The sequence below is a fragment of the Microbacterium sp. NPDC056052 genome (genome assembly GCF_042266785.1).
Lineage (GTDB): Bacteria > Actinomycetota > Actinomycetes > Actinomycetales > Microbacteriaceae > Microbacterium.
Map to the genome: position 1 here is coordinate 1 of NZ_JBHJWV010000005.1, position 54727 is coordinate 54727.

Sequence of the window (54727 nt, forward strand, 5' to 3'; positions counted from 1 at the left end):
TCGAGGCCTGCATCCCGAGCCGTGTCGCGATGAACACGGGCCCACGGCGGGTGAGATGCCGCAGGATCCGCACCCGCGTCTCCTGGCACGGGCCCATCCGGTTCGGGTGCGAGCGGGCAACACTGGAACGGTCGATCAGACCCGCGCGGCCGTGCTCGCGGAACCTGCGCCACCACCGCCACGCAGTCGTGCGGGAGATACCCATCTCCGCCGCGACATGCGCGACCGCACGCCCCGACTGGATGCGCTGGACCATGATCAACCTGCCCGCCGGCGTCAGCCGGGCATTAGCGTGGGACACGAGAAGCCTCCGTGTGAACGAGTCGAAGAACTAGACAGCTCCAACTCGACACCGGAGGCTTCTCCTACGTCAACAACGACCCGGGTCAGTACACCTAGCGCAGGACGCTAACTACACGACGCGCTACACGGAGGCGATCAAGCAACTCGGCGACGAATCCGTCGCGATCAGACTCGGCGGCATCTACGCGCTGGAGCGCATCGCGGCCGATTCGCCGAGGGATCGCCAAACGATCCTGGATGTCCTCACGTCTTACCTCAGACACAAGTCGCCCCACAGGAAAGGGGGCGCGGACGACGAGGAGCCGGCGGAGATCGGCATTACGATCAGGGCCGCCGCACTCGTCGTGTCTCGGATCACCCAAATGTCCCCGCCGACTCACCCGATCGACCTGTCGCTGACTAACTTGCCGTCCGTTGACCTTCGGCGGGCGAATCTCATTGGGGCGAACCTCTTTGGGGCGAACCTCCCCATGGCAAAGCTCAACGGCGCAATCCTCATAAACGCAAGACTCGGGCTCGCGAATCTCGCGGCCGCGCAGCTGTACGGATCGAATCTTGCGAGCGCCCGCCTCAGGACCGCGAATCTCTCCTCCGCGAACCTGGAAGATGCGAGCCTCATCGGAGCGGACCTGACCCAATCGACCCTCCGGAGCACGCGACTCGTCGGGGCAAATCTGGAAGCCGCCACACTCGTTTCGGCAGATCTGACCGGCGCCAAGCTCACGGGCGCGAACCTCGACGAGACGGAACTCGCCGACCTCACCTATGACCGAACAACCCGGTGGCCGCCGATGTTCGATCCGCCCCCGCCCCGTGCCTAGTTCCGCAGCCGCGCTACCGGCCGATCTCCGGACGGCCGGCGCCCTTTCCACGGCCACGGTGCGGCGGCGTAAGAAACGCGCTGGTGGCCACCCTCGTGCTGTCGACGGCGGATCCGGGCTAGCTCGCGGCTCTGAGATCTCGATGCGGCTCACGCTCGATCGTCCGCCCCCCGCCGGCGGCCGGTCGACGGCCGCGCGATCGAACACCGGCAGCAGCGGCGTCGGATCGATCCAGATTCGGCCCGGCTGAGGCCTTCTCATCCCCGACGCTTCGTTCCACCGGTCGGCGTCGATGCGTGAGAAGTCGAGCGTGTACGGCGTCGATTCGACGACGTGCTCCATGAACGTCTTACACGTTCGTCCGTTGCCCTCGCGGAAGGCATGGACCTGGTTGACGTAGGCGAAGACGACCGCCGCGTTGTTGACGACGGTGCTGCGGTCCAGCTGCGCCCAGTCGTAGGACTGAACGAACTCCTACACGCCCTCGAGCAGCTGCTCGGCCTCGCCGTTGCGCACGCTCGCGAATCCGACCGCGCCGCCCTTGCCCATGTTGACCGTGCGGAACTCGCCGGCCCAGTCGTAGACGTCCTGGAACAGGTAGCCGTGGATCGCGCGCAGATGATCGGCGCCGAAGGTGCACTCGATCTGGTCGGTGCCAGTGGAGAACCCGCACCCGCGGTACGAGTGGCGCTTCCAGGGGACCGACGACGCCGGCGACTTGTTCGTCTTCGACGTCTACCAGAGCGCCGAAGGCTGGCACGTCCACCACCCACACTCAGCGGGCGAAGAACTGCCGGTGGCTGATCAGTGAGGACTGTACTGAGGCGTGGGCTGACGGCGAGAAGTGCGAGCACCAGCGCGGCAACGTAACCCCAATCAGGAGAGTCGAACGTTGAGCCCTACCTGGCGTCTCGCAGCGGCGAACCCCTCGGCCTGTGGGCTACCTACAACGGATTTCCCCGATGGCTATGGGTTTTCATGAGGATCCCAAACCGGCTTTGTCGCGTCCCCGGATCCGCGTAGGCTTGTCGCGACAGCGCCCCTCCAAGGCTAGAACTCATCTGAGTTTCCTGAAATCGGAGGGGCCTTCTCTTTGTGTCAGAGTTTCTCTATGAAGGATCACAAGTCGACGGCCGACCTCGTCGCGCTGCTCGCCGATAAGCGCGGGCTTGTGATTGAGGACCGCACTCGGGCTGCCGACACCTTGCGGAGGATCAACTACTACCGCTTCACCGGGTATTCCCGACACTTCCAAGAGCGCCCCGCCGCGGGAAAGAACGACTACCTGTCCGGCGCCAGCTTCGATCAGATCGTCCATCTCATCGAGCGCGATGATGAACTCCGCTTGCGCCTCATGATCCCGCTGTCGACTGTCGAGCAAGCCGTGCGTACGAGGTTCGCCCATGTTGCTGGCCGTGAGTTCGGTTGCCAAGCGTTCTACCTCGACCCCACGAAGCACCTGTCGGACTCGCCGGACGCGCTCAACAGGATCCGGCGGGTGAAGGAGGACCTGCAGAACTCGCAGCACCCGACGATTGCTCACTACCGCCACGGCTCTGACGTAGCAGAAGTCCCGATCTGGGTCGCGGTTGAGGTGCTGAGCTTCGGCAAGATCGCGTGGCTGATCGAATCCCTCGATTCGCCCACGATGAGAGAAGAGCTCGCCGACTTCTTCAGCTTCTCAAGGAACACATTCCCCCGCACGCTGCAGTCGCTATCCGCGCTACGGAACGTGTGCGCTCACCACGGGCAGGTGTGGAACCGGATGCTCACTGCGCAGTGCCCACTCCCGCTCAACAAACGAGAACGCCCGCGAGATGTTGTGTATCACCCGCAGGGGATCTATCCCGCGATCATGGCCCTGAGCAAGTTGGCCCAGGGGGCACCTGGCCAATCCCACCTCAGCGCTGTGGACCGCATCTTGCGTCGGAATGATGGTTATGCGCGTGGTGTCCTCACACCTGCCGGCGTGAGGTAGTCCCACATCGGAAATTTCCCGCGTCGCCACAAGCGAACGTGTGTGTCTTCCCGTTCAGGTGGGTGTCCGATCGCGGTGAGTCTGGCAGACATGTCGCATGCATGTCATCGTCGATAGAGTGCGGAGCATGGACAGCGGCCTGGCAGTGATCTTGGGTGCAGTGATCGCGTTGGTCAGCAGTGCCGTGATCCCGTGGATCCGCGACGCCTTGACTGAAAAACGAGCAGAACGTGCGCGCCGGAATCGAGCGATAGACAAGAGCATCCGTGACCTCACGCACGCGCTGGTAGCGCGATCGTATGCCAGGCCACTCACTCGAATGGACCAAGCGGCGCTCGACATCGATGCACGCGATCTGCTGACGCGATTCGACCTCCTGCTCGACGGCCGCCATGAGCCACTATCAGTCGCGATCGACCAGGCGTTTCAAGACGCGGCCAGCGACGATACAGAGCTGAGGATTCTCGCACGGGCGATCACACCGTTGCGGCTCACTGGGTGGCGCAGCGGGATCTACACGAGTCCTGACGTCTACAAGCGCTACATGGATCAGCGCGCGGACGCGGAGGTGCGAGCCGCGTCGGAAGCCTAGACCTCGCGCAAGGAGCCAAGGTGAACGTTGGCCTCGCGCGCGTATTGGGCGCCGAACGCTCGCCCGTGAAGGAAGGACGCCCGAGCATGTTCGTGATCGAGGATGAGCTTCATGCGGAGCAGATCGGCACCTATTCGCAGCGGGAGGAAGCGATGGCCGCACTCCTCCGGTTCGCCACGCTGCCGTGGGACGAGAGACCGAACGCCGCCCCATGCAGGAGTTGGAGGAGCTGCGGCCGCAGTTACGAACTCGTCGAGTACGACACGACCGACATGCCCTGGCGTGAGGTGTCACGCGAGGCGATGCTCGAGATCTCGAAAGGAGACGTCCGCTGGCACTAGCAGCGGTAGTCCGCTAGCCACAGGTCGGGGAGGCGCTGAACCGCGTGCGCTTGGTCTCTTACGGGGGAAGCCTTCTAGACGGCAAGAGAAACCTGAAGTTCTACGAGGCTTGATGACGGTCGAGCCGTCGCGGAACGGGACATCGTGACGCGCTCGCTGGCCAGAACGCAAACAGCCAGACGCGTGGACGGATCACTCGCCAGTTGGTCGATCAGATCCGGGAACGCGCGGACACCAGCATTTCGTCGAGCCCATAGGGCACGCTAAGGGCACGGGGCGGATCAGTAGAGACGAACGAAGCCCCGGTCAGCTGAAGAATTTTCTTCGACTGACCGGGGCTTCTTACTGTCTCAACACAGTGTGCGCCTGGAGGGACTCGAACCCCCAACCTTCTGATCCGTAGTCAGATGCTCTATCCATTGAGCTACAGGCGCATCCGGTCTTTCACAAGACCGCCCGCTCTCGCGGGCCTCGTCAACAATACCCCAGAGCCGGCCCGGAACGCGAATCGAGAGCGTCGCGAGCACGACCGCCGGGCGCGCCGTCCGTCAGCGCACCTGCCGCGCGGCGCGCTTCTCCTCGCGCTCCGCCGCTTTCGCGGCCGCCTTGTCGGCCTTCTCCGCGACCTTGTCGGCCTTCTCGCGGTTCTTGCGGCGCGCGCGCTGATCGGAGGCGAGCGCCTGCAGGTCGACGAGCCGCAGCGCCTGCATCCTGGCCTCGCGCATGGTGACGTAGTCGGGATCCTCGTCCGGCCGCATCGCCTCGACCGTGAGCCGGCTCTGCAGGTTGCCCGCCACGTCACCCCAGGCCGCGGCGCGGGCGGCCTCGACGAGGAAGCGCAGTGTCTCCGCATCCTCCGCCATCTCACGGAGGCGATCCGCGACCGCCGAGGACTGCTTCGCGCGCCGCTTGAGGTTGCGCACGTCGCGGTCGCGGTAGTCGTGGGTGCCGTGCGGGTCGGAGTACCGGCCGTGCGCGCGCTTGCGCAGCTTGGTGGCGAGCTTCGCCGCCTCCTCCGACTCCGCGGCGAGCGCGAGCAGCGCCTCCCGCGCGTCGTTCATGTATTTGGAGACGTCAAAGGATCCGCCCTGTGCGATCGTGCCCACGAGGATGTGGTTCTTGACGGTCAGACGGGCGGCAGACGTGGCGATCGCCACGCCCTCGGCGATGGCGTCCGCACTCTTTCCCACTCCGACCTCCTCTGACATCGAGCGTACCGGTTCCCGTTCCGCGGGAGCAGGACCATGAGGCAGGATGGGACCAGCGTCTGCGCCCACCCGACGCATGCGATGAAGCGTGCGAGGGCGCAGCGGTAGGAGGAGCGTTGCCCGTTCTCGACGCATCAGGGCGCAGCAGTGCCATCACCGGCGCCGCCCACGGTATCGGCGCCGACACCGCCAGAGCGCTCGCGCGCCGCGGTGCGAACCTCGCGCTCATCGACCGCGACCGGGCGGGACTCGCTCTCGTCGCCGACGAGCTGCGCGCCGCCGGCAGCACCGTGACGGTGCATCCCGTCGACCTGCGCGACGACGCCGCGGTCGCCGCGATCGGCGAGGAGATCGCGGCCGCGCATCCCGAGCTGCAGACGCTGATCACGTGCGCCGGATCCTCGATGCTCGGGTCCCTCGACCAGCTCACGATGGAAGAGATGCGCTGGCTGATGGACGTGAACCTCTGGGGCACGGTGTCCATCACCAAGGCGCTGATGCCCGCGCTGCGCCGCTCCCCGGCCGCGCACATCACGCACATCGCGAGCATCTACGCACTCGCCTCCCCGGGCGGCCGGATCCCCTACTCCATGACGAAGTTCGCCGTGCGCGCGTTCTCCGAGGCCCTCCTGCACGAGCTCGAGGGGTCCACGGTCTCAGTCGGCGCGGTCTACCCCTCCGGCGTGCGCACGGGCATCATCCTGCACGGGCGCTACGCCTCCTCGATCGATCCCGGGGTCGCGGGACGGGCCGCCGCCGCGCAGGCCGCGATGTACCACATGGAGCCTGCCGACGCCGCGGAGCGCATCGTGCGGGCCACCCTGCAGCGCAGGGCCCGCACCCTGATCGGCAAAGAGACCCGCCTCGTGGACGCGCTCGTCCGGCTCGCGCCTGTGCGCTACTGGGGGCCGATGCGGCATCCGCTGCGCGAGGCGATCGACACGACGACGCCGATGTCGCCGCGCTGACCTCATTCGCCGGCGACGGACGCGTCCTCGCGGGCGGTCGCCTCCGCGCGGACAGGGCGCGTGTCCTCGCGGACGGAGCGCGTGTCCTCGCGCGCCGCTGCCGCACGCGCGCGGATCGCGGCCGTCTCGGCGTTGTAGGCGGCGAGCTTGCGCAGGGCCGTCGCGGTGCCGGCGCGCAGATGCCGCTGCACGCGCAGCCGCAGGGTCGCCGTGTCCCGCGCCGCGAACGACTCGAAGATGCGGGCGTGGTCCTCGGCCATCGCGATCAGGTCGTCGTGATCGTTGAAGAGCAGCAGCAGGCGCCCGCGCATCATGCCGAGGATCTCGTTGACCGTCGCATTCTCGGCGAGCTCCGCCATGACCAGGTGGAACTCCGCGCCCGCCGCATGCGCCGCAGCCGCATCCCCGACCCTCGCGGCCGCGAACTCCCGTTCGAGCGTCGCTTCGACCCTGGCGATCCCGCCCGACGTGTGCCGGAGCGCGGCGATCTCGAAGACGAGCACCTCCAGCACGTCGCGCACCTGCGCGATGTCGCGCACGTCGTCGTCGGTGAACTGACGCACCACGGCCCACGACCGCGGACGTGCGGTGAGCATCCCCTCCGCGAGCAGTTGCCGGATCGCCTCCCGCACCGGAAGCCGGCTCACTGCGAGCTCCTCCGCGATGTCCCGCTCGATGAGGCGGTCACCGGATCGGCGCTGCCCGGACAGGATCGAGTCGCGCAGGAGCCGGACCACCCTGGCCGACTCGAGTTCGACGCTACCTGCGTTCCCCATGGGGCCATTGTGGCACCGACGCGCCCGGTCGCAAGCCGTGGACCCGGATCCAGGAACGGAACCGGGGTCCGCCCCGCTCGGCGGACCCCGAGCTCCGTCAGGGGCGCGTCGGCGTCCCGTGCTCCTCGAGCCAGTCGAGCACCTGCTGCGCGGCATCCTGCACGGGCAGGGCGGCGTCGACGACGAAACCCGCCTCGTCGGGCCCGAGCGGCTCGAGCGTGTCGAGCTGGGAGTCGAGGAGCGAGGCCGGCATGAAATGCCCGAGCCGACGGCCGAGCCGCTCGGCGAGATCGTGCTTGGTGCCCTCGAGATGCACGAACTCCACGCCGGGGCGGGCCAGGATCTCGCGGTAGCTGCGCCTCAGCGCCGAGCAGGTCACGATGCCCGGTTCCCCGGCGTCCTGCTTCGCGACGATCCACTCGCGGATCAGCTCGAGCCACGGACGGCGGTCCTCGTCGGTGAGCGGGATCCCGGCCTCCATCTTCGCGACGTTCGCCGCGGGATGCAGATCGTCCCCCTCTTCGAGCGCCCAGCCCAGGCGCCCGGCCAGCACTCCGGCCAGCGTGCTCTTGCCCGATCCGGAGACCCCCATCACCACGAGGATCGTCGGCGGCACCGTCTGCGTCGTCATCATCGTCTCGTCCCCCCGATCAGCCCACGAACACGCCGATGATCATGACACCGGCGAGACCCACGACCGAGATCAGGCACTCCATGATCGACCACGACTTCAGCGTCTGCGGGATGCTCAGGCCGAAGTACTCCTTGATCAGCCAGAATCCCGCGTCGTTGACATGCGAGAGGAAGACGGATCCGGCACCGATCGCGAGCACCAGCAGCGAGGCTCCCGCAGGCGACAGACCGAGATCGTGCACAAGCGGCTGCAGGATGCCGGCGGCCGTGATGGTCGCGACCGTCGCCGATCCCGTGGCCACGCGGATGAGCACCGCGACGAGCCAGGCGAAGAACAGGACGACGGGCAGCGCCCCGCCGATGCCCGAGATGGCGTGCGCGATCACCGTGCCGATCGTGGAGTCGACGAGCACCTGCTTGAACCCGCCGCCGGCGCCAACGATGAGCAGGATCCCGGCGATCGCGGGGAGCGACGCCGACACCGAGGCGCCGACCTGCTTCGAGGACATACCGCCTCCGCGGCCGAGCACGACCATGCCGACGAGCACGGCGATGAGCAGCGCGATGACCGGCTTGCCGAGGAAGTCGACGATGCCCTTGAACGCCGAGGTGTCGTTCGGGGCGACGATGTCGACGATCGCCGAGAGCAGCATCAGGACGACCGGCAGCAGGATGCTGAACAGCGTGGTGCCGAAGCCGGGACGCTTGCGCGCCTGCACGGTCTCGGTCTCACCGGGCTGAGCAGTGTCCTCGGCGGTCTGGAACAGCGCGGGCACGGGCACATCGACCCAGCGGGCGGCGAGGCGGCCGAACAGGGGTCCGGCGACGATCACGGTCGGGATCGCGACGAGGACGCCGAAGGCGAGCGTCAGACCGAGGTTGGCGCCGATCAGGCTGATCGCGGCGAGCGGTCCGGGGTGCGGCGGCACCAGGCCGTGCATGGCGGAGAGCCCCGCGAGCGTCGGGATCGCGATCTTCATGAGCGAGACGCCCGAGCGGCGGGCGACCAGGATGATCACTGGCACGAGCAGCACGAGTCCGACCTCGAAGAACATCGGCAGGCCGATCAGCGCACCCACCAGGCCCATGACCCAGGGCAGCGCCGCGGCGCTCGCCCGGGAGACCAGGGTGTCCACGATCCGGTCCGCCCCGCCCGAGTCGGCGAGCAGCTTGCCGTAGATCGCCCCGAGGGCGATCAGCACGCCGACACCGCCGGCGGTGGATCCGAAGCCGTTCGAGAAGCTCGTGACCGTCTGCGTCGCGGACATGCCTGCGACGAGTCCGGTGACGAGCGCACCGATCAGGAGCGAGAGGAACGGATGCAGCTTGACCCAGGTGATCAGCACCACGATGGTCGCGATGCCGATGAGCGCGGCGAGGATCAGCACCCATTCTGGGGCGGTCGTCGTGGGCGGGACGGGATCTGCGGCCGAGAGGAGCGTTCCGGGAACGGCGGCGAGAAGGTTCGATGACATGGCCATGAGCTTCCTTGGTCTGGCGGAGAGATTTCGCCTCAGCGTAAGCGATAAGTAGGACTTAATCAAGCACTGGTCTGCTATACGCAGATCTACAAGGGGTTCCGACGTCGTTCTTGCCGGGCTATCGCCATAATGGGCTTCATGGCAGAAGGGACCCGCGAGGCGGCATCCGCGCAGCACCGCCGGCTGCTCGACACGATCGGCATGCGCATCGTGGAGGGCGAGCTCGCGCCGGGCGCCCGGCTGCTCACCGCCGACGTCGCCGCGGAGTACGGCGCCTCCCGCTCCGCGATGCGCGAAGTGGTGCGCGTGCTCGAGACCATGGGCCTGGTCGAGGTGCGTCGCAGGGCCGGCGTCGAGGTCCTGCCCCCCGAGCGCTGGAGCCCCTACGCACCCGAGGTGATCCGCTGGCGGCTGGACGGATCCGACCGGCTCGGCGCTCTGCACGAGCTCAGCCAGCTGCGCTCCGCGATCGAGCCGCTCGCCGCCCGCCTCGCCGCCGCGCACGCCTCGCCCGAGCAGCGCGCCACGCTGGTGAAGGCGGTGCTCGGGATGGTGGAGCACGGCGATCGGGCCGACGAGCCCGTCTACCTGCAGCACGACATCGACTTCCATGCCGCCGTGCTGCGCGGCTCGGGCAACCCCTACCTCGCCGGTCTCACCGACGTGGTCGCCGAGCTGCTGCACGGACGCACGGCCCACGCGCTCATGCCGCACCGCGCAGATGAGACCGCGCTGCGGCTGCATCAGGACGTCGCGGCCGCGATCACCTCGCGCGACCCCGAGGCGGCCGCCACGGCGATGGCCGCGATCGTGACCGAGGCCGACGACGCTGTCGAGGCGATGGCGAAGCCCGAGGCCTGACCGGGCGCTGAGCCGTGACCCCTCGCGCTGAGCCCGTCGAAGCGCCCGACTCGAACCTTAACCCCGCTGATAGCCGCCGGACAGCGCCCGCCGAACGCCGGGCGCGCATAATCGACGCATGGCGACGGTGAGGAACGAGGCGGGGCGCGAGGCGCGGGCGCCCAGCGCACTGCCCCGCCTGCTCGCCGCATCCGTGCGCGGCGTGCACCGTGTGCGCCGCCCGGCAACGCCGAACGCGCCGGCCTTCGATCTCGCGTACGTGCGCAGCGGGCCGCCCTCCGCGGTGCCGGTCGTCGTGATCCCCGGCGGACCGGGACTCGGATCCGTGCTCCCCTACCGCCGGTTCCGGCGCAGGGCCGCCGCCCTCGGGCTCGACGTCATCATGATGGAGCACCGCGGCGTGGGCCTGTCCAGGGCCGACCTCGACGGCGACAGCCTGCCGCTGTCGGCGATGCGCATGGTCGATGTGATCGACGACCTCGCCGCCGTCCTCGAGCAGGAGGGCGTGCAGCGCGCGCACGTCTCCGGATCCTCGTACGGCAGCTATGTCGCGGCGGCGTTCGGCGCCCGCCACCCGGACCGCGTCGCCGGGATGCTGCTGGACTCCGCTCTGCAGTCGGTCGCGGACCGCGACGCCGAGCGCGCGATGATCCGCGGCCTGTTCCTCGACGGGGACACCCGGATCGCCGCGGCGGTGCGCGAGCTGCTCGACGACGGATCGGATCCGCGCATCCTCCTCGGCGTGCTGCGCGCGGCCTACGAACTGGGCGGGGAGGGACTGCTCGAGCCTCTGCTGCGCCAGCGCCTGCACGATGCGCGGCGCACGGATCGAAGCGGGCGACCCCGCCACGATTCCCGCCCGCACGGGTCGGTGTGGTCGGCCCTGGAGGCGTATGTGGACAAGGCCGAGTCCGAGGCGCACGTGCCGGGGTTCTACGAGTTCGACCTGGTCGGCGCGATCGCGTTCCGCGAGCTGGGGTTCGGGCCGGATCCGGACGGCTCCGCCCTCGACCCCTCGCTCACCTACGCGGCGGTCGCCGACCGGTTCCCCCGGTTCGCCGGCGAGCCGTTCGACCTGACCGCGGCGGCGGCCGGCTTCGACTGGCCCACCGTGCTGCTGACCGGCTCGCGCGATCTGCGCACGCCCGCCGCGGTGGCACACCGCGTGGCCGCGGCCGCGCCGGACGCCGTTCTCGTCGAGATCGACAACGGGCACAGCGCTCTCGAATCGCACCCGCTCGCGCTGCTGCACGCGCTGCAGCGGCTGAGCCGAGGTGAACAGCGCCGGCTGCCCGCCGAGAGCGCGATGATGAGCGCGCTCCCCCGCCGAGGGCTCGTGGCGGGCCTGCCCCGGCTGCTCACGACGGGCACGCGCTGGGAGGCGGCGCTGCGGCCCTGAGCCGCGCGCGGACGCGAATCGTCCCCGCGGACGTGCGTCCGCCAGGAATGGATCCCCGGTCCATTCGGTTGCATAGAACGTGACCTCATCCCGCTCCGACCTCCTCGCCGCCGACACCGCGATGGGCGCCGTGACGCTGCTCGTCGCCGATCTCGACGCGATGACCGCGTACTACCGCGACGCGGTGGCGCTGCGGGTGCTGTCCGCCGAGGGCGACCGCGTGGTGCTCGGCCGCGGCACGACGCCGGTGGTGATCCTGCAGCACAGCCCGGACCTGACGCACGCGGCCCCCCGCGCTGCGGGGCTGTTCCACACGGCGATCCTGTTCGAGACGCAGGCGGCCCTCGCCGCCGCGCTGTACTCCGTGGCACAGCACGCTCCTGGAACCTTCACCGGCAGCGCGGATCACCTGGTCAGCCAGGCGTTCTACTTCACGGATCCCGAGGGCAACGGGGTCGAGCTGTACTGGGATCGCGATCGCACGCAGTGGAGCTGGGCGCACGGCCGGATCGAGATGGGCACCCTGTACCTGGATCCGAACGCGTTCCTCGGCGAGCATCTCACCGAGAGCGGCACCGCAGACCCTGTGGTCGGCGGCGCGCGCGTCGGCCATGTGCACCTCTCGGTCGGCGACGTCGCCTCCGCCCGCGAGTTCTACGTGCACCGGCTCGGGTTCGAGACCACCTCGGAGCTCGGCGGATCGGCCCTGTTCGTGAGCGCCGGCGGCTACCACCACCACATGGCGATGAACACCTGGAGCAGCGCGGGCGCGGGCCGGCGCTCCCCGGCGCTGGGCCTCGGCCGCGTCGACATCATCCTGCCCGGCGCGGACGACCTCGGATCCGTCGCCGAGCGCATGACGCACTTCGGCGTCCCCGTGCGCGACGACGGGCGGACCCTCTCGTTCGAGGATCCCTGGGCGAACGCGATCCGCCTCACGACCGCGGGCTGACCGACCGCGCCGGGCGCAGGACCGGCGTCAGCTCACATCGAAGCGCGCATACGCGAGGCGGTGCAGCATGAGCGCGACATCGAGCCGCGTGCGCCCCCGAGGAAGGCTCGGATCGTAGCCGAGCAGCAGCGGCAGCTTCTGTCGCCGTGCCTCCATCGTCGAGTGATGCACCCCGGCCTCGACCGCGAGGGCCCGGACGCTGGTCCCCGCCGCGACGCCCCTCAGCACGGGCTCCGCCCAGCCCGCGGCGAGCGCCGCGTCGATGGCCCTGACGTCGGCATGGACGGCGGGGCGATGATCCTCCTCCTCCGCGAGGGTCAGCAGCGCCCCGAGGTCGTCGGCGTGCACCACCGGCTCCCGATCGCCGGTGAGCCGGAGGGCGACCAGCGCCGACCGCCACGACTCCTGCACATGCGCCGGCCCCCGCGCCGCGACGCCGATGCCCGCGGAACCGGCGGGCGTCGCGCCGTCGGGCGCGAGCACCGCACGCACGACCCCGATCCGGGTGGCGACGATGGCCTGCGCGAACCCGCCGTCGACCGTCGCCGTCGGCCGCATCGCGATCGCGCGGACGGTCGCATGCGCGGGGAAGCCGAGTTGCGCCATGGCCTGCTCCTGCGCCTCGGGCGTCGCATCGCCTGCGACCAGGACCTCGACCGCGCGCCGGTGCGGCGCCGTCTGATCCAGCCGCCGGGAGAGCAAGGACAGCGACAGCGCGAGCCGCTCCAGGATCATCGCGTCGTTCGCATGCGGCTCACCACGGCGTTCCAGCCAGACGACGCCGTCGCCCCCGACTCCCGCGGCGGGCCAGTCCTCGGGGAGCCGTGGCTCGATGAGGGATCCCTCTCCGTCGAACCGGCGCCCGGGGCCGACCCCGGACGGCCGGTAGCCGACCGTCGCACCGCCGAGCACGGCGGCGCCGCGCAGCATCCCCTCCGCACCGACGCGGCCGTCGACGAGTCTGTCGAAGTACTCGATGACCCGCAGCGTGTCGCTCGCCTCGGGATCGAGCGCGCTGAGCCTGCCCGCGAGTTCCCTCATCGCAGCATCCTTCCGCCGTCCCCGCCCACCCTACGCGGGTGAGGACGGTCCGGGCTCAGGCGTCCAGCATGCGGGCGAGCCAGGCGTTGCGGGCCTCGACCATCGCGACCGAGAGCCGCGCCTGCGGCGCCAGCCCGTCGAAGCCGTGGAAGCCGCCGGGCCAGACGTGCAGCTCGCAGTCTCCGCCGGCCGCCCAGATTCCCGAGGCATAGGCGACGTCTTCATCACGGAAGACCTCGGCGGTGCCGACGTCGATGAACGTCGGCGGCACGTCGGACAGGTCCGTCGCTCTGGCAGGTGCGGCGTAGATCGACACGGCGTCCGTGTGCCGTCGGTCTCCGAGCAGGGCGTCCCATCCGGTGTCGTTGCTGGTCTTGTCCCACACCCCGATCCCCTGGATCTGGTGTGCCGAGACGGTGTCGTTGCGATCGTCCAGCATCGGATAGATGAGCAGGGAGGCGCGCAGTTCCGGGCCTTTGCGATCGCGTGCCATCAGGGTGACGCCGGCGGAGAGTCCGCCGCCGGCGCTCGCACCGCCGACGACGAGGCGGGAGAGATCGATGCCGAGCTCATCCGCGTGCTCCGCGGTCCAGATCAGGCCGGCGTAGCAGTCCTCCACAGGAACCGGGTCGGGGAACTCGGGCGCGAGGCGGTACTCGGCCGAGACGATCACGGCGCCGTGGCTCTCGATGAACGGAAGGAAGCCCTGCACGCCCTGGAATCGGTTGCCGATGATCATGCCGCCGCCGTGGATGTGGTAGATCCCCGGGCCGGGCGTCTTCTGGTCGGGACGGCGGAAGATCGACACCACGATCTCGCCGCCCTCGAAGCCGGCGATCGTGCGCTCCTCGTGCACCGCGCCGACGGCCGCGATCTGCGCCTCCAGCGTCGGATCGTCGGGCATCTGCCGCAGGGCCGGGATCATCTCCGGCAGCAGCGACGGCGGGATCATCTCGCGCACCATGCCGAGCGCGGCATCCAGTTCGGGATCGAAGGGCGGGGCGGGGTGGATGCGGGTGGTCATCACGATCTCCATCGTCGGTCGGATCCGCGACGCTGCGGATGGAACGATTCTGGTCGCACCCCGCGCAGTCCACGACCGCCGCGCGCGCCCGGATCCGCGCCGTCGACCCGCCACGTGGCGGCCCCCTCAGCCGATCCTCGCCGCGCTGATCGCGCCGTCCGGCCAGGTCACCTCGACCAGCGCCTCGCCCGCATCGGTCACGACCGCGCGCGCCGACGGCGGCGGCCCGGATCCGCGCCCCAGGCGGACCGCCACGATCACGACATCGCGCTCCCCCACCTCGGCGAAGTCGAGCCGTGGGATCGAGGTGATCTCGCCGATCGGCGAGACGCCGGTCTCGGTGCGCACCGATGCCGTCGCCGCGCCCGACCGCGCGCACAGCTCGGAACGCACCCCATCCAGGTCGAGCGCGACCGAGGCCTCCCCGCTCTCCGCGATCGCCGCGGCAGTCCCGGTCAGCGGCCAGCCGCTCACGCGCACCGGCAGCGGCGTCGCGGCGACGCCCTCCCGAGGCAGCCGCCGGGTCGCACGCACCTCCCACGATCCGCGGATGACACTCGTCGTCGCGAGCAGCGGGCCGTCCGTCACGACGCCTGGGCGTCCGGATCCGTGGTCGTACGTCGGAGCGTCGATGCTCGAGTCCACCCAGTGCGCGTCGGCCGTCGAGCTTGCGAACGCCGCGATGCCGTCGTCGCCGATCACGCCACGGGCGAACCCGGTGCGGTGCGTGGACCGCCCCTCGGCATCGAGCGCGCCCACCATGCTGTCGGCGGGATCGTCGATCGTCGCGCCGGTGAGCGGCGGCAGCGTCGCAGTGGAATAGCCGAACCGGGCGTACAGCGCCGAGTCGCCGATGCGGTCGCCCTCGAAAGCGTGGTCCGCGCCGTGGTTGATCACGCGCACGATGCCGTCGGCCGCGGTGCCGCTGATCAACCAGCCGGCGGGCCGGATCACGCGGCGCACATCGCCCTGTTCGATCGGCAGCGGCTCTTCCGCGGCCGTCCAGACCTCGTGGTCCGCCGGCAGCACGAGGCCGAGGAACCCCTTCGACGCCCAGTACGGCGAGCCGCCGCCCGAGTACGACTGCGCCATCGCGGGCCACTCGCCGAACAGCCCCATCGTGAGCAGACCGCGCTCGTCGATCGCGCCTCGTTCCACGAACGCGCGCAGCTGACCGGAGGCCGCCCGGCGCAGCAGGCCGAGCGGCAGCCGGGTGGCGCCGGAGACCGCGCCCATCCAGAGCGGCGCGGCTGTCGCGAACCGGTAGATGAGGCTCCGCCCCTGCAGCACCGGTATGCCGTCCGCCCCGATGAGCGCGACATAGTCATCGAGGAACTCGGTCAGCCGCGCGCGGAACACGGGCGCGAGCGCGCCGGATCCGAACGCGTCGGAGCCTTCCGATCCCGCCCACAGCAGCGGGTACAGGTGCATCGCCCAGCCGCAGTAGTAGTCGTAGGCGCGCCAGGTTCCGTCGGCCCACCACCCGTCGGCCTGGTAGTAGTCCTCGATGCGGGAGAGGTCGGCGGCGATCCGTGCGGGGTCGTGGGGTCCGCCGACCGAGGCGAGGAAGGTCTCGACGGTGACGCGGAACCACAGCCAGTTGTTGTCGGGGTACCAGCCCGCGGGGTTCAGGGCCAGCCAGTCCACGATGCGCTGCTGCGCCGCGGCATCGAGCGTGTCCCACAGCCACGGCCGGGTGAGCTGCAGGCCGAGCGCGATCGAGGCGGCCTCGACCTCGGCCTGGGCCTGCTCGGCGGGCAGGATCCATCGCTCCGGATTCGACGGGTCGGTGCCGGCGACGAGTCCGTCGCGATACCAGTCCAGGAAGCCGTGCGGATCCTCCCCGCGTTCGCCGTGGAGGCGGAAGGCGAAGAGCATGAAGGAACGCGCGAAGCCCTCCAGCCCGTCGCTGTCGGCCCCGCTGCTACTGGTCTGCCCCGGCAGTCGCACCTGGCTGCGGGCGGGCGTGAAGTACGGCCGCAGCGAGAGCAGCAGGTGGTCCGCCACGGCGGCCCAGTGCGCGCGCGTCCACCCCGTGCGCGGCGAGAGCGCACGATCCTCCGGGGGCAGGATCAGACGGGCGGCGTCGAAGGCGGTCACGGGGTTAGGGTATACGCTTTCCCGCGGAGGAACCATGACCCGAGAAGGCGGTCCCGAAGCGCTCGTCGTGATGTCGCGCGAGGCATTCGACGCGCAGTTCGACGCCACCCGCATCGCACGGCTCCGCAGCATCGCCGCCGTCCCCGACCCGCTGTGGATCGCCGATCCGGCCGACCCGGCGCTCGCCGATCGGCTGGCCGGGGTCGAGGTCCTGCTCACGGGCTGGGGCGCTCCGCAGCTGGATGCCGAACTCCTCAGCCGGATGCCACGTCTGCGCGCGATGCTGCACTGCGCAGGATCGGTGCGCGCTCTGGTCAGCCCCGAGTTCTGGGAGCGCGGGATCCTGGCGACCTCCGCCGCCGAGGTGAACTCCGCACCCGTGGCCGAGTTCACGTTCGCCGCCATCATCATGGCCGGCAAGAAGGCTCCCTTCATCGCCGCCGATCGCGCCTCCCGGCGCCTCCACGGCCTGACCGCCGACCGCTACGGGGAACTCAGCAACTTCGGGCGGACGATCGGTCTTGTCGGCTTCAGCCGCGTCGGACGCCGGGTGGTCGATCTGCTTCAGCAGCTCGACGACGTCACCTGCCTGGTGGCGGATCCGTTCGCGGATCCGGAACAGGTCGCGGCGGCAGGGGGTGCGCTGACCGCTCTCGACGAGCTGTTGCCGCGCATCGATGTGCTCTCCGTGCACGCCCCGGAGCTGCCCTCGACCCGCGGGATGATCGGTGCGGGGCAGCTCGCGGCGCTGCGCGATCACGCCACCGTCGTCAACACGGCGCGCGGCAGCCTGATCGACACATCGGCGCTGGAGCGCGAGTGCGCGAGTGGACGCCTCAATGCGATCCTCGACGTCACGGATCCGGAGCCGCTCCCCGCGGATTCGCCGCTCTACGACTTGCCCAATGTGATGATCACTCCGCATCTGGCCGGCTCGCTCGGGTCGGAACTGTTCCGGATGACGGACGCGGCTCTCGATGAGCTGGAGCGCTTCGCCGCAGGCCTTGCTCCCCGAGAGCCCGTGACGGCGGACAGCATCCGCCTCAGCGCCTGACCGTGCACCGCGGAGGGAACGGATCGCCCCTGGACCCCGCACCTCCGTGAAGCGCATGCTGGGACCATGACCGCTTTCCAGACCACGCACGCGTTCAGCGGGTTCAGCGTCGACGACATCGACGCCGCCCGAAGCTTCTACGGCGAGACGCTCGGCTTCGACGTCTCGACCAATCCGATGGGGTTCCTCGACATCCACCTGCCGCAGGGCGGATCCATCCTCGTCTATGCGAAGCCGGATCACACCCCCGCGAACTTCACGATCCTGAACTTCCCGGTCGACGACGTCGAGGCGGCGGTCGACGACCTCAACGGCCGCGGCGTGATCACCAAGATCTACACGGACCCCGATTTCGGCACCGACGAGAAGGGCATCGCGCACGGCGCCCCGGGCCGTGGTCTCGACATCGCCTGGTTCACCGATCCGGCGGGCAACGTGCTGTCCGTGCTGGCTGCGAGCTGATCTCGATCCCGCCTTGACTTCGAGTGCACTCGAAGTCGTAGCGTGGGGCGCATGTCGGAAACCATCACGACGCGCTCGATCTCCGAGGCGGCGCACGAGCTCGGGCTGACTGCGCACACCCTGCGCTACTACGAGCGGGAGGGGCTTCTGCTGAACCCTCTCGACCGCGAATCGTCCGATCGCCGCCGCTACGCCGACGGCGACATCGCCTGGCTCGGGTTCCTCCGCAAGCTCCGCTCCACCGCCATGCCGATCGCGACGCTCCGACGCTACGTCGAGCTCGCGCGGGCCGGCGACGGCACCCGCGCGGCTCGGCTCGCTCTGCTTCGCGAGCACCGTGAGACCGTGCTGGCCCGGCGGGCGGAGCTGGACGACGCCCTCGGCGCCATCGACTTCAAGATCGCTCTCTACTCCGAAAGGCTCCCCTCATGAACCACGCGACTCTCGGCACCCTTTCCGTCGGCCGGCTCGGGCTCGGCTGCATGGGCATGTCGGCCTTCTACTCCGGTGCGAACACGGACGAGGCCGAGTCCATCCGCACGATCCACCGCGCGCTCGACCTCGGCGTGACCATGCTCGACACCGCCGAGATGTACGGTCCGCTCACGAACGAGGAGCTCGTCGGCCGCGCACTCGCGGGGCGGCGCGACGGCGTCGTGATCGCCACGAAGTTCGGCGTGCACGCCCGCAGCGAGGGCGGCCGGGCGCTCGACGGCACTCCGGAGAACGTGCGACGCTCCGTCGAGGGCTCGCTGCGGCGCCTGGGCACCGATCGCATCGATCTCTACTACCAGCACCGGATGGATCCGGAGACGCCGATCGAGGACACCGTCGGAGCCCTCGCCGAACTCGTCTCCGAGGGCAAGATCCTGCACTACGGCCTGTCCGAAGCGGGCGAGGCCACGATCCGCCGCGCGCACGCGATGCATCCGGTGACTGCACTGCAGACCGAGTACTCGCTGTGGACCAGGGATCCCGCGGAGGAGTTGCTGCCCGTGCTGCGCGAGCTCGGGATCGCCCTCGTGCCGTACTCGCCACTCGGCCGCGGCTTCCTCACGGGGGCGATCCGGAAGGCCGAAGACCTGGACGCCGGCGACTTCCGGCGCAGCAACCCGCGCTTCGCGGGGGAGAACCTCGACGCGAACCTGCGGATCGTCGATGCCGTGGAGGGGATCGCCGCAGACCTCGACGCGACTCCGGCTCAGGTCGCGCTCGCCTGGGTGCTCGCCCAGGGCGACGACATCGCACCGATCCCCGGCACCAAGCGGGTGTCTCGACTGGAGGAGAACGTCGGCGCGGACGCGCTCGCGCTCACCGCGGAGCAGCTCGATGTCCTCGCCGATCTCCCGCGTGCGGCCGGCGAGCGCTACGCCGACATGTCGAGCATCGGGCGCTGAGCCGTTCGTCGCCGCACGGGTCGGTCTCGCCAGGGGCCGGCCCGGTCGGCGACGCCGAGTCCCGCCGCGTGTTGCCGTGCCGCGCCGCTCAGTCGGCGAACCGGCGCTGCACCTCCGCATAAGGGAGGGCGCTGTCGAGGAAGCCGAGCGTGCCCGTGTCGATCAGCTCGCGCCCCGCGCGCTCGAGCGCGGTCAGTGCGGCACGGGCGAGGCTGCCCCCGAGACTCACCCGCTTCACGCCGAGCGCGAAGAGCTCCGGCGCCGGGATGACGTGCGAAGCGAGACCGGCCACGATGTTGAGCGGGACCGGGATCTCGGCGGCCAGGCGCCGGATGCTGTCCTCGTCGTTCACGCCCGGAACGAAGACGCAGTCCGCGCCGGCCTCGACGTAGCGCTGCGCGCGGGCGACGGTCTCGGCGAAGGGATCCGCCGCGCCGCCGAAGAAGTACGCGTCCGTGCGGGCGTTGAGCACGAAGGTCCCCCGCGGCGCCGCATCGCGGGCCGCGGCGATCCGGTCGGTCGCCTCGTCGATGCCGAAGAGCGCACCCCCGTCCGTGTCCTCGAGGTTGCCGCCGACCACGCCGATCTGGGTCGCGCGCAGCACAGTGCGCGCGACGTCCTGCGGGTCGTCCCCGTAGCCGGACTCGAGATCCGCGGTGACCGGGACGTCGACCGCCGCCACGATCGCCGCGACCTTCTCCAGCATCGTGTCGAGGTCGACCGCCCCGCCGTCTGGCACGCCGAGCGACCAGGCGATCCCGGCGCTCGTCGTCGCGATCGCGGGGAAGCCGAGCTGCGCGAGCATGCGCGCCGATCCCGGATCCCACGCGTTGGGGAGCACGAAGCCGGATCCGTGGTGCAGAGCGAGGAAAGCGGATGCGCGGTCGTTCGACATGAGGTTCAGCCCTCCGGATCCTCGCCGCGGTTCCACGCGATCTCGACGAGGCGGCGCAGCACGCCGAGGTCGATGTCGTCGAGGGTGCGCACGTAGACGCATCCGCGCCCCTCGGTGTACTTCCCGAGGCTCGGCAGGAGAGCCGCACCCTCGGGCAGATCCTTCAGGCCGTAGAGCGACAGCTGCGCCTTGCGGGGCGAGAACGCGACCCTGGGCCAGTCGCCCTCGCTGCTGACGCCGCGATAGCGGTAGGTGCCGTAGCCGACCATCGTCGGCCCCCAGAGCACGGGCTCGGCGCCGGTCACCTCGCGGAAGAGCTCGGCGAGCGCGAGGCCGTCGATCCGGCGGCGCTCCGGCGTCGCCGCCTCGAGGAACGCGGGGACGTCCGCCGTCGTGGGCTGGGTCTTGATCTCGGCCATGAGGCCATCATCGCGCACGGCGCCGACACGGGACAGGGCGGCGCTGCGCGTGCAGTCCGGACGAGTCGGGCGGTCCGGAAGCTCAGGCTATCTGCTCGAATCACGGGCCGGGAAAGCCACGCGCTTCTCCGACTCGGCAAACTCATTCTCGATCTTCGTGAATCTGCTTCTATTTATGCCCCTCAGCCGTGAGCTTGATATCACTTTCATGAGAAGGGATCTCGTCCGACAATTGAGCCCCCGACCTTAGACGCCTGCGATTCGGAAAACTCTTCCAGAGTCTCGAATAGTCGCTCTCATAGCGTCTGGTGAAACGCAATACTTCATTTGGATCACCAAAACTGGCGGCCCGCATCAAATATTGAGTTTTGGACAGCGCCGGAAGTCCCATCCAATCGAGCGTCGTGGGACGTGAGAACACGTGGTCATAGCTCCTCGGACCCGCAAATTCGTGCTTCGCATGCCCCCAACGATCACTTCGAACTGCGGAAGGGGAAAACGCGAGTCGACAGAAGCCCAGGTTCTCGAGCCTTGTGACGCTCTGACGAATCGCTTCGAGCCCTCGTTCGAGCTTTGCGATATCAGGGCCATTGCGCCGATAGTGAGCGTAGTCATTGCGCACAGAAAACACCTCCGCGCCCATCATGATCTTAGCAATCTCATCCAGTCCGTCGATAATACGATCCTGGCTCGGTTGTGACAGGTCTAAGAACGCGACCGTGGATCGTAGGACGAAGCGCTTGAGTTCCGTCTTTCCATCGAAATCAGGGAGTTCATCTCCGGGGCGAACGTACCGCTCAGGCGTGGCGCGGCACTCATCCAGATGGCGCGCTAGGGTTCTGAACCCTTCGATTAGGTTCCGCATCTCGACCTTTTCTGATTCGTAGTCCGGTCGATGCGCGGAATCCTCGTTGTCCAAAACAGCAGTTTGAAGGAGTGCCAAGCCTGCCTCTCGATCACCCGCATCGTCGTAGGAGAACGGTTGGTCACACCGCGGATGATCCGAGAGAAGTGCCCAGGATGTGTACGCGAGAGAGTCAAGCAGCAACCCTTCTAGCCCGGGAAAGTACCCTCCGGCGACCTCCATGAATGTTTCGGAAGTACCAATCGTAGATGTTTGAGCCAACGCAGCGAGACGCTCGTGGCGCTTCCAGAACGACGCGTGCGGGTCGTCATCGACGTCAATCGGAAATCCGAGCTTCCACAACAGGGTCTCAATAATCTCCTCGTCTGAATAGCCGTCGGCGTTCTCGATACCGACCTCGTGGCAGGCGGTGATCATGTTCGCACGGCGCGCCAGCGCCAACCGTTCGAGCGATTCCTGTGGCGTCTTGGAGCGGAAATAGAGCTCCAGCTTCTCCTCAAGGTCCTCGACGTCGATCCCGCGGAGTTGCCACTCGAGTTCTTGGACGTCATCTTCCTTGTCTCGCAAATATAGTTTGTTGAGAAGCCGACGTTCACGGAGAATCGCCAGACCAGGGTCATCTGAAACGAACCGAAATCCATGTGAGCTCAACTCAGCCCGGAGCCTGAATGCACCCGAGCGAACGTGACGGTTAGTCACCGGCCGCCGCACCTCTCCGCGCGGCACCGCGATCGTTCCAGCTCGAACCAGTCGGTCGAGAACGACCCCGACTGCGCGCTCATCAGCGATAAGGCAAATCTGTAGAAGCTGCGCCCTCGTGAGCGCATCAACGAAGTCACCGGCGGCTGCAACTTCGACAAAGGCGGACACTGAGCGCCGAACTTCACCTCTCGTCCCGTCAAGCAATTCCGCGACCAAGGTCTTCAGTTCAGAGTCCGAGAGCACGTCCCCGACGAGAGGGAGGAGAACTCCAACGCCTTGGTCTCCGTATTGAGCATCAATCGAGCCTCTCAGGGCGTCAGCAAAAGACCACCATTCCGAGGATTCCTCTGACTCGCTCTGAAGATACTCTTCGAGCTTATCTCTATGTCGGTTAATCGCGGCGTTCTGACCAGTCTGAAGAAAGACGGGATGAACCACCTGGCAACTCGGTACGGCACAGTGATACGCAGGGACTCGCCGGTATCCTTGCACGGTACGATAACTGAGCGAACGCTGTAGCCCGTATGGACCGACCGTGAAGACGCCGTACTGGACAACGCCCGGCGGGAGCTTCTTGAGCAGGCGCAGCGTCTCCTCATTTGTCAGTACGTCCTTCTCTTGCTCATAGCTTCCTGCGTATGCGTCATACAGATCTCGCCCCCACACGAAGGGGAACTGGATCTCCTTCTCTAGAAATTCTCTATGTAGAACCTCCGTGAGGCGATTCAGATCTATTGTCTCGATGTCGACAAACAGGTCAGCATGACCGAGCGTGAGGGCGCACATCAAGCGCGCATCCTTCGGGTTGACCTTTTCCTTTCGCGTCAACCGATCCATCATGGCTTGACCCGCTTCGCTCAGCCTGATGGCTGCGTTCAGTTCATCTGGCACCACGTAGTCATCGCTGATGATCGAGTCACCGAGCATCTCCATCAGATCGCAGAACTCCACGAACCGAGCTCGCCACCCGTCGTCCGCAAACTCAGCCTTGAGCTGCTCAACGGTTCTCCCAGCCATCGCGCCCCCTCTCCCTGCCCGCGATCTTACCGACAGCGAATGCACTTGCACGATGGAGCAGTGGGCGGAAGCCTCCAGCCACGCGCCAGGCGAATCTGGTGGGTTTGGGTTGTCCCACCTGGGCTGGTCCGAGTTCTCGCGGCTGTTGTCCCCTTGCTTCGAGCACCATGACGATCAGGCTTTTGGCGTGTTGCAGCAACGCTGCGTGGCATGATCAGAGCTGTGGAATCGCAGGTGCGGATTTGGATCGCAGACGCGGACGGGCGCGTAACGGGGCTCGCGCGCGAGCTCCGTGATCTCGGGTTTGCAGTGGAGGGGGACCAAGGCAATATTGGCAGCCGGACCGAGACTGAAGCCGCACGCTGGTGTGACGTTGTTCTCTTAGCAACGAGCTCGGAGTCACTCGATCCCGAGTTGGCCCTTCTTGCCGGCCTTGCCTTAGGAGCTCAACGTCCCCTCGTTTTCGTTGGACCTGTTCCTGTCCGAGCCCCCGCGCTGGCCGCGCTAGCTCACACGCTGATCGAGCCGCTTTCTACTGAGGCCATCGCGTTCCAGATTCAAGCGCTTGGCGCCAAGACCGCCGACCGTCGCGCGCGCCGCGGGGAGCTTGCGGCCCAGAAGGTCGAAACTGGACCACCACGGTATGCTGCCGACGCCACAGATCCGACCATCGAGAAAGTAGCGCAGGCGCGCCAAATCGAATCTTCCGAGTTCGAGTCGACCATGCTTCGCGCGTTGGCACGCGACAGGGGCATCGCGTCACTAGGAGGCGATTCGTGGGCAACCAAGCACGTGACCGGCGGTCGCGCCTCGGTCGTAGATGCGCTTGCATGGGTGGATGGTGCGGCGCCATTCAATCCGATCCCAGTCGAATTCAAGGCGCGGGCCTCGCGCGCGGCTGTCGAGCAAGTATTCTCAATACTCGCCGCGAGTGGGGCGACCATCGGGGTGCTGGTCGTTGGTGAGGCGCGGGGACTTGACGACCCTCAGGTCGACGAACGCGATGGCCGATTTCTGATCACGATATCGGCCGATTCGCTCTCACGGGAATCGGCGCTCTTTAGTCGCTGGGTTCGCGCTATTCGGAACGATCTCGCACATGGGAGACGAGTTCGTGGCGAGATATAGCGCCAATCGGGTCTCTGACTTTCTGCACGCGGGCAGGCGAGCGCCCTCGACCACAGCACAGGGGCGCGCGTGTGAGGACCTCGGCGAGTATTTGTTTGGCAAGTTCACCGGTGTCGACCTGGTCGCGCGAGACCAGTTGGATGCTTTTGGAGCGATGGAGACCGACCTGATCTTCACGAACAATGCCGTGCGTAGCGGTCTGTACTTCCTCGAGCCCGTCTTGATCGTTGAGTGCAAGAACTATGCGAACGCCAAGGTCTCATCCGAAGACGTCGCCTATTTCGCATCGCGCCTCAAGAGCAAGGGGGCCCGCTCCGGAGTGATCTTGACCACCACGACGGTCAGTGGCGCACAGGGCCACGCAGGGATTCACGCGATGGAGGTGGCCCTGGCGCAGGGAACCACGATCCTCTTGATCGACGGCACACACCTTGTCGGGCTCGACTCGACTGAGAGCCTTCTTGCAACGTTGATGAACCAGATGGTGCATTTCCGAACTCACGGCACCCTGCTCCGCTAAGTGGAAGCACGGAACCAGATGCACAGATCGATGTCCGCCTGAACGCGTTTGCCGACGCGACAACTCGGGGCCGCAATCCGGTCGCCCAACAAGCGACCAAGATTTCCCTAGGTGCTGCGGGAGCGATGAGTTCGACCTTGAATTGTTCGCCGTTCTCCGGGAACGAGACGTCATAGTCAGATCCGCGGACCCACGGGCGGCGGTTGACGCGGAGCTGCGACCGTCATGATCGACCGCGGACTTCCGAAGGAAATCGATGTCGCGCTGGCTTCCGGCGTGGAGAGCCAAGTGGCGGAGTCCGAGTTCTCTGCTGTCGTGATTCCCAGGCTGTGACGTGCGCCCGATCACGAGAAGGCTCGAACTGAGTCTCCAGCCTCAACCACCGACCCAGTGCTGAAGGGCACGCCGCCGAGCTGCGTGAGCAGTCAGCCTCACTCTTTGGTCGCGGCATCGAGGGCGTCGACGCTCGCCTTAATGTGGCGGGTGGGTTGGCAGTCACCAACTAGATGTCGTCCTCTACGGCCTACAGCCGGTTGCTCGGCAGTAGCGCGGCGCCCTCGGGCAGGTCCTCCAGACTGTAGAGCGACAGCTGCGCCTTACGGGGCGAGAGCGCATCCCTGAGTCAGTCACCCTCGCTGCGAGCCCCGCGATAGTGGTAAGTGCCGTAGTCGACCATCGACGGCCCCCAGCGCACGGGCTCCGCGCCAGTCGCCTCGCGGAAGATCTCGGCGAGTGCGAGGCGCCGACACCGCGCAGGGCGGCGCAAGGGATCCGGACGGCCCAGTCGGCCCGGGGGCTCAGGCGATCCGGGCGAAGCGCGGGCCGCTGTACCCGTCGCGCTCGACGTGCTCCTCGAACATCGCGAGCGGCCGCGCCCAGTAGCCGTAGTCGTCGTAGAGCTTGCGATAGAAGACCAGCTGCTCCTCGGTCTCGCTGTGGCGGCCCACGGCGACGACCTCGTAACGCGCGCCCTTGAAGTGCTGGTAGATACCAGGCTCGACTGCCATGCGGCATGTCCTTCCCCCGAGGAGGCGCGGATCCGGCAGCCTCAGAAAGGATGGCGGATCAGGGATTCGTGACAGAGACGGAGGGATGCGAGCCCTCGGACCCCGTTGACCTCCACCCTACCAAGGCAACGCTCGTGCCCAGGTTCTTCGCGCGCTCACGAGCGTAGTCCGATGCGGATCTGATGCCAGGCTGATGAGGGTCCGACCTACCGCGACGGCTCGTGGGGAGGCACGGCAGGGTTGAGCCGGTTCAGCGCGGCGAGCATCGGCTCGAACGACCAGGACTGTGTGAAGACGATCAACGACTGGTGACCAGGCGCGCGAAGGACGCAGAAGAAGGTGCCGAAGAGCCTCCCCGCACTGGTGATCGCGCCCACCGACAACGCGCCGCTGGCGAATGGTGCTTTCCAGTGCAACGTCTCACCGACGAGCTCGACTCGATACTCAACACGGAACAGCCACCAATAGACGTTCCACCCGAGGACGACGAACCAGATCGCGAGGAACCACAGCGGTGGCCCCGCGTGACCGGTCATGGTCAGCACCAGGATGGACACGCCGACGATGACGAGGACCGACATGACGAACAACTGGAACCCCACCCAAACGACCAGCAGCGACCAGCTCTCGTTGCCAGTCGCGTCGTCCGGTTCGTCGCGCGTCAAGGATTCCCTCCGAAGTGTTGTCGGCCGAGAATACCAACGTGCGGCGGGCGTGACACAGCGCGTCGCGGGCATCAAACGACAACGACGCAAGGCCGGATCGATCGGCGAGCGGACGCACGGCTTCTCATCAGCTACTTTTCGCGGCGGCGCCGGACGCCTTGACGCGTACGCCAGACATCGCGAAGACCCGGCGGCACACAGGCAGCGCTTGCTGTTATCGGGTTCCTTCCTTGCTTGAAGCCCCGCGCGATTCCGTTCGTGTCAGAGGTGATGCCTAGTCTCTGCACATGGCCACGCTCGATGATCTGCGTAGTATCGCCGCCCGTCTGCCCGGCAGCGAGGAGCGCACGATGACCAGCGGTGCCGCCTGGTTCGTCCGCAACAAGCTCTTCGCGTGGGAGTGCTCGCCGTGGCCGAGCGTCCCGGAAGATCTCCGTGAGGTCATAGCGTCGGAGCTTGTTGTCGGCGTGAAGGTCGCCGACGAGCTCGATGCGCTCGCGTTGCGCGAAATGGCGCCAGACGTGTTCCTCCGCCAGACGACACGGTGGGGCGAGCCGAAGATCGCGTTCCGGATGCGGGCGATTGACGACGATCATTTCGCCGAGCTCGTGACGGAGGCATGGCGGGTGCAGGCACCCAAGTACCTGCGTCGCGATTTCGACTAACGCAGTCATCACAGCCAGCAGTCAAAGCGTGGGAGAGAATTGCGTAAGCAGACCGCGCGCAAAGCAACTCATCGATCGGCCTGAAAGTGCGTCTGATCAGGAATTCTGTGGCGGAGACGGAGGGATTTGAACCCTCGGTCCCCTTAAAGAGGACTCCACCTTAGCAGGGTGGTGCACTAGGCCACTATGCGACGTCTCCAGATGCCCGACGAGCCGGACACCAGCATCCATCCTAACGGGTCCGCAGACACCGCGCGAACCAGGCGGGTCGGTGAACCCGGGGAGCGCCCGCCGGATCCGCCGACGCCCCCTCAGCGCACCGAAGCCCCCTCGCAGATGCGCTACCACGAGGGGGTGTCGGTGCTGCGAGGGGGCGTCGAGGCAGAAGCAGGGAGCAGCGCCAGCGCGCCGCGCAGGCGTCAGCCGCTGAAGCCGTTGCCGTTGGAGCAGGTCTGCTGCGCCGCCGACTGGCCGGAGACGTTCTTCGGCAGCTGGACCGGGCCCGCCGTCGCGCCGGGCGTCGGCGCCGCAGACGGATCCGTCGTGGCGGGATCGGTCGTGGCCGGGTCGGTCGTCGCGGGATCGGTCGGTGCGGGCGTCGCCGAGACGACCGCGTCGTCGCGCTGGCCGGCGACCTGGATCGCCTGGTTCGCGGCGAGCGCCGCCCAGAGCTGGTCGGCGCTGTCGGTGTCGGGGACGACCTTGTTCGGGTTGTCGGGGTCCTGGAGCACCGGGTAGTTCACGAAGTTGATCTGATCCAGCGGCACGTCCTTCATCGCCAGGGCGATCTGCACGAGCAGGGTCGGACTGGTCAGCGTCGTGCTGGGCGTGACGTTCGACATCACGGTGTTCGCGAGCTTGAGCAGCGTGCCGGGGTTGCCGAGCACCTCGTTCGAGACCATCTTGCGCGCCAGCGAGGACATGTACACCTGCTGGTTGCTGCCGCGGCCGAGGTCGCTGCCGTCGCCGACGCCGTGCCGGGTGCGCAGGAACTGCAGCGCCCAGTAGCCCTGCAGGGTGTGCGTGCCCGCGGGCAGCTCGAGCCCGGTGTCGGGGTCGCTCATGCCGTTCGCGATGCAGACGTCGACGCCGCCGATCGCGTCCGTGATCTTCATCACGCCGCCCCAGGTGACCTTGGCGGCGAACTGGATGTCGAGGCCGGAGACCTTGCTGATCGTGCGGGCGACGCAGTTCAGCCCGCCCGTCTCGAGGGTGATGTTGATCGGCTGCTTGGACATCTCACTGGTCGCGTTCCCCTGCGCGTCGGTGCACGACGGGATCGGGACCATGAGGTCGCGCGGGAACGTGATGACCGTCACCCGGCGGGGGCTGTCGGAGATGTGCAGCAGGAGGTTCGTGTCGTTGCGCTCGCCCGCGTTCTCGGGGTCGGAGCAGCGGTCGCCGAACTCGGCCGAGAATTCCGGCTCGCAGGCATCGCTGCCCACGAGCAGCATGTTCACACCGCCCTTGATCGCACCGATGTCCGGCGGCACCGACTTCTCGCCGTCCAGGGCGACCGCGTTCGCGCTGAACGTGGTGCCGAGGTCGTAGGCGACGTACGATGCGACGGCGACACCGGAGACCAGCACCACGATCGCCGTGATGCCGAGCATCTTCATCAGCTGGCTCCAGGCGGACGGCCTGCGCAGCTGGCCGTGCCCGGCGACGGGGCGTCGGGATCGGGTCATCGCGCTCACACGGTGCCTTTCAGGAATCAGCGGGTGAACCGCGCCACCCTGCGCTCACTCAGCGGAGAGTGTGGGATTCGAACCCACGGGACATTGCTGCCCACTGGTTTTCAAGACCAGGTCCTTCGGCCGCTCGGACAACTCTCCTCGGCGCGCATGCGCACACCGAACAGGCGTCGAGTCTAACGGAGAACCGGGTAGCGCCCTGTGAGCGCTGCTCCATTGTGCCGCGGTCCCCCTGGGCGGCCGCTGAGTGAAGGCCTGATGAAGGCGCAGAAGAGGATCAGGGAATCACGGGAACGGTCAGCACGATCCGCTCGATCGCGGTGGCCAGCCCGCCGTCCTCGACGTCATCCGTGACCTCCCCGGCCGCGGCCTTGACCTCGTCCGGGGCCTGGCCCATCGCCACGGCGTGCCCGCCGAGTCCGCGCGCCCAGGCGAACATGCCGAGGTCGTTGCGGCCGTCACCGGCGACCAGCACGCGGTCGTCGAGCTGTCCTCGCGACGCCCGCACGCGCGCGAGCGCCGTGCCCTTGTCGACGCCGCGCGGCGCGATGTCCAGCCACGCGGTCCAGCCGATGGCATACGAGACCTCGTTGAGCCCGGCATCCTGCACGAGGCGGTGGAAGTCGTCCTCGTCGTGGCCGGGCGAGACCACGACCACGCGCGAGACCTCCTGGGCGCTCAGCTCGGCGAAGCCGACCTGACGTCCGCCGTCGAGCGTCCAGTCATCCAGCTCTGCCGTGTACAGACGCTGGCCGGAGCCGAGCTCGACCATGTACCGGGCGTCGGGCAGGCGGTCGTGCAGCAGCCCGAGCACGGCGGACGGATCGAACGTCTCCACGTTCCAGCGCTCGTAGCCGTCCGTCGCGGGGCCGTCGTCCGTCGCCGCATCTTCCGCCGCGGATCCGATCCGGCGCATCGTGACCGCGCCGTTCGAGCACACCACGAACTCGGGACGGATCCCGAGCTGGTCGAGGAAGCGATGCGTGCCCATCCAGCTGCGCCCGGTCGCGAGCATGACCTCGTTCCCGGCGTCGCGGGCCCGTCCGACGGCGTCCACCACGCCAGGGCTCATCGTCTCGTCCTGCAGCAGGATGGTGCCGTCGATGTCGAGGGCGACGAGCCAGGCGTTCGTCATGCGCCCGCGCCCTCGGCCCCTGCCGTGCGCTCCGAGTCGAGCGGACGGAGCACCTCGAGTCCGCCGAGGTAGGGGCGCAGGACCTCGGGCACCCGGACGGATCCGTCCTCCTGCTGATGCGTCTCCAGGATCGCGACGATCCAGCGCGTGGTCGCGAGCGTGCCGTTCAGCGTCGCCACGTGCTGCGTCTTCGCCGTGCCCTCGACGGCTTCCGGACGGTGCCGGATGTCGAGGCGGCGCGCCTGGAACGTGGTGCAGTTCGAGGTGGAGGTGAGCTCGCGGAACGCGCCCTGCGTGGGCACCCATGCCTCGATGTCGTACTTGCGCGCGGCGCTGGATCCGAGGTCCCCTGCCGCCACGTCGATCACCCGGTAGGACAGGCCGAGCGCGGTGAGCATCTCCTCCTGCAGCGCGACGAGGCGCAGGTGCTCGGCCTCGGCGTCCTCGGGGGTCGTGTAGACGAACATCTCCAGCTTGTTGAACTGGTGCACGCGGATGATCCCGCGGGTGTCCTTGCCGTAGGAGCCGGCCTCGCGCCGGTAGCAGGTGGACCAGCCGGCGTAGCGCAGCGCACCGCGGCTCAGATCCACGATCTCCCCGGAGTGATAGCCGGCCAGGGCCACCTCGCTCGTGCCGACGAGGTACAGATCGTCGTCCTTGTCGAGGTGGTAGACCTCGTCGGCATGCTTGCCGAGGAAGCCGGTGCCCTGCATGATCTCGGGCCGCACGAGGGTGGGCACGATCATCGGGGTGAACCCGGCGCCGAGCGCCTTGTCCAGCGCGAGGTTCATGAGCGCGATCTCGAGACGCGCGCCGATTCCGGTGAGGAAGTAGAACCGGGCGCCGGAGACCTTCGCGCCGCGCTCCATGTCGATCGCACCGAGCAGTTCGCCGATCGCGAGGTGATCGCGCGGCTCGAAGTCGAACGTCGGCGTCTCACCCACGCGGCGCAGTTCGACGAAATCGTCCTCGCCACCCGCGGGCACCCCGTCGACGACGACGTTCTCGATCGCGGAGAGCGCGTCGGCGGCGACCTCTGCGGCCTCGTTCGAGGCGGCCTGCGCCTGCTTCACGCGCTCGGCGAGATCCTTCGCCTGCGCGACGAGGGCGGCCTTCTCGTCCTTCGGCGCCTTCGCCACCTGCTTGCCGAACGCGTTCTGCTCGGCGCGCAGCTCTTCGAACGCCGCGAGCGCCGCGCGGCGCGATCGGTCGGCCTCGATCGCCGCGTCGACGGTCTCCGGCGCGTTGCCGCGCGCGGCCTGGGACTGACGGACGAGCTCTGGCTCGTCGCGGAGAAGGGCGAGGTCGATCACCCGTCAAGTCTAGCCAGGCGACGCGACGCGGTTCTCCGGCTCCGGAGCGCCCTTCCTACCGTGCCCCATGGCCCGCTCCTCGGCTCCGACGCCGCCATTCCCGCGCCGCGGAACCGGGATGCAGTCCTCCGGAATAGGCTGAGCGCATGACTGAGGATGCCGGACGCCCGCGCGCCGCACTCATCGTCAACCCGGTCAAGGCGGATGCGCCCAAGCTCATCGCGCTGCTGCGCACGCTCTCGGAGGGGGCGAGCTGGGACGCTCCGCTCATCATCGAGACCTCCGTCGAGGATCCGGGCCAGGAGGCCACCCGCATCGCACTGGCCGACGGCGCCGCGGCCGTGCTGGTCGCCGGTGGCGACGGCACCGTCCGCGCCGTGTCCGAGACGATGGCAGGAACCGGCGTGCCGCTGGCGATCGTGCCGAGCGGCACGGGCAATCTGCTCGCGCGCAACCTGGGCCTCGCGCTGGCCGCGCCCTCGGCCGCGATCGACGCCGTCTTCCACGGAGACCGCCACCCCGTCGACATCGGCTGGGCCGAGCTGACGCGAACGGACGGCGCGGTGCAGAAGCACGGCTTCGTGGTACTCGCCGGCATCGGACTGGACGCGCACATGATCGCGAACACCCGGCCCGGGCTGAAGAAGTCGGTGGGCTGGGTCGCCTACGTCGACGGCGCCGCACGCTCCCTGCCCGGCGCGAAGCCGTTCCGCATCATGTACGCGGTTGACGACCTCAAGCTGCACTCGGTCAAGGTGCACAGCATGCTGTTCGCGAACTGCGGGGCGCTGCCCGCGGGCATCGCCCTGATCCCCGACGCCTCGATCACGGACGGCAGCCTCGACGTCGCCGTGATCCAGGCCCGCGGCCCGTTCGGCTGGCTCGCCGTCTGGCGCACCGTGTGGTGGCAGAACTCGGTGCTGCGACGGAGCAAGGCCGGCCGGCGCATGATCGAGCTCACCGGCTCCGGCGGTTCGATCCGCTACCTCCAGGGCGTCGATGCGGATGCCGCGACCACCGAGCCCGCTCCCGTCGAGCTCGACGGCGACGAGTTCGGCGAGGCCGTGCGGATCCGCTGCCGCATCGATCCGGGGGCACTGCTGATCGCCGTGCCGGCCGGGCATGTGATCAGCCCGGCCTGATCCGGCGTCAGCCGATGACCGTGACCTGTCCGTCCAGGTTGTCGCCCTTGAGCGTGAGGGAGTAGCCGGCCGGATCCGCGGGCGCCTCGACGCCGAGCACGGTGATCCGGGGCACGAAGTCCCTGGTGCAGACCTGGGCGGCGTCGGTCTGGAACGTGACCGTCGCCCCCCTCTTGTCCTGGCTCTCGACCAGATCGCTCACGACTGGACGGCAGGTCGAGGATCCCCAGGTGAGCAGCAGGATGCCGTTGTCGGAGAACCAGCCGGCGCTGGGCCTGCCGTCGCTGCTCCCGCCGGCGCCGAGCGCGCTGTTGCCCGCGAGCGGCAGACGCCCCTGGAAGCCGCCGCCGTCGAACGACACGGTCACGTCCTTGGTGGGGTCCACGCCTTCCGGGACGCCGACGAACGTCGCTCGCGGCGCGAAGTCCGCCGTGCAGGCGACGTTCGGATCCGGTTCCGCGAGCGTCACCGCGATCGTCTGCCCGTCGGCGTTGACGTCCTGCACGACCGGGGTGCAGGCGAGCGATGAGGAGCCGTAGGTGACGAGACCGATCCCGCGGCCGCCGTCGAGCCAGGCCGCCGCCGGATCCGTGGACGGCTCGGGAGACGAGGTCGACTCGGCCGTGGGGACGGGCGGACCGACCGGCTCGAGCTGGGCGCAACCCGCCAGGGCGATCGTCGCGGAGGCGGCGAGCGCCGCGATGGCCAGGGCGGTGCGGATCCTCATGCGCTCATGCTATCCAGCGCCGAGGGTCGTCACCATGCCTCGTTCGACGCGTCGCGGCGGCCGAGGCCGCGCCCTCGCACGGCTACTGTACCGACGAGGTGAGCCGCGCCAGATTGTCCAGCACGGTGGAGCGCAGCGGCTGCTGCATCCACTCCTCGAGCGTCAGCTCGCGGCTGAGGGAGCGGTATCGGTCCTCGACCTCGCGCAGCTCCCGCACGAACTCCTCACCGCGCACGAGCATCGAGATCTCGAGGTTCAGACCGAAGGAGCGCATGTCCATGTTGCTGGATCCGATGACCGCGATGTCGTCGTCGACCGTCAGGCTCTTGGTGTGCAGGATGTACGGCTTGCGATACATCCAGATCCGCACGCCCGCGCGCAGCAGTGCCTCGTAGTAGCTGCGCTGCGCGTGGTAGACGATCGCCTGGTCGCCCTCCTCCGACACGAACAGCTCGACCTGCAGCCCCCGGTCGCACGCGGTGGAGACGGCGAGCAGCAGCGCCTCGTCCGGCACGAAGTAGGGGCTCACGATCATGATCTTGCGTTTGGCGGCATACAGCAGGCCGAGGAACAGCCGCAGGTTGTTCTCGGCCTCGAAACCGGGCCCCGACGGCACGATCTGGCAGTCCAGGTCGCCGCTGCCGCTCTCGGTCGGCGCGAACGCGACCGACTCCGGCACGTCGTCGGTCTCGCTGTACCAGTCGGAGAGGAACACCGCGTTGACGCTCCCGACGACCGGCCCGTCGACGCGCACCATGAGGTCGACCCAGTGCAGGCCGCGCTTGATGTTCTTCGGCAGGTTGTAGGTCGAGTCGGTGACGTTCTGGGATCCGAGGAACGCCACCTCGTTGTCGACGACGAGCAGCTTGCGGTGGTTGCGCAGGTCGGGGCGCTGGGTGCGCCCCTTGAGCGGCTGCACCGGCAGCATCAGATGCCAGTCGGCTCCCATCGCGTCCAGGCGCGCAATGGTCTGCTTGTAGCGCGGCTTCCAGCGGTTGGCCCAGTGGTCCAGCAGCACGCGCACGGGCACGCCGCGGGCGGCGACCTCCTCCAGAGCGCGGAAGAAGTTGTCGGTCGAGTCGTCCGACTGCAGGATGTAGAACTCCACGTGCACGAACTCGGTGGCCTCGCGGATCGCGTCGGCCATGGCGTCGAGCGACTCCTGGTACTCGGAGATCAGATGCGCGCCGTTGTCGCCGAACAGGGGCAGGGCCCCGAGGCGCTGGTTCATGCGCACCAGAGAGGCGAGGCTCTCCGGCATCTGGATATCGGAGACGCCGAGGTGCAGGTCCTTCGTGACCTCGGCGATGGTCTCGTTGATGAGGTCCTGCTTCTTGCGCCGCGCCCGGGGCAGCCTCGGGTTCCCGATCAGCAGGAACAGCAGCACCCCGATGTACGGGATGAAGTAGATGGCGAGGAGCCAGGCCGTGGCGGCCGTGGGGCGGCGGTTGCGCGGCACGACGATGATGGCGATCACGCGGATCGTGAGGTCGACGGCGACGGCGAAGGCGATGGCCCACCAGGGCCACGACTCAGACCACATGCCGCCTCTTCCGCGCGGGAGTCCGCCGCCGGACGGCGACTTCGTCCACAGTAGCGGCTGGGCAGGACAACGCCCGGCCACGGCTCGAGACCGGGCCGTGCGGCGTGCTCAGGCCAGAGGGTCGCGTGCGCCGATCAGGAGGAGCGGGGCGGCAGGCCGCGCGCAGCGCGCTCCTCGGCCTCGATGCGCGCGTGCGTCCGCCGTTCGGTGCGATCGAAGCGCAGGATCCCGCGCAGCACGAACCAGAAGACGATGCAGACGACGATCGTGGGGATCACCGACCACGCGGCGGCCACCCAGAATTCGTCCATGCTCCGATCCTACCCACCGGTCCGGTGCACGGGCTGAGAGGGGTGCCGGGGGCTCGGGCTGCGGGGTCGGGCTGCGTCGCGTTTTGCAGGACGTTCGCAACTCTGCAGGACGGATCCGCGGATCCTGTCCTGCAGAGTTGCCGATGCCCTGCGGAGTTGAGGCCCTTGCGCCCGCGCCCGGGTTTCGCCCCCCTCCGCGCGATCGGTCCGCACAACCGGGATCCGCGAGGTTCTTCTGCACTGTTCCGTTCCTGACGCGGAGCGCGTTCCGCGGCGCTGCGCAGGGTGGACCCATGACGACCATCGTTCACGCCGCGGGCGCCGCAGAGCTGCTCGCCGCCATCCCCGTGCTCACCGGTTTCACCCCGCGCGACTCCGTCGTGCTGCTGCCGTTCCGCGGCACGCGCACCGCGGGCGCGCTCCGCTTCGATCTGCCCGCCGCCTCCGGGCCCACGGCGGCGGAGTTCGCCGCGACCGCGATCGGGCTGGCCTGCCGCGTGCCGGATACGGATGCGCTCGCCATCGCGGTCTACGCCGACAGGGCTCCGATCGAGAGCGGGGCGCTCCCGGCCGCCACCCTCGTGGAGGAGCTGGTCGGGCGCGCCAAGGCATGCGAACTGCGCGTGGTCGAGGCGCTGTTCGTCGGAGGCGGCTCCTGGGCCGACTACCGGGAACCGATATCCGCCCCGCGCCCCATGACGGAGGTTCCGCCGCCGCCCTCGGTGCCCGGATTCGCGGGCCCCGCTCCGGATCAGTTCAGCGGCACCGAGCTGCCCTCACCCGGTCTGTTCGCGGCGGAATCGGTCGGCCGCGCGCTGCTCGCCGTCGAACGCGTGCTCGGTCCCGCCGGGCCGAAGCGCCGGCCGTCTCCGACCACGGAGCGGGCGGATCCGAGAGCCCAGGAAGCCGCGCAGCTGCTGGACGACCTGCCGTCGTTCCTGGAGGAGGTGCTGGACTCACCGGAGGCGCTCTCCCCGTTCGCCACGGCCGCGCTGGTGTGGGTGCTGAACCGCCCGGCGCTGCGCGACGTCGCGCTGGTGCAGTGGGCGAGCAGCATCGACCGCGGCGATCGGGCACTGGCCGCCCAGCTGGGCCACGGGCTCAGGGGATCCGCCGTGCCGTCGGACATCGGCGGCATCCTGATCGGGGACGGACCTCGGCCGGACAGCGACCGCCTGGGCGTCGCGCTGACGCTCGTGCGCCGCACGATCGCGCTCGCGCCGCGGGAGACACGAGGAGGACCGTTCGCGGCCGCCGCCTGGTTGTCCTGGGCCTGCGGACGATCGACGCATGCCGCCCGATATCTGGATCAGGCGCAGGCGGTCGACCCGCAGCTCACGTTCGCGCAGCTGCTGCGCGCGGTCGTCGATGCCGGCATGCTGCCGCGCTGGTCCTTCCGCGCGGCGGCGTGAGGACTCGCGAAATGCGTCACTTCACGAGCGGGAACAGGATCGTCTCGCGGATGCCGAGACCGGTGATCGCCATGAGCAGACGGTCGATCCCCATGCCCATGCCCCCGGTCGGCGGCATGCCGTGCTCGAGCGCACGCAGGAACTCCTCGTCCACGCGCATGGCCTCGAGGTCCCCGCCCGCGGCGAGCTTCGCCTGCTCGACGAAGCGCTCGCGCTGGATGACGGGGTCGATGAGCTCCGAGTAGCCCGTGGCGAGCTCGAAGCCGCGCACGTAGAGGTCCCACTTCTCCACGACGCCCGGGATCGAGCGGTGCTCGCGCACGAGCGGGGAGGTGTCGACGGGGAAGTCCATCACGAAGGTCGGCCGCTCCAGGCCGCCCTTGACGAAGTGCTCCCACAGCTCCTCGATGAGCTTGCCGTGGGTGGCGTGCGGCGGGATGTCGACGCCGTGGGCCTCCGCGAACGCGATGAGGTCCGCGACCGGGTCGGAGGGGGTGAAGGTGCGCCCCGCGGCCTCGGACAGCGAGTCGTACATCGAGATGCGCGCCCAGTCTCCGCCGAGGTCGTACTCGGTGCCGTCCGCCCAGGTGACCAGGGTGGATCCGGAAACCGCGATCGCAGCGTTCTGGATGAGTTCCTGGGTGAGGTCGGCGATGCCGTTGTAGTCGGAGTAGGCCTGGTAGGCCTCGAGCATCGCAAACTCGGGGCTGTGCGTGGAGTCGGCGCCCTCGTTGCGGAAGTTGCGGTTGATCTCGTACACCCGCTCGATGCCGCCGACCACGGCGCGCTTCAGGTACAGCTCGGGCGCGATGCGCAGGTAGAGCTCGGTGTCGAACGCGTTCGAGTGCGTGATGAAGGGCCGGGCGGAGGCGCCGCCGTGCTGCACCTGCAGCATCGGGGTCTCCACCTCGAGGAAGTCGTGGCTCGTGAAGGTCTGGCGCAGGCTCGCGTTGACCGCGGCGCGGGCGCGCACGGTGCTGCGGGCCTGGTCGCGCAGGATCAGGTCGAGGAAGCGGCTGCGCACGCGGCCCTCCTCGCTGAGCTCGCCGTAGGCGTTGGGCAGCGGCAGGATGGCCTTGGACGCGATCGTCCAGGAGTCGGCCATGATCGACAGCTCGCCGCGGCGGCTGGAGATCACCTCGCCGTGCACGAACACGTGGTCGCCGAGATCGACGAGCTCCTTCCACTGCGCGAGGGACTCCTCCCCTACGTTGGCGAGCGAGATCATGGCCTGGATCCGGGATCCGTCGCCCGCCTGCAGCGAGGCGAAGCAGAGCTTGCCGGTGTTGCGGCTGAACACCACGCGGCCCGCGACGCCGACGAGCACTCCGGTCTCGGCGCCCGGCTCGAGTTCGCCGTACTCGGCGCGCAACTGCGGGATGGTGTGCGTGACCGGCACGGCGACGGGGAAGGCGCCGCCGGCGGCGTCCGCGCGATCGGCGATCAGCCGCTCTCGCTTGGCCAGACGCACCGCCCGCTGCTCGAAGGTGTCCTCCCCGGCCCCGATCCCTGAGCTGGTCGAGGGGTCCGCCGAGGGGTCGCTGCTGTCGGGGGTCGGCGCGGGCGCGTCAGTCATGAGTGGGGCTCCTCGGAAGTCGCCGATCAGTCTACCGGCGCGCGCCTTCGCGCCCGCCCGGGGCGGGCCCCGCCGGCCGGAGCGCACCGCGGCGCGATCAGAGGATGTCGGAAGGGGAGAGCGGATCGGGCGGGGACGCGTCGCGCAGGGCACGATCGAAGGTCGACGAGACGAGCGCCGAGAGGAAACCGCCCGGGTTCTCCACGCCGATCCCCCGCAGGATCCCGGTCGCCTGCCCGACGATCGAGCGCGCGAACTCCGAGGCCGTCGAGATGGCCTCGGCGTATGCGGTCCGGTCTGCCTCCTCGATCACCACGGGCTCGCATCCGAGCTCCACCGCGAGGGCCTGGGCGATCGGCAGCACCATGGCCGGCGCCGTCACGGCCGCATACGAGGCCCGCAGCTGGCGCAGGTCGAGCGTGGTTCCGGTGAAGGAGATCGCAGGGTGCACGGCGAGGGGGATCGCTCCGCTGCGCACGGCCGGCTCCAGCACGTCGGCGCCGTAGGCGGGATCCGTGTGCAGCACGAGCTGGCCCGGCTGCCACGCCCCGAGTTCCGCGAGGCCGGACACGAGTCCCGGCAGCTGGTCGTGCGGCACGGCGATCACGACGAGCTGCGAGGCGCGAACGAGCTCGGGCGCGTCCATCACGGCGACGCCCGGCAGCACCGCCGCCGCGCGATCCGGGTCGGATCCGGCAGTGATGCCGACGAGAGCGTGGCCGGCGCCGCCGAGTGCGGCACCGATCACGGGGCCCACGTGGCCGGCGCCGACGATGCCCACCTCGAGTCGCCCTGCGCGCGTCATGAGGTGCGCTCCGCAGATCCGCCGAGCCCCGCCGGAAGGCCGTGGCCCGCGGGCAGTCCCTGGCCTGCGAGCGGCCCCTGCCCCGCAAGTCCGCCGAGCCCCGCGGGAAGGCCGTGCCCCGCGGACAGCCCCTGGTCCGCCGCCGGGGCCGCCCCCGTCCCCGCCAGCTCGTGCCCCTCGGCCCAGCGGTGCGCGCGGTCGGCCGCAGCCGCGCGGGCGGCCGACACCGACAGCGTGTCGAGCATCGCGAGCAGTACCTGGCTGTCCAGGCCGGAGACCTCGCCGCGCACCGGGCCGACGGCGGAGTGCGCCTGCGCCTTGGCGACGCCCTGCGCCCGGTCGATCGGCCCCTGATGCAGCGAGAAGCCCTGCAGCCGGGCGAGCGGGAACACGGCGAGCTGCCGCCAGATGCGGCCGCGGCGCAGAAGCAGCGCGAAGTCGGTGAGCGCGGCGCCATGCCGGCGCCAGGACAGCGGACGCCGCCACCAGCCGCGCGGCGGGATCGTCGTGTACGGATCCCCGGCGACCGGCCCGAGCACTCCCTGCTCCCAGATCAGCGGCAGCACCTCCGCGGGCACATCGGGCAGGATCAGCGCCAGCACGCGCTCGACATCCGCGCGTGCGCCCACCGGCAGCACGATGTTGAACTGCTGCGCCTGGCTGGACTGCTGCTGGGAGGCGGCCTTGCCGCTCATCCGGTTGATCCGCACCGACCACCAGCCGAACGGCCGCCAGAGCAGCGGCTGCATGACCTCGACGGCGAAGATGCGCCCAGGCGGAATGGTCTCCGTCACGGTCGTGAACAGGCCGAACGTGATCCGCACCCCGTCGGGGGTGGGCGCGATCGAGTAGCGCAGCGCCCGCGCGATCCTGCTCCAGGTCACCGCGATCGAGGCGAGCAGCAGCGGGATGCCCATCGCGAGGGCGATGCCGATCGCGAGGGCGCCTCCGGCGGGCCCCGCATCGGCCAGCACCGAGGGGAGCGTGCCGATCATGCCGCCCACGAAGATCACCGCGAAAAGCGCGAGCCAGGTCAGCCCGGACAGCACATGCGAGCCCACGAGGCGCCCCGTGGGGATCCGCAGCACGTGCTCCGGCGCGATGTCGTCCAGGTCCACCCCGGCGATCAGCCCGGTGACGCCGGCGTCCATCGAGGCCGCGAGCTGCGCGCGCATCGTGCGGGCGGCCGCCGCGTCGGTGCTGCCGCGCGTGGCCTCACGGGCGTGCCGCGCACCGGAGGCGAGGCGGAGGATGTCCGCGCGCACCGACTCGGCCTTCGCCGTGGAGAGGTACTCGAGAGGCACGTTGGCATCATTGCCCGCCCCGTCGACCTCGAGCTTCGCGAGCCCGATGAGCCGCGCGGGGAACGGGCGGGTGAGGTTCACGCCCTGCACCCGGTCGAGCGGCGCCCTGCGGTGCGAGCGGAAGACCACGCCCTTGCGGACCTCGACGTGCGCCTCGGTGATGCGGAAGTCGTGGAAGCGCCACATCAGCCAGAACATCCCCACGAGCAGCACCGCCAGGGCGAGCACGCCCAGCAGCACCAGGAGCACGAGGTTGTTGTTCACGACCCAGTCGACGGGGTCTCCCCCGAACTCCGGCACGCGCGTCGGGGTGAACAGCGAGATCAACCAGTACACGATCTTCTCGCGCAGGTTGGCGATCAGGTAGCCGATCACGATCACCAGCACCAGGCCGCCCTTCATGAGCGGCGTGAGCGGGTGCATCCGGTGCCATTCGCCGTCGGCGAGCGAGGCCGCGCCCGGCGCCCCGTGGGGCTGCTGCCCTGGCGTGCTCACAGGCCGGTCCGGCGCATCTCGGCGACGTCGATGAGGGTGTCCCGCAGCGACTCCGCGGCATCCTCGGTCATGCCGGGGATCTCGACGCCGGTGGTCGCGGCGGCCGTCACGAGCTTGAGCTTGGCGATCCCGAAGGCCCGGTCGACCGGCCCTCGGGTGATGTCGACCAGCTGCATGCGGCCGTACGGCACCGCGATCATGCGCTGCCACAGGATCCCGCGGCGGAAGACGATGTCGTCGGCGCGCAGCATGTAGCCGATCGCCCTCGCCTGGCGCGGCAGGATCACGAGCTCGAACAGGATGACGACCGCGATCGCGCCCGCCACCGTCCAGGCCCACGGCCAGGGCTGGGCGAGGAGGGTGGTGGCGGCGTAGGCGGCGACGGCGATCACGGCGAGGAGGATGATGCGCAGCAGCACCTCGGCGATCACGTACTTCGGCGAGATCTGGTGCCACGTGCCGTCCAGCGCGAGTGCTCCGCGCGCCGTGGGCGTGCGGAGCACGGGGTAGGTGCCGTCGTCGAGCACCGGTGCGGACGCGGGCGCCGCGTGAGCGGGCGGGACGGCGTTCGCGGACTGCGCGCGCGCCTGGGCGCGGGTCGGCGGCGTGACGGGATCAGTGCCCGGGATCTGCGGCGGTTCGGGAATGGTCGTCATCGTCGTCCTCCAGGCGCGGCCCGCTGAGGCCGTCGGGGTCGTGGGGCCCGTTTCCGGGCAGCAGGCAGAAGCTCTCCGCGATCACCGCCGCGATCGTGAGCACGAGTGCGGCGACGGCGGTCGCGATGATCGAGCCTAGCGGCGGCGTGATCGGGCGGGAGAGCAGATAGGCCATGAGCCCGATCCCGAAGCCGGTGATCACGGCGCCGACCAGGCTCGAGGCTCGCGCGAGCATCGCGATCCGCAGCGCGCGGAACGGATTGACCGGCGGCCGCGCGGCCGACCGCGTGCTGCGCCGGATCGGCCAGGCCAGGGCCAGCACCGCGACCGCCAGGAGCACGAGGAAGATCGACAGCAGGATGGACGGCGCGAACGTGGCCCTGCCCGCGGTCGTCATCGCGTGGTCCAGCAGGAAGCCCGCCGCCGCCCCGGCGAGGGCCAGCACGGACAGCAGTACCGGGGAGATCCGCCTCATGAGCCGTCCTCGAGCGCGGCCAGCAGGTCGGCGACCCTGCCGCGTCCCGGCAGCACGGCGTCAGGGTCGACGTCGAGCCACGGCGCCAGTACGAAGGCGCGCTCGGCGGCGCGGGGGTGCGGCAGCAGCAGGTGCTCGTCGTCGCTGCGCAGGTCGTCGTACGCGATCAGGTCGAGGTCGAGGGTGCGGTCGCCCCAGCGCTCGGCGCGGATGCGTCCGTGCTCCTCCTCGATCGCGTGCAGCATGCCGAGCAGTACCTGCGGGGCGAGGCGCGTGGTGACGATCGCGACGGCGTTCGCGAACTCCGGAGCCTCCGGATCCGGCCCGTCCAGCCGCTCCGCGACCGTGCGGAAGATCGTCGAGACGCGCACGTCGTCGACGAGGGGTAGGCGTCGGATCGCCTGGACGGCCTCCTCGATCGTGGCCGTGGTGTCGCCGAGATTGGAGCCGAGCGCGACGACCGCTTCGACCGGCTCCTCCTCGGGACGCGGATCGATCGCGGGCAGGCGCCGTCCGCGCGGGACGGGCGGGATCGGGTGCGTCGGCGTCATCCCTCGCTCCATTCGCGCTGCACGTGGCTCACGCGCTGCACCGTGACCGACACATCGGCGAAGGTGAGCGGGATCGGCGCGTGCGGCTTGTGCACGGTGACCTCGACGCCGTGGATCCGCTCGTCCTCGAGCACCATGTCGGCGATGCGGGTGGCGAGCGTCTCCAGCAGGTTCACGGGCTCACCGGCGACGACCGCCGCGACCCGCTCGGCGAGCTCGCCGTAGTGCACGGTGTCGGCGACGTCGTCGCTGGCGGCGGCCTGGCGCACGGAGAGGTGCAGGCGCAGGTCGACGATGAAGTCCTGGCCGTTCTCGCGCTCGTGCGCGAACACGCCGTGCCGCCCGAACACCGTCAAGCCGGTCAGCGTGATCGCGTCGAGGAAGTCCATGCCCCCAGCCTACGGCGAGGGACCGACGCGGATCGCGGCTGTCCGCGAAAGGCGAAGCCCGGTGCAGGACGGCGGCCGGCACCGTCGAGCCAGGCGTCCGGCGGTCAGTCGTCCCAGGCGCCGAGCACGGCGAGGGCGTCGCGCGTCGCGGCGACGTCGTGGACACGTACGGCCCACGCCCCGGCGCGCGCCGCGAGCACACTCGTCACGGCGGTCGCCAGGTCCTTGCGCCGCTCATCGGCTTCCGCGCCGAGGGCATCGGCGAGGAAGCGCTTGCGCGAGGTCCCCACGAGCACGCGCGGTCCGAGGGCGACGACGTCGGCGAGCTCGCGCAGCAGATCCCAGTTCTGCCCCGCGGTCTTCGCGAAGCCCACGCCGGGGTCGACGATGACACGCGAGGGGGCGATGCCGGCGGCGGCCGCGGCAGCCACGCGCTCGCGCAGCTCGCCGGCCACCTCCCGGCCGACCCGCGCGTACTCGGCGCGCGCGTACATGTCCGAGGACGGCCCGCGCCAGTGCCCGAGCGCGATGTCGGCGCCCGTCTCCGCCACCGCCGCGAGCATCTCCGGATCCGCGAGACCGCCCGAGACGTCGTTCACGATCCGCGCGCCCGCGCGGATCGCGGCGACCGCGGTGCCGGCGTTCAGGGTGTCCACGCTCACAGGGATCCCCTCGGCGGCGAGGCGCTCGATGACCGGCAGCACACGGCGCTGCTCCTCGGCGACCGGCACCCGCTCGGCGCCGGGCCGGGTGGATTCCCCGCCGATGTCGAGCACGTCGGCGCCCTGCGCGCGCAGCAGCCGGCCGTGCGCGACCGCGTGGTCGGCGTCGGCATAGCGCCCGCCGTCGCTGAACGAGTCGGGGGTGGCGTTGACGATCCCCCAGATCGCGGTCATGCGGTGGTACCGGGTGCGTCGGCGGATGGAGCGAACGGGTCGGCGACCGATCGCGCACCCGCCCCGATCAGCGCGATCAGCTCGGCGCGCGCGACCGGATCCGTGTAGACGCCCCGTGCGGCGATCGTGAGCGTCGACGCCTCGGTCTGCCTGCCGCCGCGCATGGTCACGCAGCCGTGCACCGCATCCATCACCACGAGCACGCCCCGCGCGTCGAGGTGGGAGGCGATCGCGTCGGCGACCTGCTCGCCGAGCCGCTCCTGCACCTGAGGACGCGAGGCGAGGATCTCGACCACCTTCACCAGCGCGCCGAGGCCCACCACGTGCTCGCCCGGCAGATACGCGATGTGCGCATACCCGGCGAACGGCAGCAGGTGGTGCTCGCAGACCGAGCGGAACCGGATGCCGCGCAGCAGCACCGCCCCCGAGGGCAGGGTGTCGGGCGCGGGACCGTGCGAGACGCTGATCGTGTGCGCGAGCGGTGCGCCGGGATCCTCGCCGAGGCCGGCGAAGAACTCGGCGTACAGGTCGGCCATCCGCGCCGGGGTCTGCTTCAGCCCGGGACGCTCCGGATCCTCGCCGATCGCGAGGAGCAGCTCACGGGTCAGGCTCGCGACGCGGTCCCGATCGACGGCCATCGCTCAGGCCGTCGCGGGGCGCGGCTTCCCGCCACCCGCGGTGCCCGGCCGGCGCTCCGTCGACGGCTGCGCCGCCTCGGTCGCCGCGGTGCCGACCTCGACGCCGCGCTGCGGCATCTCGATCGGCGGCAGCAGCGATACCGGGCGGTCCTCGCTCGAGAGCCACTGCGGACGCTCGGGGAGCTTGCGGATCTCGGTGAAGATCTCCGCGATCTGGTTGTGATCCAGGGTCTCCTTCTCGAGCAGCTCGCGGGCGAGCTTGTCGAGGATGTCGCGGTTGGCGCTCAGCACCTCGTACGCCTCGTTGTGGGCCTGCTCGATGAGGGCGCGCACCTGCGTGTCCACCCGCTCGGCGATCGTCTCGGAGTACTCGCGTCCACGGCCCATGTCACGGCCGGCGAAGGGCTCGCCGCCCTCGGTGCCGAGCTTGACCGGTCCGAGCTCGGTCGTCATGCCGTACTCGAGCACCATCTTGCGCGCGATCGACGTCGCCTTCTCGATGTCGTTCGAGGCGCCCGTGGTCGGGTCGTGGAACACGATCTCCTCGGCCACGCGGCCGCCCATCGCGTAGGTGAGCTGGTCCTGCAGTTCGTTGCGGGTGACCGAGTACTTGTCGTCCAGCGGGAGCACCATCGTGTAGCCGAGGGCCTTGCCGCGGGGCAGGATCGTGATCTTGGTGACCGGGTCGGTGTAGTTCATCGCCGCCGCCGCGAGCGCGTGTCCGCCCTCGTGGTACGCCGTGATGAGCTTCTCCTTGTCCTTCATCACGCGGGTGCGGCGCTGCGGGCCGGCGATGACGCGGTCGATCGCCTCGTCCAGAGCCCGGTTGTCGATGAGCTGCGCGTTCGAGCGCGCCGTCAGCAGCGCGGCCTCGTTGAGCACGTTCGCCAGGTCGGCGCCGGTGAAGCCCGGAGTCTTGCGGGCGACGACCTCGAGGTCGACGCCGTTCGCGAGCGGCTTGCCCTTCGCGTGCACCTCGAGGATGTGCTGGCGGCCCTTGAGGTCGGGCGCGTCCACGCCGATCTGCCGGTCGAAGCGGCCGGGGCGCAGGAGCGCGGGGTCGAGGATGTCGGGGCGGTTCGTCGCCGCGATCACGATCACGTTCGCGTTCGGGTCGAAGCCGTCCATCTCGACGAGCATCTGGTTCAGCGTCTGCTCGCGCTCGTCGTTGCCGCCGCCGAGACCCGCGCCGCGGTGACGGCCGACGGCGTCGATCTCGTCGATGAAGATGATCGCGGGGGCGTTCTCCTTGGCCTGCGTGAAGAGGTCGCGCACGCGGGAGGCGCCGACGCCGACGAACATCTCGACGAAGTCGGATCCGGAGATCGAGTAGAAGGGGGCGCCGGCCTCACCGGCGACGGCGCGGGCGAGCAGGGTCTTTCCGGTTCCGGGAGGGCCGTATAGCAGGACGCCCTTGGGGATCCGCGCGCCGATCGCCTGGAACTTGCCCGGATCCTGCAGGAACTCCTTGATCTCGTGGAGCTCCTCGATGGCCTCGTCGGCACCTGCCACGTCGGCGAAGGTGACCGTCGGGTTCTCCTTGCTCACGAGCTTCGCGCGGGACTTGCCGAACTGCATGATCTTGCTGTTGCCGCCCTGGGCGCTGGAGAGCAGCCACCAGAAGAGCAGGCCGAGCAGCACCATGGGGATGAGGATCGACAGGAAGCCGTCGAACCAGCTCGCCTTCGGCACGGCGTCGTTGTAGCCGTCCTTGGGCGCGGCGTCGTCGATCGCCTTGACCACTTCCGCCGCGCGGGCCTGGACGTAGTAGAACTGCACGCTGTCCGCGCCCTTGTACGGCTTGGACAGCGTCATGTCCACGCGCTGGTCGCCATCGGTGTTGACCACCTTGGTGACCGTCCCGCCCTTGAGCAGGTCCAGCCCGTCCTTGGTCGACACCTGCGAGGAGGATCCGAGGTTCGAGATCAGCAGGAACCCGCCGACCAGGAAGAGACCGATCAGCACCACATAAGTGAGCCAGCTGCGCGTGATCTTCTTGACATCCATGATCCGATCAGCGTAGCGCGAGACCCTTAGCGCCCCCCTGGGGATTCGCCCACGGCGTACGCTTCGTCTCGCTCCGCTCGCTCAGGGCGCCGCGCCCCTCTCCGCCGTCCCTCAGGCGTACACGTGCGGCGCCAGCACCGCGACGTCGCGCAGGTTGCGGTAGCGCTCGGCGTAGTCGAGGCCGTAGCCGACCACGAACTCCGGCGGGATGTCGAAGCCGACGTACTTGCAGTCGATCACGACCTTGGCCGCCTCCGGCTTGCGTAGCAGCGCGAGCACCTCGATCGACTCGGCGCCGCGCGAGGCGAAGTTCTCCAGCAGCCAGCTCAGGGTCAGGCCGGAGTCGATGACGTCCTCGACGATGAGCACGTGCTTGCCGTGCAGGTCGGTGTCGAGGTCCTTGCGGATCTGCACGACGCCGCTCGACTTGGTGCTCGCGCCGTAGCTCGAGACCGCCATCCAGTCCATCGGCACCGAGAACGGCAGCGCCCTGGCGAAGTCGGCCATGACCATGACGGCGCCCTTGAGCACGCCGACCAGGAGCAGATCCTTGCCCGCGTAGTCTTCGGCGACCCGCGCCGCGAGTTCGTCGAGCTTGGTGCGGATCTCCTCCTCTGTGACGAGGATGTCGGTCAGGTCGTCGGGGATGTCCGCTGCGCGCATGGATCGATTTTACGTGACCGGATCCGTTCACCCGTTGGAGTGCCGCGCGCACTACTGTGAGCGGAGAGGTGGGGTGGCGCTTGGGGGAACCGAGCCCCCGCCGCGGACGGAAGGAGTCCCATGGACATCGACGAGATCCTCACGCAGGTGCCGATCGGCGACATCGCCCAGAAGCTCGGCGTCAGCGAGGACGTGGCGCGGCAGGCGGTGCAGGAGGGCGGTGCTGCGCTGCTCGGCGGCCTCGCCAAGAACGCCGAGACCGAGGAGGGGTCCTCCGCGATCGAGGCGGCGCTGGCCAAGCACGGCGGTTTCTCCGGCGCGGCATCGATCGACGACATCGACGAGGCCGACGGCCAGAAGATCGTGTCGCACGTGTTCGGCGACAACGCCGAACAGGTCGCGCAGACCCTGACGAGCGAACAGAAGACGGCCGGCATCGACTTCGGCAAGCTGCTCCCGATCCTCGCCCCGATCGTGATGGGCCTCATCGCGAACAGCCAGAAGGGCTCGGCCGGCGGCAGCGGCGGCGGGCTCGGCGATATCCTGGGCGGCCTCTTCGGCGGCGGTCAGCAGCAGGGCTCGGGCTCGGCGGCGGGCGGGGGCGGACTCGGCGACATCCTGGGCGGGCTGGGTGGCCTCTTCGGCGGCGGCCAGCAGGGATCCTCGGCCGGCGGTGCGGGCGGCATCGACATCGGCGGCCTGCTGGGCGGCCTCCTCGGCGGCAAGAAGTAGCACGACCACGAGACGCGGCTTCACTCGGGGAGCCGCGTCTCGTGCTGTCCCGGGGCGGATCCGCTGATCCCGCGATCCGCTGATCCGCCGAGTGCACGGGATCCTGCCGAACGCACGACTTGTTCACGCCGCGAAGCCGTGCACTCGACAACAGCCCGTGCACTCGCGGAATCCCACCCAGCGCACGGCTCGTTCACACCAAGACACGGTGCGCTCAGCAACAACCCGTGCACTCGCGGGCAGGGATCCAGGGATCCACGTCCCGGCGCTAGCGTGCCGCGAACACGATCCGGCCGCCGACGCGGGCCGCCGTGCAGCCCGGCAGATCGAGCGGCCCCTGGCCCGACCAGTCCGTCACCAGGCGCGCGACCTCGACGGTCTGCGCACGGGTCAGGCCGACGCCGAACTCGCTCTGCACGACGAGGCGGATCACGCGGTTGCGCAGGGCCGCGGGGTTCGCCGCGAGGGCCGCGACGCTCACGGAGATCCCCGCTTCCGCGTGCTCCACGATGTCCTCGATGGTCTCGTGGATCATCTCGTCGAACGCCTCCGCGTCCTCGCGCAGCTGCTCGGCTGTACGCGCGAGCGCCTCGGCGATGCCAGGCCCGAGCTCAGCCTCGAGCACTGGCAGCACGCGCTCACGGGCACGCACGCGCAGGTAGCGGGGATCGGCGTTGTGCGGATCGTTCCAGGGCTCGAGCCCCTCCGCCGTGCATGCCGCCCGCGTCGTCTCGCGCCGGACGGCGAGGAGCGGACGGATCCACGTCGTGCCGTCCTCGTCGGTCCGCACGGGCGCCATGCCCTGCAGGCTGCCGGCGCCGGATCCGCGGGACAGCCCCAGCAGTACCGTCTCGGCCTGGTCGTCGAGCGTATGCCCGAGCAGCACCGGCGCGCTCTCTCGTTGCGCGACCCGGCGCAGCGCGGAGTAGCGGGCGGCACGCGCGTCGCCCTCGGGCCCCTCGCCCGACTCGGCGACGACGACCCGTTCCACGAGCGCCTCGATGCCGAGCGCCGCTGCCTTCGCGGCGGCCTCGGCGGCGACAAGCTCTGAGCCGTCCTGCAACCCGTGATCGACCGTCACGCTCCGCACGGCGATGCCCGCGGCGCGCGCCTCGAACGCGGTGGCGGCGGCCAGCGCCAGGGAGTCGGCGCCCCCGGAGAGCGCCACGATCACCGCGGTCGGCTGTTCGGGCAGAGCGGCCAGCGCGGCGCGCACGGCACGGCGCATCTCGGCGACGGCGGGAGAGAGGGACGGCACGCTCTCACGCTACCCGGATCGAGCTCCCGCCCCGCCGGCCCTGATGCCGGCAGGCGCTCATCGGCATGCGCAAGTAGGCTGGTGCGCGGCATCCAACCGTCTTTCCTGAGGAGCACACGCATGGGCGCACACGACGCCGTCATCGAGATCCCGCGCGGCAGCCGCGTGAAGTACGAGGTCGACCACGAGACCGGACGAGTGCACCTCGACCGCGTGCTCTACACGACCTTCGGGTACCCGGCCGACTACGGCTACTTCGACAACACCCTCGGCGAGGACGGCGACCCGCTCGACGTGCTGGTGCTGCTCGACCAGGCGATCTTCCCCGGCGTCGTCGTGAACGTGCGCCCTGTCGCAGTGCTGAAGATGAGCGACGAGGCCGGCGGGGACGACAAGCTCGTCGCCGTGCTGAGCAAGGATCCGCGCTGGTCGCACATCCAGGACCTGGGCGACCTGGCCGAGTACACGAAGAAGGAGATCACGCACTTCTTCGAGCACTACAAGGACCTCGAGCCCAACAAGTGGGTCAAGGTCGACGCGTGGGGCGACGCCGCCGAGGCGCAGCGGATCCTCGACGAGGCCATCGAGCGCTTCAAGAACGACGGTCACTGAGCCTTCGGACGCAGACGAAAAGACCCCCGGTGCCGCTCAGCGGCCCGGGGGTCTTCTATGTGGAGGATCCGAGGATCAGCCCATGTAGACGCCCTGGTTCTCCATGAAGTTGATGGGGTTGATGGTGCTGCCCCACTGGTAGACCTCGAAGTGCAGGTGGCAGCCGAAGGAACCGCCGGTGTTGCCCGCGTAGGCGATCACCTGACCGGCATTGACCCAGTCTCCTCCGCTGACGTTGTAGCCGCCGTTGAGGATGTGGCCGTAGCCGGTGGCGAGCCCGGTGCCATCGCTGTTGTCGATCCTGATGTAGTTGCCGTAGCCGCCGTTCCAGCCGGCGTACGAGACGGTGCCGGAGTGCGCGGCGAAGATGGGCGAGCCGCAGCTGCCGTCGGCGAGGTCGACGCCCGCGTGGAAGCTGGAAGAGCAGCCCCAGACGTCGCAGTCGGGCACGCGGTAGCCGTAGCCGGAGGACTGATAGCCGCCGAACGGGCGGACCCAGCCGCCGCTTCCGACCGAGCCGCCTCCGCTGTCGCCGCCTCCGCCGCCGCCACCACCACCACCACCGCCGCCGTTCTGGCGTGCGGCTTCTTCAGCGGCCTGACGCTCGGCGGCGAGCTGCGCCTGACGCGCGGCTTCCGCGGCGGCGCGAGCCGCCTCTCCGGCCTGGTACTGGGCGACGGTCTTGGCCGTGGTGTCCTGCAAGGCGGCGAGCTGCGCCTGCAGCTGGCCGAGGTGCGTCTGCTGGTCCGCGAGAGCCTTGGCAGCGGCATCGGCCGCGGCCTGGGCCTTCTGCATCTTCTCTTCGGCGATCTTCGCGAGGCGGTCGCGCTCGGCCTTGGCCGCAGTGGCCTGGTCGGTCAGCGACTGCGCCGTGTTCTTCGCCTCGAGGGCCTTGTCGTAGATCGCCTGGGTGCCCGAGAGCACACGGTCCATCTGCCCGAGGCGCTGCAGGAGCTCATCGGTGTTGGCCGTCGACTTCGAGAAGAAGAGCTGCAGGGCCGTCGTGTCGCCGCCGTCGCGCGAGAGCTGCGCGGCGATCTGGCCGGCCTTGCTGGCGGTGTCGTCCGCGACCTTCTTCTGGGTGTCGGCCTGCCCCTGCAGATCCGCCAGCCGGCGCGCCTGCGCGTCGAGCGCCTGCTGCGCGGCGAAGTACTCGTTGCCTGCAGCCTCGGCCGCGGCCTTGGTGTCGGCGACGTTCTGCGTCAGCGAAGCGATGAGCCCCTGGATGACGCTGACCTGGTTCGCGGCGGCGTCCTCGTTGGCCTTGGCCGCCTGCACGTCGTCCCAGCTGGGGTAGTCGTCGGCGTAGGCGGCAGGAGCGCCGAGGAAGAGGCCCAGGATCAGCGCACCCACGGTGGCGATACTGAGCACGACGCCACTGCGACGGCGTCCCTGGCGCGCCGCGCGGGCACGCCGAACGAGCGACGCCTGTCCGGGTCGGCGGGCGTCTTCGATGTTCGGATGGTTCACGCGGCTCCCTTTCGCCGGTTTCACTCATGTCACACTAACAACATCAGCATCTTTCGCAACCCTCGGATCCCGCTCGGGATCGGGAATTCTTCGGGTCGTCATCTGCTGGTCGTGCGTTCGGGGACGGGACGGGACCAACCTTCATTCTGCTCCCGGACACGCCCGGGATCCAGAGCGACGCGCTCTCGATTGGTGTTTTGCCTCGAGAACCCCTTATGCTTGAGCGTCGGCAAGGGAACCCCCGAGGTTCGCCTCCGGCCCCATCGTTTAGCGGCCTAGGACGCCGCCCTTTCACGGCGGTAGCACGGGTTCGAATCCCGTTGGGGTCACTCTTTCCGATACAATTTCATAGTTCTGGCCCTGTAGCGCAGTTGGTTAGCGTGCCGCCCTGTCACGGCGGAGGTCGCGGGTTCAAGTCCCGTCAGGGTCGCTCCAAGCGACAGGCCTTTCCTCGGAAAGGCCTGTCGTCTAGGACGCAGGTCAGAAGCTTCCACCTTCCGGTCTGTGCGGCTCTGTAGCTCAGTTGGTAGAGCGTTCGACTGAAAATCGAAAGGTCACCGGATCGATGCCGGTCGGAGCCACACGGGTGATCGTTACAATCACCCCAGGAACCCTCGCGTAGCTTCTACATCGCGGGGGTTTCGCCTTTTCCCGGTCACGCGCGGTTCCACCGCTCCCCTGCTCCGACTCCAGTCGTCGAGCGAGCGCAGCTCCCGGTCGTTGAGCGAGCGCAGCGAGACGAAACGCGCCACCCACGAGGCTTGTGCCGGTTTTGTGCCGGTAGCGCCCCCGCGTGAAACCCAGGCGACGCGGCAAGGTCCGTGACTGGACAGCATATCCAGGAGCTCAAGCCCGTCACGCAGACCTCTAGACGATCATTCACGCGGCTCATCAGAACGACGCAGCGAGCCTGTTCAGGTGATGCTGACGGTGACAACCGAGTCCGGGAAGTCGAGGCGAACCAGAAGGTGAAAACCGTGCTCGAAGTAAATACGCGGCCAACTACTGGGCTCGTTGGGGTGCTCGAACTGCTGCGACCTCTCGGCACCGGCAAGCACACCGGTTACGCAACGCCGAACGACCTTATTCCCGTTGGCACTCTGATCCTCGACCGTGATGAAGACCTTGGTACCGATGAGATACGTCAAAACGGCAGGGTCAAACTCCCCCGCGCTGAAACGGATCGTGTGCTTGACAGTGGTGACCATGTGGCGCTCTTCTAACTGTGGTGAACGAGACACACAGTGTGCCTACAGATCCGCGAGGAATGCATGAGCCATGCCGCGAACGATGAAGATGCGGCTCGCGGTGCCGTGCTGGTGCGACCGGTCATAGAGCGCGCCCGTTTGGCAGACGAAGGGGATCGCTCGCTTGGCTTGTGCCAGTTTGTGCCGGTCGCTCGTCCTCGCCGCTCCAAATCTAGGGATCTATAGGGCCGTATAGCGATCTCCTATACATCGCTATAACTTGCTAGATCTGGAGGTGCCGACTCGGAGCCCGACCTTCGTCCGCGAGCTGCCTCGTGCCGGGTCCCATACACCTTCTCACCCGCTCCGGACTTCGACGCGATACGAGCCGGCATTCGCGCGCTCGGCTTCGAGGATCTACGCGACATCACGCCCAGATCGAGCGCGCCGAGTCCGACCCGAAGTTCATTTCCGTGGTTAGCCGTGCCTGGGACGTTCCCGCGTCGCGCCTCGCTGCGCGATGCCAAGGGCCTCGGCGACCTCAGCTTCGACCTCTCGCGCAGGGTCGGGTCGCCCCAGTCGACACCCGAGCTGTGAGAACTTTCTTTACTCGTTCAAGGCCGGCCTAGCGGCCGGCTGCGCCGCCTACGGTGCGGCCGGTCCTCGCTCCGCAGCGGTCCGGGCGCTCCTCAACGGCGCAGAGGGTGCGCTATTTTCGGAGTGTGAAGACACTGGTTCTCGACTCCACCGAGCTGCATCGGGACTGGTTGTTTCGGGGTGCGATCGCCCAGCTTCTTGAGCACGCGATCTCGAAGACCATTGAGGGAGTCGCGATTCCCGGGCCAGTCGTTGAGGAACTGGTCGCGAATCACGAGCGCCAAAGCGACGAAGCCCTAGCGCGACTGAACAAGGCAGCAGTCGACTGCCAGCGGCTCGGAATTCTTGATGCTCTGCCGCGCCCGGTGCCCTTGAACTACCGCGAGTACGTAACAGAGGCGTGGGATGAGCGCTTGGGCTTCACCATCTTGAGATGGCCTTCGATCTCGCATCAAGAACTAGTCAATCGCGCGACAACTAGGACTCCACCTTTTGACCACAAAGGCGGGGGCTATCGTGACGCTTTGGTCTGGCACAGCGTGCTCGAGCTTGCTAAGGCAGGCAAGGAGGTGGTGCTCGTCTCAGCGGACCGTGCATTCACCGATGGAGGACAGAGCCTCGCACAATCACTCCATGAGGAGACGACTTCGCTAGCTGGTTCAGTCGAACTCGTTCGAGAGCTCGCCCCTTGGCTCTTGGGGCATTTGCCCTGGGAGAGCGTTTCGACAGATGATGCCCTGCTTAACGCTAGGGATGATGTGTTTCGCACCTATTTCCTGGAATCCGACTTCCAGGAGCAACTTACTCCGGATGCCGAGGCGATCGGCTTCGACCGCGCGCCATACCGCTTCGAGGTCGATGGCGTCGAGTGGAGCGGAAGGCTGGATCGTGTCTCCGCACGCCGCACAGACGGCGGAGCGAACTTCATTCAGTACGACATCGGCGAGATGGTCGAGTTCACAGCGCTTCTTCCCGAAGGCTCAAGAATCGAGTCAACCTGGGGGATCTCGCCAGCTCCGTATCCGGCTCAAGTACGGGTCCAGGGATCAGCTGACTTAACGCTTCGCGTTGGTGTGCTGTTTGATGCCGACGCCTCGTTCGCCTTGGACGACTTGTCTTGGCGTCGCACAGATGGCAGCGCGACTGGACCCGCAGTTCAGTCCCACGATCCTGGCCCTGCACTGTTTGACCTCTAACGAGCAGGCAGCGACACATCGCTTTCCGAATTTACCGTCGAGAGCGACCTCGCCGCTGGCCCCTTGCCCTCGCCAGCATGCGCATCCTTGGCGCCTACCAAACCGGCATACCGCAGAGGCACGGCCGTCTCAGTCTCGCGAGGCGCCGGTACCTTACCGGCGGGCACACGAATCAGTGAAGGTTTCTCCCCCGGCTTTCGTGTCAGGCATCGCTTGATGGCCTGTCCGAGAATCTCAGCTAGCAGGGGCGGCGTCGCATTACCGATTTGCAAGGTTTGTTCTCGATAGTTTCCAGCGACGCTCCAGCCATCCGGAAAAGACTGAAGGCGAAGTTGCTCCTCCACAGCCAGCGGCCTGTTCTCCCAATGAAAAGGTCCAGTTGACGGCCCCGGCGAAGCAGGCAGGGTCCAAGATGGTCGATCTCGAGCGAGTTTGAGAAGGAAGTTCCAGTACTTAGTTCGATATCCGAACAGCTCCGGACCCTGGCCCCTGCTTGTAAGCCACAGGTAGTTGCTACCTTCTGGAATCAACGGCAAGAGTTCAGCCCATTTCCCTCGATTCTGAGGGCGCGTCTCGATATCGACATCCCACAATGCATCCCAGGCGGTGAGCGGGCGCTCGGCGTGCGTGGGAGCAGGCCAAGCGAACTCCACTCCGTCGCGGATCGCA

Annotated in this window: 55 protein-coding genes, 6 tRNA genes and 1 pseudogene (1 of these 62 cut by a window edge); 24 read left to right on the forward strand and 38 right to left on the reverse strand. The window is 68.8% G+C overall.

All coding sequences use genetic code 11. The features are described 5' to 3' along the window. On the reverse strand, nt 1-256 hold a 256-nt coding region (locus tag ACFC1J_RS10675), incomplete at its 3' end, for a helix-turn-helix domain-containing protein (protein ID WP_375905303.1). Between the two features lie 409 nt (nt 257-665). Here ACFC1J_RS10675 and ACFC1J_RS10680 point away from each other — a divergent pair. Next, complete coding sequence (locus ACFC1J_RS10680; protein ID WP_375905306.1) at nt 666-1124, forward strand: pentapeptide repeat-containing protein; 459 nt, start codon at nt 666-668, stop codon at nt 1122-1124. Nucleotides 1125-1469: 345 nt separating this feature from the next. Here the strand turns inward: ACFC1J_RS10680 and ACFC1J_RS10685 are convergent. Continuing rightward, nucleotides 1470-1568 (reverse strand): annotated as a pseudogene (locus ACFC1J_RS10685) (Fic family protein); the annotation flags it as partial. 190 nt (nt 1569-1758) lie between these two features. On the opposite strand from ACFC1J_RS10685, the gene ACFC1J_RS10690 reads away from it, so the two are divergent. The 4 genes from ACFC1J_RS10690 to ACFC1J_RS10705 all read left to right on the forward strand — a co-directional run bounded on the left by ACFC1J_RS10690 (nt 1759) and on the right by ACFC1J_RS10705 (nt 4035). Further along, nucleotides 1759-1935, forward strand: a complete 177-nt coding sequence (locus ACFC1J_RS10690) for a hypothetical protein (protein WP_375905308.1) — start codon at nt 1759-1761, stop codon at nt 1933-1935. A 300-nt stretch (nt 1936-2235) separates the two neighbouring features. Further along, the gene (locus ACFC1J_RS10695) at nt 2236-3102 is read left to right on the forward strand and encodes an Abi family protein (RefSeq protein ID WP_375905311.1); all 867 of its coding nucleotides are present in this window, start codon (nt 2236-2238) and stop codon (nt 3100-3102) included. Between the two features lie 127 nt (nt 3103-3229). Continuing rightward, complete coding sequence (locus tag ACFC1J_RS10700) at nt 3230-3694, forward strand: hypothetical protein (protein ID WP_375905314.1); 465 nt, start codon at nt 3230-3232, stop codon at nt 3692-3694. Nucleotides 3695-3714: 20 nt separating this feature from the next. After that, the gene (locus tag ACFC1J_RS10705; RefSeq protein WP_375905317.1) at nt 3715-4035 is read left to right on the forward strand and encodes a hypothetical protein; all 321 of its coding nucleotides are present in this window, start codon (nt 3715-3717) and stop codon (nt 4033-4035) included. A 361-nt stretch (nt 4036-4396) separates the two neighbouring features. On the opposite strand, the gene ACFC1J_RS10710 is transcribed toward ACFC1J_RS10705, so the two are convergent. Then, nucleotides 4397-4469, reverse strand: a tRNA-Arg gene (locus tag ACFC1J_RS10710). 114 nt (nt 4470-4583) lie between these two features. After that, nucleotides 4584-5225 (reverse strand): asparagine synthase, encoded by a 642-nt coding sequence (locus tag ACFC1J_RS10715; protein ID WP_375905319.1) that lies wholly within the window; start codon nt 5223-5225, stop codon nt 4584-4586. Between the two features lie 134 nt (nt 5226-5359). On the opposite strand from ACFC1J_RS10715, the gene ACFC1J_RS10720 reads away from it, so the two are divergent. Further along, nucleotides 5360-6211: an SDR family NAD(P)-dependent oxidoreductase gene (locus ACFC1J_RS10720; protein ID WP_375905321.1), complete on the forward strand. Its 852-nt coding sequence runs from the start codon at nt 5360-5362 to the stop codon at nt 6209-6211. 2 nt (nt 6212-6213) lie between these two features. Here the strand turns inward: ACFC1J_RS10720 and ACFC1J_RS10725 are convergent, their stop codons facing one another. From ACFC1J_RS10725 to ACFC1J_RS10735, 3 genes are all read right to left on the reverse strand, one after another. After that, the gene (locus ACFC1J_RS10725; protein ID WP_375905323.1) at nt 6214-6987 is read right to left on the reverse strand and encodes a GntR family transcriptional regulator; all 774 of its coding nucleotides are present in this window, start codon (nt 6985-6987) and stop codon (nt 6214-6216) included. 97 nt (nt 6988-7084) lie between these two features. After that, nucleotides 7085-7618, reverse strand: coding sequence for a gluconokinase (locus tag ACFC1J_RS10730; RefSeq protein WP_375905326.1), 534 nt, complete (start codon nt 7616-7618; stop codon nt 7085-7087). Between the two features lie 19 nt (nt 7619-7637). Beyond that, on the reverse strand, nt 7638-9095 hold the full coding sequence (locus tag ACFC1J_RS10735) for a GntP family permease (RefSeq protein WP_375905329.1): 1458 nt from the start codon (nt 9093-9095) through the stop codon (nt 7638-7640). Between the two features lie 144 nt (nt 9096-9239). Here ACFC1J_RS10735 and ACFC1J_RS10740 point away from each other — a divergent pair, with 144 nt between their 5' ends. From ACFC1J_RS10740 to ACFC1J_RS10750, 3 genes are all read left to right on the forward strand, one after another. After that, on the forward strand, nt 9240-9962 hold the full coding sequence (locus ACFC1J_RS10740; RefSeq protein ID WP_375905332.1) for a FadR/GntR family transcriptional regulator: 723 nt from the start codon (nt 9240-9242) through the stop codon (nt 9960-9962). A 118-nt stretch (nt 9963-10080) separates the two neighbouring features. Then, a complete protein-coding gene (locus tag ACFC1J_RS10745; RefSeq protein ID WP_375905335.1) occupies nt 10081-11361 on the forward strand; it encodes an alpha/beta fold hydrolase in 1281 nt (426 codons plus the stop codon). Between the two features lie 121 nt (nt 11362-11482). Then, nucleotides 11483-12313 (forward strand): VOC family protein, encoded by an 831-nt coding sequence (locus ACFC1J_RS10750; protein ID WP_375906194.1) that lies wholly within the window; start codon nt 11483-11485, stop codon nt 12311-12313. 27 nt (nt 12314-12340) lie between these two features. Here the strand turns inward: ACFC1J_RS10750 and ACFC1J_RS10755 are convergent, their stop codons facing one another. From ACFC1J_RS10755 to ACFC1J_RS10765, 3 genes are all read right to left on the reverse strand, one after another. Then, nucleotides 12341-13354, reverse strand: coding sequence for a hypothetical protein (locus tag ACFC1J_RS10755; protein WP_375905338.1), 1014 nt, complete (start codon nt 13352-13354; stop codon nt 12341-12343). Nucleotides 13355-13409: 55 nt separating this feature from the next. Continuing rightward, nucleotides 13410-14378 carry an alpha/beta hydrolase gene (locus ACFC1J_RS10760; protein ID WP_375905341.1) on the reverse strand — a complete coding sequence of 323 codons (969 nt, stop codon included), beginning with the start codon at nt 14376-14378 and terminating at the stop codon, nt 13410-13412. Between the two features lie 126 nt (nt 14379-14504). Next, a complete protein-coding gene (locus tag ACFC1J_RS10765; RefSeq protein ID WP_375905344.1) occupies nt 14505-16478 on the reverse strand; it encodes a DUF2264 domain-containing protein in 1974 nt (657 codons plus the stop codon). Between the two features lie 34 nt (nt 16479-16512). Between ACFC1J_RS10765 and ACFC1J_RS10770 the strand changes: the two genes are divergently transcribed. From ACFC1J_RS10770 to ACFC1J_RS10785, 4 genes are all read left to right on the forward strand, one after another. Further along, complete coding sequence (locus ACFC1J_RS10770; protein WP_375905347.1) at nt 16513-17532, forward strand: hydroxyacid dehydrogenase; 1020 nt, start codon at nt 16513-16515, stop codon at nt 17530-17532. A 66-nt stretch (nt 17533-17598) separates the two neighbouring features. After that, nucleotides 17599-17994: a VOC family protein gene (locus ACFC1J_RS10775; RefSeq protein WP_375905350.1), complete on the forward strand. Its 396-nt coding sequence runs from the start codon at nt 17599-17601 to the stop codon at nt 17992-17994. A 51-nt stretch (nt 17995-18045) separates the two neighbouring features. After that, nucleotides 18046-18426 carry a MerR family transcriptional regulator gene (locus tag ACFC1J_RS10780; protein ID WP_375905353.1) on the forward strand — a complete coding sequence of 127 codons (381 nt, stop codon included), beginning with the start codon at nt 18046-18048 and terminating at the stop codon, nt 18424-18426. Next, a complete protein-coding gene (locus ACFC1J_RS10785) occupies nt 18423-19391 on the forward strand; it encodes an aldo/keto reductase (RefSeq protein ID WP_375905355.1) in 969 nt (322 codons plus the stop codon). The genes ACFC1J_RS10780 and ACFC1J_RS10785 overlap by 4 nt, the downstream gene beginning before the upstream one ends. Nucleotides 19392-19479: 88 nt before the next feature. Here the strand turns inward: ACFC1J_RS10785 and ACFC1J_RS10790 are convergent, their stop codons facing one another. The 3 genes from ACFC1J_RS10790 to ACFC1J_RS10800 all read right to left on the reverse strand — a co-directional run bounded on the left by ACFC1J_RS10790 (nt 19480) and on the right by ACFC1J_RS10800 (nt 23289). Next, nucleotides 19480-20286: an isocitrate lyase/phosphoenolpyruvate mutase family protein gene (locus ACFC1J_RS10790; RefSeq protein WP_375905358.1), complete on the reverse strand. Its 807-nt coding sequence runs from the start codon at nt 20284-20286 to the stop codon at nt 19480-19482. Between the two features lie 5 nt (nt 20287-20291). Next, nucleotides 20292-20705, reverse strand: a complete 414-nt coding sequence (locus tag ACFC1J_RS10795; RefSeq protein WP_375905361.1) for a DUF1801 domain-containing protein — start codon at nt 20703-20705, stop codon at nt 20292-20294. A gap of 169 nt (nt 20706-20874) precedes the next feature. Further along, nucleotides 20875-23289: a hypothetical protein gene (locus tag ACFC1J_RS10800; protein WP_375905364.1), complete on the reverse strand. Its 2415-nt coding sequence runs from the start codon at nt 23287-23289 to the stop codon at nt 20875-20877. A gap of 210 nt (nt 23290-23499) precedes the next feature. Between ACFC1J_RS10800 and ACFC1J_RS10805 the strand changes: the two genes are divergently transcribed. Together ACFC1J_RS10805 and ACFC1J_RS10810 are read left to right on the forward strand one after the other, a co-directional pair. Next, a complete protein-coding gene (locus ACFC1J_RS10805) occupies nt 23500-24417 on the forward strand; it encodes a hypothetical protein (protein WP_375905366.1) in 918 nt (305 codons plus the stop codon). Beyond that, the gene (locus tag ACFC1J_RS10810) at nt 24389-24937 is read left to right on the forward strand and encodes a restriction endonuclease (RefSeq protein ID WP_375905368.1); all 549 of its coding nucleotides are present in this window, start codon (nt 24389-24391) and stop codon (nt 24935-24937) included. Before ACFC1J_RS10805 ends, ACFC1J_RS10810 begins: the two co-directional genes overlap by 29 nt. Nucleotides 24938-25734: 797 nt before the next feature. Here ACFC1J_RS10810 and ACFC1J_RS10815 read toward each other — a convergent pair. Further along, nucleotides 25735-25944 (reverse strand): DUF1653 domain-containing protein, encoded by a 210-nt coding sequence (locus ACFC1J_RS10815; protein ID WP_375905371.1) that lies wholly within the window; start codon nt 25942-25944, stop codon nt 25735-25737. Between the two features lie 206 nt (nt 25945-26150). Beyond that, nucleotides 26151-26609, reverse strand: a complete 459-nt coding sequence (locus ACFC1J_RS10820) for a hypothetical protein (protein ID WP_375905374.1) — start codon at nt 26607-26609, stop codon at nt 26151-26153. 287 nt (nt 26610-26896) lie between these two features. Here ACFC1J_RS10820 and ACFC1J_RS10825 point away from each other — a divergent pair, with 287 nt between their 5' ends. Then, on the forward strand, nt 26897-27274 hold the full coding sequence (locus ACFC1J_RS10825) for an MmcQ/YjbR family DNA-binding protein (RefSeq protein WP_375905377.1): 378 nt from the start codon (nt 26897-26899) through the stop codon (nt 27272-27274). A 108-nt stretch (nt 27275-27382) separates the two neighbouring features. Here the strand turns inward: ACFC1J_RS10825 and ACFC1J_RS10830 are convergent. The 5 genes from ACFC1J_RS10830 to serS form a co-directional block, all read right to left on the reverse strand. Continuing rightward, nucleotides 27383-27473, reverse strand: a tRNA-Ser gene (locus tag ACFC1J_RS10830). A gap of 220 nt (nt 27474-27693) precedes the next feature. Then, complete coding sequence (locus tag ACFC1J_RS10835; RefSeq protein ID WP_375905380.1) at nt 27694-28962, reverse strand: LCP family protein; 1269 nt, start codon at nt 28960-28962, stop codon at nt 27694-27696. A gap of 62 nt (nt 28963-29024) precedes the next feature. Further along, nucleotides 29025-29109: transfer RNA gene (locus ACFC1J_RS10840), tRNA-Ser, on the reverse strand. A gap of 136 nt (nt 29110-29245) precedes the next feature. Next, a complete protein-coding gene (locus tag ACFC1J_RS10845) occupies nt 29246-30103 on the reverse strand; it encodes an HAD family hydrolase (RefSeq protein ID WP_375905384.1) in 858 nt (285 codons plus the stop codon). Beyond that, nucleotides 30100-31416 carry a serine--tRNA ligase gene (gene serS / locus ACFC1J_RS10850; RefSeq protein WP_375905387.1) on the reverse strand — a complete coding sequence of 439 codons (1317 nt, stop codon included), beginning with the start codon at nt 31414-31416 and terminating at the stop codon, nt 30100-30102. Before serS ends, ACFC1J_RS10845 begins: the two co-directional genes overlap by 4 nt. Nucleotides 31417-31562: 146 nt before the next feature. Here serS and ACFC1J_RS10855 point away from each other — a divergent pair, with 146 nt between their 5' ends. Continuing rightward, on the forward strand, nt 31563-32558 hold the full coding sequence (locus ACFC1J_RS10855; RefSeq protein ID WP_375905390.1) for a diacylglycerol/lipid kinase family protein: 996 nt from the start codon (nt 31563-31565) through the stop codon (nt 32556-32558). 7 nt (nt 32559-32565) lie between these two features. On the opposite strand, the gene ACFC1J_RS10860 is transcribed toward ACFC1J_RS10855, so the two are convergent. The 3 genes from ACFC1J_RS10860 to ACFC1J_RS10870 form a co-directional block, all read right to left on the reverse strand. Next, entirely contained in the window at nt 32566-33285 is a 720-nt protein-coding gene (locus ACFC1J_RS10860) for a hypothetical protein (RefSeq protein WP_375905393.1), read from the reverse strand. 82 nt (nt 33286-33367) lie between these two features. Further along, nucleotides 33368-34828, reverse strand: a complete 1461-nt coding sequence (gene cls / locus ACFC1J_RS10865; RefSeq protein WP_375905396.1) for a cardiolipin synthase — start codon at nt 34826-34828, stop codon at nt 33368-33370. Nucleotides 34829-34962: 134 nt separating this feature from the next. Beyond that, a complete protein-coding gene (locus tag ACFC1J_RS10870) occupies nt 34963-35139 on the reverse strand; it encodes a hypothetical protein (protein ID WP_375905399.1) in 177 nt (58 codons plus the stop codon). Between the two features lie 293 nt (nt 35140-35432). Between ACFC1J_RS10870 and ACFC1J_RS10875 the strand changes: the two genes are divergently transcribed. Continuing rightward, complete coding sequence (locus ACFC1J_RS10875; protein ID WP_375905402.1) at nt 35433-36551, forward strand: DUF4192 family protein; 1119 nt, start codon at nt 35433-35435, stop codon at nt 36549-36551. A gap of 16 nt (nt 36552-36567) precedes the next feature. Here the strand turns inward: ACFC1J_RS10875 and lysS are convergent, their stop codons facing one another. The 11 genes from lysS to hpt all read right to left on the reverse strand — a co-directional run bounded on the left by lysS (nt 36568) and on the right by hpt (nt 47006). After that, a complete protein-coding gene (gene lysS, locus ACFC1J_RS10880; RefSeq protein WP_375905405.1) occupies nt 36568-38127 on the reverse strand; it encodes a lysine--tRNA ligase in 1560 nt (519 codons plus the stop codon). Nucleotides 38128-38224: 97 nt separating this feature from the next. Then, nucleotides 38225-38932, reverse strand: coding sequence for a DUF2520 domain-containing protein (locus ACFC1J_RS10885; protein WP_375905408.1), 708 nt, complete (start codon nt 38930-38932; stop codon nt 38225-38227). After that, complete coding sequence (locus tag ACFC1J_RS10890) at nt 38929-40731, reverse strand: PH domain-containing protein (protein ID WP_375905411.1); 1803 nt, start codon at nt 40729-40731, stop codon at nt 38929-38931. The genes ACFC1J_RS10885 and ACFC1J_RS10890 overlap by 4 nt, the downstream gene beginning before the upstream one ends. Then, the gene (locus tag ACFC1J_RS10895) at nt 40728-41378 is read right to left on the reverse strand and encodes a PH domain-containing protein (protein ID WP_375906197.1); all 651 of its coding nucleotides are present in this window, start codon (nt 41376-41378) and stop codon (nt 40728-40730) included. The genes ACFC1J_RS10890 and ACFC1J_RS10895 overlap by 4 nt, the downstream gene beginning before the upstream one ends. Next, entirely contained in the window at nt 41347-41862 is a 516-nt protein-coding gene (locus ACFC1J_RS10900) for a DUF3180 domain-containing protein (RefSeq protein WP_375905414.1), read from the reverse strand. The genes ACFC1J_RS10895 and ACFC1J_RS10900 overlap by 32 nt, the downstream gene beginning before the upstream one ends. Further along, the gene (folK, locus tag ACFC1J_RS10905; RefSeq protein WP_375905416.1) at nt 41859-42413 is read right to left on the reverse strand and encodes a 2-amino-4-hydroxy-6-hydroxymethyldihydropteridine diphosphokinase; all 555 of its coding nucleotides are present in this window, start codon (nt 42411-42413) and stop codon (nt 41859-41861) included. The genes ACFC1J_RS10900 and folK overlap by 4 nt, the downstream gene beginning before the upstream one ends. Beyond that, the gene (folB, locus tag ACFC1J_RS10910; protein ID WP_375905419.1) at nt 42410-42802 is read right to left on the reverse strand and encodes a dihydroneopterin aldolase; all 393 of its coding nucleotides are present in this window, start codon (nt 42800-42802) and stop codon (nt 42410-42412) included. The genes folK and folB overlap by 4 nt, the downstream gene beginning before the upstream one ends. Before the next feature lie 104 nt (nt 42803-42906). Next, a complete protein-coding gene (gene folP / locus ACFC1J_RS10915) occupies nt 42907-43698 on the reverse strand; it encodes a dihydropteroate synthase (protein WP_375905422.1) in 792 nt (263 codons plus the stop codon). Then, on the reverse strand, nt 43695-44336 hold the full coding sequence (gene folE, locus ACFC1J_RS10920) for a GTP cyclohydrolase I (protein WP_375905425.1): 642 nt from the start codon (nt 44334-44336) through the stop codon (nt 43695-43697). Before folE ends, folP begins: the two co-directional genes overlap by 4 nt. Before the next feature lie 3 nt (nt 44337-44339). Then, entirely contained in the window at nt 44340-46343 is a 2004-nt protein-coding gene (ftsH, locus tag ACFC1J_RS10925) for an ATP-dependent zinc metalloprotease FtsH (RefSeq protein WP_375905428.1), read from the reverse strand. A gap of 111 nt (nt 46344-46454) precedes the next feature. Beyond that, the gene (gene hpt / locus ACFC1J_RS10930) at nt 46455-47006 is read right to left on the reverse strand and encodes a hypoxanthine phosphoribosyltransferase (protein ID WP_375905431.1); all 552 of its coding nucleotides are present in this window, start codon (nt 47004-47006) and stop codon (nt 46455-46457) included. 120 nt (nt 47007-47126) lie between these two features. Between hpt and ACFC1J_RS10935 the strand changes: the two genes are divergently transcribed. Then, on the forward strand, nt 47127-47738 hold the full coding sequence (locus tag ACFC1J_RS10935; protein ID WP_375905434.1) for a DUF937 domain-containing protein: 612 nt from the start codon (nt 47127-47129) through the stop codon (nt 47736-47738). 268 nt (nt 47739-48006) lie between these two features. Here ACFC1J_RS10935 and tilS read toward each other — a convergent pair whose 3' ends face one another. Continuing rightward, a complete protein-coding gene (tilS, locus tag ACFC1J_RS10940; protein WP_375906200.1) occupies nt 48007-48966 on the reverse strand; it encodes a tRNA lysidine(34) synthetase TilS in 960 nt (319 codons plus the stop codon). 150 nt (nt 48967-49116) lie between these two features. Between tilS and ppa the strand changes: the two genes are divergently transcribed. Then, nucleotides 49117-49608 (forward strand): inorganic diphosphatase, encoded by a 492-nt coding sequence (gene ppa / locus ACFC1J_RS10945; protein ID WP_375905437.1) that lies wholly within the window; start codon nt 49117-49119, stop codon nt 49606-49608. A 75-nt stretch (nt 49609-49683) separates the two neighbouring features. On the opposite strand, the gene ACFC1J_RS10950 is transcribed toward ppa, so the two are convergent. Next, nucleotides 49684-50961: a M23 family metallopeptidase gene (locus ACFC1J_RS10950; RefSeq protein ID WP_375905440.1), complete on the reverse strand. Its 1278-nt coding sequence runs from the start codon at nt 50959-50961 to the stop codon at nt 49684-49686. A 373-nt stretch (nt 50962-51334) separates the two neighbouring features. Between ACFC1J_RS10950 and ACFC1J_RS10955 the strand changes: the two genes are divergently transcribed. From ACFC1J_RS10955 to ACFC1J_RS10965, 3 genes are all read left to right on the forward strand, one after another. After that, nucleotides 51335-51407, forward strand: a tRNA-Glu gene (locus tag ACFC1J_RS10955). A 27-nt stretch (nt 51408-51434) separates the two neighbouring features. Further along, nucleotides 51435-51508 (forward strand) — tRNA-Asp (locus ACFC1J_RS10960). A 78-nt stretch (nt 51509-51586) separates the two neighbouring features. Then, a tRNA-Phe gene (locus ACFC1J_RS10965) sits at nt 51587-51659 on the forward strand. A 333-nt stretch (nt 51660-51992) separates the two neighbouring features. Here the strand turns inward: ACFC1J_RS10965 and ACFC1J_RS10970 are convergent. Next, nucleotides 51993-52286: a hypothetical protein gene (locus ACFC1J_RS10970; protein ID WP_375905443.1), complete on the reverse strand. Its 294-nt coding sequence runs from the start codon at nt 52284-52286 to the stop codon at nt 51993-51995. A 701-nt stretch (nt 52287-52987) separates the two neighbouring features. Between ACFC1J_RS10970 and ACFC1J_RS10975 the strand changes: the two genes are divergently transcribed. Further along, nucleotides 52988-54058: a PIN domain-containing protein gene (locus tag ACFC1J_RS10975; protein WP_375905446.1), complete on the forward strand. Its 1071-nt coding sequence runs from the start codon at nt 52988-52990 to the stop codon at nt 54056-54058. On the opposite strand, the gene ACFC1J_RS10980 is transcribed toward ACFC1J_RS10975, so the two are convergent. Further along, a protein-coding gene (locus tag ACFC1J_RS10980) for a DNA cytosine methyltransferase (RefSeq protein WP_375905449.1) crosses the window boundary here: on the reverse strand, nt 54055-54727 show its 3' portion. It continues 536 nt past the right edge of the window; the window shows 673 of its 1209 coding nt (coding positions 537-1209); its start codon lies off the right edge, out of view; its stop codon occupies nt 54055-54057. The two genes, ACFC1J_RS10975 and ACFC1J_RS10980, sit on opposite strands and share 4 nt — an antisense overlap.

What these genes read in the sequence shown, in the direction of transcription:
- folP (WP_375905422.1), bottom strand. Translation starts at nt 43,698, where the DNA reads ATGACCGCGATCTGGGGGATCGTCAACGCCACCCCCGACTCGTTCAGC.
- ACFC1J_RS10755 (WP_375905338.1), bottom strand. Translation starts at nt 13,354, where the DNA reads ATGAGGGAACTCGCGGGCAGGCTCAGCGCGCTCGATCCCGAGGCGAGC.
- ACFC1J_RS10900 (WP_375905414.1), bottom strand. Translation starts at nt 41,862, where the DNA reads ATGAGGCGGATCTCCCCGGTACTGCTGTCCGTGCTGGCCCTCGCCGGG.
- folK (WP_375905416.1), bottom strand. Translation starts at nt 42,413, where the DNA reads ATGACGCCGACGCACCCGATCCCGCCCGTCCCGCGCGGACGGCGCCTG.
- hpt (WP_375905431.1), bottom strand. Translation starts at nt 47,006, where the DNA reads ATGCGCGCAGCGGACATCCCCGACGACCTGACCGACATCCTCGTCACA.
- ACFC1J_RS10700 (WP_375905314.1), top strand. Translation starts at nt 3,230, where the DNA reads ATGGACAGCGGCCTGGCAGTGATCTTGGGTGCAGTGATCGCGTTGGTC.
- ACFC1J_RS10855 (WP_375905390.1), top strand. Translation starts at nt 31,563, where the DNA reads ATGACTGAGGATGCCGGACGCCCGCGCGCCGCACTCATCGTCAACCCG.
- ACFC1J_RS10860 (WP_375905393.1), bottom strand. Translation starts at nt 33,285, where the DNA reads ATGAGGATCCGCACCGCCCTGGCCATCGCGGCGCTCGCCGCCTCCGCG.
- ACFC1J_RS10780 (WP_375905353.1), top strand. Translation starts at nt 18,046, where the DNA reads ATGTCGGAAACCATCACGACGCGCTCGATCTCCGAGGCGGCGCACGAG.
- cls (WP_375905396.1), bottom strand. Translation starts at nt 34,828, where the DNA reads ATGTGGTCTGAGTCGTGGCCCTGGTGGGCCATCGCCTTCGCCGTCGCC.
- ACFC1J_RS10790 (WP_375905358.1), bottom strand. Translation starts at nt 20,286, where the DNA reads ATGTCGAACGACCGCGCATCCGCTTTCCTCGCTCTGCACCACGGATCC.
- ACFC1J_RS10770 (WP_375905347.1), top strand. Translation starts at nt 16,513, where the DNA reads ATGACCCGAGAAGGCGGTCCCGAAGCGCTCGTCGTGATGTCGCGCGAG.
- ACFC1J_RS10735 (WP_375905329.1), bottom strand. Translation starts at nt 9,095, where the DNA reads ATGTCATCGAACCTTCTCGCCGCCGTTCCCGGAACGCTCCTCTCGGCC.
- folB (WP_375905419.1), bottom strand. Translation starts at nt 42,802, where the DNA reads ATGGACTTCCTCGACGCGATCACGCTGACCGGCTTGACGGTGTTCGGG.
- ppa (WP_375905437.1), top strand. Translation starts at nt 49,117, where the DNA reads ATGGGCGCACACGACGCCGTCATCGAGATCCCGCGCGGCAGCCGCGTG.
- folE (WP_375905425.1), bottom strand. Translation starts at nt 44,336, where the DNA reads ATGGCCGTCGATCGGGACCGCGTCGCGAGCCTGACCCGTGAGCTGCTC.
- ACFC1J_RS10800 (WP_375905364.1), bottom strand. Translation starts at nt 23,289, where the DNA reads ATGGCTGGGAGAACCGTTGAGCAGCTCAAGGCTGAGTTTGCGGACGAC.
- tilS (WP_375906200.1), bottom strand. Translation starts at nt 48,966, where the DNA reads ATGCGCCGTGCCGTGCGCGCCGCGCTGGCCGCTCTGCCCGAACAGCCG.
- ACFC1J_RS10875 (WP_375905402.1), top strand. Translation starts at nt 35,433, where the DNA reads ATGACGACCATCGTTCACGCCGCGGGCGCCGCAGAGCTGCTCGCCGCC.
- ACFC1J_RS10810 (WP_375905368.1), top strand. Translation starts at nt 24,389, where the DNA reads ATGGGAGACGAGTTCGTGGCGAGATATAGCGCCAATCGGGTCTCTGAC.
- ACFC1J_RS10750 (WP_375906194.1), top strand. Translation starts at nt 11,483, where the DNA reads ATGGGCGCCGTGACGCTGCTCGTCGCCGATCTCGACGCGATGACCGCG.
- ACFC1J_RS10785 (WP_375905355.1), top strand. Translation starts at nt 18,423, where the DNA reads ATGAACCACGCGACTCTCGGCACCCTTTCCGTCGGCCGGCTCGGGCTC.
- ACFC1J_RS10815 (WP_375905371.1), bottom strand. Translation starts at nt 25,944, where the DNA reads ATGGCAGTCGAGCCTGGTATCTACCAGCACTTCAAGGGCGCGCGTTAC.
- ACFC1J_RS10845 (WP_375905384.1), bottom strand. Translation starts at nt 30,103, where the DNA reads ATGACGAACGCCTGGCTCGTCGCCCTCGACATCGACGGCACCATCCTG.
- lysS (WP_375905405.1), bottom strand. Translation starts at nt 38,127, where the DNA reads ATGACTGACGCGCCCGCGCCGACCCCCGACAGCAGCGACCCCTCGGCG.
- ACFC1J_RS10730 (WP_375905326.1), bottom strand. Translation starts at nt 7,618, where the DNA reads ATGACGACGCAGACGGTGCCGCCGACGATCCTCGTGGTGATGGGGGTC.
- ACFC1J_RS10825 (WP_375905377.1), top strand. Translation starts at nt 26,897, where the DNA reads ATGGCCACGCTCGATGATCTGCGTAGTATCGCCGCCCGTCTGCCCGGC.
- ACFC1J_RS10935 (WP_375905434.1), top strand. Translation starts at nt 47,127, where the DNA reads ATGGACATCGACGAGATCCTCACGCAGGTGCCGATCGGCGACATCGCC.
- ACFC1J_RS10795 (WP_375905361.1), bottom strand. Translation starts at nt 20,705, where the DNA reads ATGGCCGAGATCAAGACCCAGCCCACGACGGCGGACGTCCCCGCGTTC.
- ACFC1J_RS10775 (WP_375905350.1), top strand. Translation starts at nt 17,599, where the DNA reads ATGACCGCTTTCCAGACCACGCACGCGTTCAGCGGGTTCAGCGTCGAC.
- ACFC1J_RS10835 (WP_375905380.1), bottom strand. Translation starts at nt 28,962, where the DNA reads ATGACCCGATCCCGACGCCCCGTCGCCGGGCACGGCCAGCTGCGCAGG.
- ACFC1J_RS10745 (WP_375905335.1), top strand. Translation starts at nt 10,081, where the DNA reads ATGGCGACGGTGAGGAACGAGGCGGGGCGCGAGGCGCGGGCGCCCAGC.
- ACFC1J_RS10970 (WP_375905443.1), bottom strand. Translation starts at nt 52,286, where the DNA reads ATGGTCACCACTGTCAAGCACACGATCCGTTTCAGCGCGGGGGAGTTT.
- ACFC1J_RS10740 (WP_375905332.1), top strand. Translation starts at nt 9,240, where the DNA reads ATGGCAGAAGGGACCCGCGAGGCGGCATCCGCGCAGCACCGCCGGCTG.
- ACFC1J_RS10885 (WP_375905408.1), bottom strand. Translation starts at nt 38,932, where the DNA reads ATGACGCGCGCAGGGCGACTCGAGGTGGGCATCGTCGGCGCCGGCCAC.
- ACFC1J_RS10725 (WP_375905323.1), bottom strand. Translation starts at nt 6,987, where the DNA reads ATGGGGAACGCAGGTAGCGTCGAACTCGAGTCGGCCAGGGTGGTCCGG.
- ACFC1J_RS10680 (WP_375905306.1), top strand. Translation starts at nt 666, where the DNA reads ATGTCCCCGCCGACTCACCCGATCGACCTGTCGCTGACTAACTTGCCG.
- ftsH (WP_375905428.1), bottom strand. Translation starts at nt 46,343, where the DNA reads ATGGATGTCAAGAAGATCACGCGCAGCTGGCTCACTTATGTGGTGCTG.
- ACFC1J_RS10870 (WP_375905399.1), bottom strand. Translation starts at nt 35,139, where the DNA reads ATGGACGAATTCTGGGTGGCCGCCGCGTGGTCGGTGATCCCCACGATC.
- ACFC1J_RS10805 (WP_375905366.1), top strand. Translation starts at nt 23,500, where the DNA reads ATGATCAGAGCTGTGGAATCGCAGGTGCGGATTTGGATCGCAGACGCG.
- ACFC1J_RS10695 (WP_375905311.1), top strand. Translation starts at nt 2,236, where the DNA reads ATGAAGGATCACAAGTCGACGGCCGACCTCGTCGCGCTGCTCGCCGAT.
- ACFC1J_RS10760 (WP_375905341.1), bottom strand. Translation starts at nt 14,378, where the DNA reads ATGACCACCCGCATCCACCCCGCCCCGCCCTTCGATCCCGAACTGGAT.